At 39.6% G+C, this 57,671-nt stretch carries 49 protein-coding genes (1 of these 49 running past the window's edge); 34 read left to right on the top strand and 15 right to left on the bottom strand.

Going from position 1 to position 57,671, the window contains the following annotated elements:
* The 11 genes from csy2 to rapA form a co-directional block, all read left to right on the top strand.
* Positions 1–940, top strand: the 3' portion of a protein-coding gene (csy2, locus tag J2Y37_RS13925) for a type I-F CRISPR-associated protein Csy2 (protein ID WP_349033195.1). Its footprint begins 44 nt before the window's first position; only the last 940 of its 984 coding nucleotides appear in the window; its start codon lies beyond the left edge, outside the window; the stop codon is at positions 938–940.
* A gap of 19 nt (positions 941–959) precedes the next feature.
* The gene (gene csy3, locus J2Y37_RS13920; RefSeq protein ID WP_349033194.1) at positions 960–1,979 is read left to right on the top strand and encodes a type I-F CRISPR-associated protein Csy3; all 1,020 of its coding nucleotides are present in this window, start codon (positions 960–962) and stop codon (positions 1,977–1,979) included.
* Complete coding sequence (gene cas6f / locus J2Y37_RS13915; RefSeq protein ID WP_349033193.1) at positions 1,979–2,593, top strand: type I-F CRISPR-associated endoribonuclease Cas6/Csy4; 615 nt, start codon at positions 1,979–1,981, stop codon at positions 2,591–2,593. Before csy3 ends, cas6f begins: the two co-directional genes overlap by 1 nt.
* Positions 2,594–2,668: 75 nt before the next feature.
* Complete coding sequence (locus tag J2Y37_RS13910) at positions 2,669–2,938, top strand: hypothetical protein (protein WP_349033192.1); 270 nt, start codon at positions 2,669–2,671, stop codon at positions 2,936–2,938.
* A 485-nt stretch (positions 2,939–3,423) separates the two neighbouring features.
* Positions 3,424–3,597 carry a hypothetical protein gene (locus tag J2Y37_RS13905; protein WP_349033191.1) on the top strand — a complete coding sequence of 58 codons (174 nt, stop codon included), beginning with the start codon at positions 3,424–3,426 and terminating at the stop codon, positions 3,595–3,597.
* A 3-nt stretch (positions 3,598–3,600) separates the two neighbouring features.
* On the top strand, positions 3,601–3,831 hold the full coding sequence (locus tag J2Y37_RS13900; RefSeq protein WP_349033190.1) for a hypothetical protein: 231 nt from the start codon (positions 3,601–3,603) through the stop codon (positions 3,829–3,831).
* Positions 3,832–4,089: 258 nt separating this feature from the next.
* Entirely contained in the window at positions 4,090–4,701 is a 612-nt protein-coding gene (gene thiE, locus J2Y37_RS13895) for a thiamine phosphate synthase (protein WP_349033189.1), read from the top strand.
* 62 nt (positions 4,702–4,763) lie between these two features.
* Positions 4,764–6,062: a glutamate-1-semialdehyde 2,1-aminomutase gene (gene hemL, locus J2Y37_RS13890; RefSeq protein ID WP_349033188.1), complete on the top strand. Its 1,299-nt coding sequence runs from the start codon at positions 4,764–4,766 to the stop codon at positions 6,060–6,062.
* Between the two features lie 350 nt (positions 6,063–6,412).
* Positions 6,413–6,829 (top strand): heme-binding protein, encoded by a 417-nt coding sequence (locus J2Y37_RS13885; RefSeq protein ID WP_349033187.1) that lies wholly within the window; start codon positions 6,413–6,415, stop codon positions 6,827–6,829.
* 142 nt (positions 6,830–6,971) lie between these two features.
* The gene (locus J2Y37_RS13880; protein ID WP_349033186.1) at positions 6,972–7,616 is read left to right on the top strand and encodes an RluA family pseudouridine synthase; all 645 of its coding nucleotides are present in this window, start codon (positions 6,972–6,974) and stop codon (positions 7,614–7,616) included.
* A 188-nt stretch (positions 7,617–7,804) separates the two neighbouring features.
* On the top strand, positions 7,805–10,633 hold the full coding sequence (gene rapA / locus J2Y37_RS13875; RefSeq protein WP_349033185.1) for an RNA polymerase-associated protein RapA: 2,829 nt from the start codon (positions 7,805–7,807) through the stop codon (positions 10,631–10,633).
* Between the two features lie 63 nt (positions 10,634–10,696).
* Here rapA and dps read toward each other — a convergent pair whose 3' ends face one another.
* Both dps and fabR read right to left on the bottom strand, forming a co-directional pair.
* A complete protein-coding gene (gene dps / locus J2Y37_RS13870) occupies positions 10,697–11,194 on the bottom strand; it encodes a DNA starvation/stationary phase protection protein Dps (RefSeq protein ID WP_005197794.1) in 498 nt (165 codons plus the stop codon).
* Positions 11,195–11,394: 200 nt separating this feature from the next.
* Positions 11,395–12,075, bottom strand: coding sequence for an HTH-type transcriptional repressor FabR (gene fabR / locus J2Y37_RS13865; RefSeq protein WP_349033184.1), 681 nt, complete (start codon positions 12,073–12,075; stop codon positions 11,395–11,397).
* A gap of 209 nt (positions 12,076–12,284) precedes the next feature.
* Between fabR and J2Y37_RS13860 the strand changes: the two genes are divergently transcribed.
* Together J2Y37_RS13860 and J2Y37_RS13855 are read left to right on the top strand one after the other, a co-directional pair.
* Entirely contained in the window at positions 12,285–13,301 is a 1,017-nt protein-coding gene (locus tag J2Y37_RS13860) for a ferredoxin reductase (RefSeq protein WP_349033183.1), read from the top strand.
* Positions 13,302–13,315: 14 nt separating this feature from the next.
* Entirely contained in the window at positions 13,316–14,410 is a 1,095-nt protein-coding gene (locus tag J2Y37_RS13855; RefSeq protein WP_005197792.1) for an acyl-CoA desaturase, read from the top strand.
* Positions 14,411–14,463: 53 nt separating this feature from the next.
* Here the strand turns inward: J2Y37_RS13855 and J2Y37_RS13850 are convergent, their stop codons facing one another.
* Positions 14,464–16,644, bottom strand: coding sequence for a TonB-dependent siderophore receptor (locus tag J2Y37_RS13850; RefSeq protein WP_349033182.1), 2,181 nt, complete (start codon positions 16,642–16,644; stop codon positions 14,464–14,466).
* A 181-nt stretch (positions 16,645–16,825) separates the two neighbouring features.
* Positions 16,826–17,530 carry an SIMPL domain-containing protein gene (locus tag J2Y37_RS13845; protein ID WP_005197789.1) on the bottom strand — a complete coding sequence of 235 codons (705 nt, stop codon included), beginning with the start codon at positions 17,528–17,530 and terminating at the stop codon, positions 16,826–16,828.
* Between the two features lie 467 nt (positions 17,531–17,997).
* Between J2Y37_RS13845 and J2Y37_RS13840 the strand changes: the two genes are divergently transcribed.
* The 8 genes from J2Y37_RS13840 (at position 17,998) to blp2 (ending at position 29,669) form a co-directional block, all read left to right on the top strand.
* Positions 17,998–19,368, top strand: coding sequence for a diaminobutyrate--2-oxoglutarate transaminase (locus tag J2Y37_RS13840; RefSeq protein WP_004670445.1), 1,371 nt, complete (start codon positions 17,998–18,000; stop codon positions 19,366–19,368).
* A gap of 3 nt (positions 19,369–19,371) precedes the next feature.
* Complete coding sequence (locus tag J2Y37_RS13835) at positions 19,372–20,904, top strand: aspartate aminotransferase family protein (protein WP_349033181.1); 1,533 nt, start codon at positions 19,372–19,374, stop codon at positions 20,902–20,904.
* Positions 20,905–21,187: 283 nt separating this feature from the next.
* Positions 21,188–22,219: a substrate-binding domain-containing protein gene (locus J2Y37_RS13830; protein ID WP_349033180.1), complete on the top strand. Its 1,032-nt coding sequence runs from the start codon at positions 21,188–21,190 to the stop codon at positions 22,217–22,219.
* A 104-nt stretch (positions 22,220–22,323) separates the two neighbouring features.
* Positions 22,324–23,703, top strand: coding sequence for a phosphate ABC transporter permease subunit PstC (pstC, locus tag J2Y37_RS13825; protein ID WP_241322722.1), 1,380 nt, complete (start codon positions 22,324–22,326; stop codon positions 23,701–23,703).
* Positions 23,700–25,097 carry a phosphate ABC transporter permease PstA gene (gene pstA / locus J2Y37_RS13820; RefSeq protein WP_349033179.1) on the top strand — a complete coding sequence of 466 codons (1,398 nt, stop codon included), beginning with the start codon at positions 23,700–23,702 and terminating at the stop codon, positions 25,095–25,097. The genes pstC and pstA overlap by 4 nt, the downstream gene beginning before the upstream one ends.
* A gap of 14 nt (positions 25,098–25,111) precedes the next feature.
* On the top strand, positions 25,112–26,023 hold the full coding sequence (gene pstB / locus J2Y37_RS13815; RefSeq protein WP_034595073.1) for a phosphate ABC transporter ATP-binding protein PstB: 912 nt from the start codon (positions 25,112–25,114) through the stop codon (positions 26,021–26,023).
* A 179-nt stretch (positions 26,024–26,202) separates the two neighbouring features.
* Positions 26,203–27,165 carry a protease SohB gene (gene sohB, locus J2Y37_RS13810; protein WP_004670451.1) on the top strand — a complete coding sequence of 321 codons (963 nt, stop codon included), beginning with the start codon at positions 26,203–26,205 and terminating at the stop codon, positions 27,163–27,165.
* Positions 27,166–27,491: 326 nt separating this feature from the next.
* Complete coding sequence (blp2, locus tag J2Y37_RS13805; protein WP_349033178.1) at positions 27,492–29,669, top strand: Ig-like repeat protein Blp2; 2,178 nt, start codon at positions 27,492–27,494, stop codon at positions 29,667–29,669.
* A 27-nt stretch (positions 29,670–29,696) separates the two neighbouring features.
* On the opposite strand, the gene J2Y37_RS13800 is transcribed toward blp2, so the two are convergent.
* Positions 29,697–30,335, bottom strand: coding sequence for a DUF2238 domain-containing protein (locus J2Y37_RS13800; protein WP_005197773.1), 639 nt, complete (start codon positions 30,333–30,335; stop codon positions 29,697–29,699).
* A 38-nt stretch (positions 30,336–30,373) separates the two neighbouring features.
* On the bottom strand, positions 30,374–30,709 hold the full coding sequence (locus J2Y37_RS13795; protein WP_349033177.1) for a hypothetical protein: 336 nt from the start codon (positions 30,707–30,709) through the stop codon (positions 30,374–30,376).
* A 383-nt stretch (positions 30,710–31,092) separates the two neighbouring features.
* Between J2Y37_RS13795 and J2Y37_RS13790 the strand changes: the two genes are divergently transcribed.
* A complete protein-coding gene (locus J2Y37_RS13790; RefSeq protein ID WP_349033176.1) occupies positions 31,093–31,389 on the top strand; it encodes a hypothetical protein in 297 nt (98 codons plus the stop codon).
* On the opposite strand, the gene rsmD is transcribed toward J2Y37_RS13790, so the two are convergent.
* Both rsmD and mrdA read right to left on the bottom strand, forming a co-directional pair.
* Complete coding sequence (rsmD, locus tag J2Y37_RS13785) at positions 31,386–31,937, bottom strand: 16S rRNA (guanine(966)-N(2))-methyltransferase RsmD (RefSeq protein ID WP_349033175.1); 552 nt, start codon at positions 31,935–31,937, stop codon at positions 31,386–31,388. The genes J2Y37_RS13790 and rsmD overlap by 4 nt on opposite strands.
* Positions 31,937–33,922: a penicillin-binding protein 2 gene (gene mrdA, locus J2Y37_RS13780; protein ID WP_349033174.1), complete on the bottom strand. Its 1,986-nt coding sequence runs from the start codon at positions 33,920–33,922 to the stop codon at positions 31,937–31,939. Before mrdA ends, rsmD begins: the two co-directional genes overlap by 1 nt.
* Positions 33,923–34,224: 302 nt before the next feature.
* Here mrdA and J2Y37_RS13775 point away from each other — a divergent pair, with 302 nt between their 5' ends.
* The 4 genes from J2Y37_RS13775 to J2Y37_RS13760 all read left to right on the top strand — a co-directional run bounded on the left by J2Y37_RS13775 (position 34,225) and on the right by J2Y37_RS13760 (position 37,104).
* Positions 34,225–34,743 (top strand): hypothetical protein, encoded by a 519-nt coding sequence (locus tag J2Y37_RS13775; protein WP_241322719.1) that lies wholly within the window; start codon positions 34,225–34,227, stop codon positions 34,741–34,743.
* 62 nt (positions 34,744–34,805) lie between these two features.
* Positions 34,806–36,119 (top strand): hypothetical protein, encoded by a 1,314-nt coding sequence (locus J2Y37_RS13770; protein WP_004670459.1) that lies wholly within the window; start codon positions 34,806–34,808, stop codon positions 36,117–36,119.
* 82 nt (positions 36,120–36,201) lie between these two features.
* Complete coding sequence (adk, locus tag J2Y37_RS13765; RefSeq protein WP_004670460.1) at positions 36,202–36,855, top strand: adenylate kinase; 654 nt, start codon at positions 36,202–36,204, stop codon at positions 36,853–36,855.
* 60 nt (positions 36,856–36,915) lie between these two features.
* A complete protein-coding gene (locus J2Y37_RS13760) occupies positions 36,916–37,104 on the top strand; it encodes a hypothetical protein (RefSeq protein WP_349033173.1) in 189 nt (62 codons plus the stop codon).
* Here J2Y37_RS13760 and nth read toward each other — a convergent pair.
* Both nth and J2Y37_RS13750 read right to left on the bottom strand, forming a co-directional pair.
* Positions 37,101–37,772 (bottom strand): endonuclease III, encoded by a 672-nt coding sequence (gene nth / locus J2Y37_RS13755; RefSeq protein ID WP_171063464.1) that lies wholly within the window; start codon positions 37,770–37,772, stop codon positions 37,101–37,103. The genes J2Y37_RS13760 and nth overlap by 4 nt on opposite strands.
* Positions 37,773–37,787: 15 nt before the next feature.
* The gene (locus J2Y37_RS13750) at positions 37,788–38,585 is read right to left on the bottom strand and encodes an RnfABCDGE type electron transport complex subunit B (RefSeq protein ID WP_349033172.1); all 798 of its coding nucleotides are present in this window, start codon (positions 38,583–38,585) and stop codon (positions 37,788–37,790) included.
* A 186-nt stretch (positions 38,586–38,771) separates the two neighbouring features.
* On the opposite strand from J2Y37_RS13750, the gene J2Y37_RS13745 reads away from it, so the two are divergent.
* From J2Y37_RS13745 to gdhA, 7 genes are all read left to right on the top strand, one after another.
* A complete protein-coding gene (locus tag J2Y37_RS13745; RefSeq protein ID WP_349033171.1) occupies positions 38,772–41,384 on the top strand; it encodes a type VI secretion system Vgr family protein in 2,613 nt (870 codons plus the stop codon).
* Entirely contained in the window at positions 41,381–42,334 is a 954-nt protein-coding gene (locus J2Y37_RS13740) for a hypothetical protein (RefSeq protein ID WP_349033170.1), read from the top strand. The genes J2Y37_RS13745 and J2Y37_RS13740 overlap by 4 nt, the downstream gene beginning before the upstream one ends.
* Positions 42,331–45,087 carry a T6SS effector BTH_I2691 family protein gene (locus J2Y37_RS13735; RefSeq protein ID WP_349033169.1) on the top strand — a complete coding sequence of 919 codons (2,757 nt, stop codon included), beginning with the start codon at positions 42,331–42,333 and terminating at the stop codon, positions 45,085–45,087. Before J2Y37_RS13740 ends, J2Y37_RS13735 begins: the two co-directional genes overlap by 4 nt.
* A 1-nt stretch (position 45,088) precedes the next feature.
* Positions 45,089–45,853 carry a putative type VI secretion system effector gene (locus tag J2Y37_RS13730; RefSeq protein WP_241322714.1) on the top strand — a complete coding sequence of 255 codons (765 nt, stop codon included), beginning with the start codon at positions 45,089–45,091 and terminating at the stop codon, positions 45,851–45,853.
* Entirely contained in the window at positions 45,850–46,644 is a 795-nt protein-coding gene (locus J2Y37_RS13725) for a putative type VI secretion system effector (RefSeq protein WP_349033168.1), read from the top strand. Before J2Y37_RS13730 ends, J2Y37_RS13725 begins: the two co-directional genes overlap by 4 nt.
* Before the next feature lie 210 nt (positions 46,645–46,854).
* Entirely contained in the window at positions 46,855–47,016 is a 162-nt protein-coding gene (locus J2Y37_RS13720; RefSeq protein ID WP_005197745.1) for a hypothetical protein, read from the top strand.
* A 604-nt stretch (positions 47,017–47,620) separates the two neighbouring features.
* Positions 47,621–48,967 carry an NADP-specific glutamate dehydrogenase gene (gene gdhA / locus J2Y37_RS13715; protein ID WP_349033167.1) on the top strand — a complete coding sequence of 449 codons (1,347 nt, stop codon included), beginning with the start codon at positions 47,621–47,623 and terminating at the stop codon, positions 48,965–48,967.
* A gap of 64 nt (positions 48,968–49,031) precedes the next feature.
* Here the strand turns inward: gdhA and J2Y37_RS13710 are convergent, their stop codons facing one another.
* The 5 genes from J2Y37_RS13710 to J2Y37_RS13690 form a co-directional block, all read right to left on the bottom strand.
* On the bottom strand, positions 49,032–50,138 hold the full coding sequence (locus tag J2Y37_RS13710) for an META and DUF4377 domain-containing protein (RefSeq protein WP_349033166.1): 1,107 nt from the start codon (positions 50,136–50,138) through the stop codon (positions 49,032–49,034).
* A gap of 184 nt (positions 50,139–50,322) precedes the next feature.
* Positions 50,323–51,096 carry a class III extradiol ring-cleavage dioxygenase gene (locus J2Y37_RS13705; protein WP_349033165.1) on the bottom strand — a complete coding sequence of 258 codons (774 nt, stop codon included), beginning with the start codon at positions 51,094–51,096 and terminating at the stop codon, positions 50,323–50,325.
* Positions 51,097–51,203: 107 nt separating this feature from the next.
* Positions 51,204–51,683, bottom strand: coding sequence for a 23S rRNA (pseudouridine(1915)-N(3))-methyltransferase RlmH (gene rlmH / locus J2Y37_RS13700; RefSeq protein WP_004670478.1), 480 nt, complete (start codon positions 51,681–51,683; stop codon positions 51,204–51,206).
* A gap of 338 nt (positions 51,684–52,021) precedes the next feature.
* Positions 52,022–54,451 (bottom strand): endopeptidase La, encoded by a 2,430-nt coding sequence (lon, locus tag J2Y37_RS13695; protein WP_005197736.1) that lies wholly within the window; start codon positions 54,449–54,451, stop codon positions 52,022–52,024.
* Positions 54,452–54,596: 145 nt separating this feature from the next.
* The gene (locus J2Y37_RS13690) at positions 54,597–55,184 is read right to left on the bottom strand and encodes a 5-formyltetrahydrofolate cyclo-ligase (RefSeq protein WP_349033164.1); all 588 of its coding nucleotides are present in this window, start codon (positions 55,182–55,184) and stop codon (positions 54,597–54,599) included.
* A 697-nt stretch (positions 55,185–55,881) separates the two neighbouring features.
* Between J2Y37_RS13690 and J2Y37_RS13685 the strand changes: the two genes are divergently transcribed.
* A partial coding sequence (locus J2Y37_RS13685) for an ESPR-type extended signal peptide-containing protein (protein ID WP_349033163.1) occupies positions 55,882–57,671 on the top strand: 1,790 nt, incomplete at its 3' end.

Raw genomic sequence — 57,671 nt, 5'->3', positions numbered from 1 at the left:
AAATTGTATCGCGGGTATTACTTACGGTTTTCCAGCAATTACTAACTTTTTAGGTTTTACCCATGCTTTGTCACGTAAATTTTATGCTGAGTTTGGTATTGAATTAAATGGCTGTGCTATTTTTAGTCATGAGTATGTATTGAGAACAAATGAACAATATGATGTTCGTTTTATTCAAAGTAAGCGTCCACCTGTGACATTGCAGGGGCAAAAATATCGTGCAGAAGCAAGTAAAACACCGCCAATTATTGAAGAAGGGAAAATGGATCTAACAGTATCTTTACTTTTAGAGTGCCAAGAGTCTTTATCAAGTGTAGACGTTGTAAAACAGGAATATAAGAAATTACTCACGAAATGGATTTATCAGGCAAGATTAGCAGGTGGGTCTATTCAGCAGATAAAAAATATTAGTTTTTGGAGTGATGATTCTAAGCTTATCAATATAAAAAGGAAATTATTACCTAGCTTTGTATTGATTGATGCACAGCAAGAACTGAAAGACCATGTAGAGCTCCAACAAAATCTAAAACCTGATGTTGAGTTTTTTGATTTGTGGACGGATTTCTTTGCCTATAAAGCATCAGCACAGATTCAAAAAAATGAAACCGTTGAGTGGATTCGCCTAGAAAAGCCAAATCCAAGAGGATGGTTCATCCCTTTAATGATTGGATATAAAGGAATTAGTCCTTTATATGCAGGGCCTGAGATTGAAAATAATAGAGATCCAAAATATCCATTTCGCTTTGTGGAGTCAGTTCATGGCATTGGTGAGTGGAGAAGTTCACATCGTATAGATCGTTTAGATATTTTAATTTGGAAATATCATATTGAAGATGAATGGTATTTATGCCGACAAAAACATAGTGATATTGAACATCAAAAAATTGAACTACCCCAACCTTCATCACAGTCGAATGATGAATTTGATTTTAATTTTTAAGTAAATAAGGAAATAAATAATGGCTAAGAAACCAAAATCAGCAACTGAAAGTGCAAAAGTACCTAGCGTTTTAGCATTTAATCGTAAAATTGAGCCATCTGATGCTTTGATGCAAGCAGGTTTATGGGCGAGCCGTGATGATGCATCACAGTGGAAAAATATTGACCTACATGAGAAACGTAATCGTGGTACGAAAAGTCAATATGGTGTTGCTGATGATGAAAAGACTGATCCAAACTTAGTCTGGGGGGATGATGCTCGCTTACCATTTGGTACAGATTCACTAAAAGTATTCTTTACGGTTAAATTTTTGGGCAATATTGCAGAACCTACAACACATAATAAGCCTGATTTTGAGAAAACTTTGAAAGCAAAGTTTGAAGAATATATTGAAAAAGTTGGCTTCTTCAGTTTGGCTCAGCGTTATGTATACAATCTAGTGAATGCCCGTTTTTTATGGCGCAACCGTTTGGGTGCAGAAAAGATCAGTGTGCAGATAAGAAATAGTGAAAATGGTCAAGTATGGAACTTTGAGGATGCATATCAATACGGTTTAAATGCCTTTGATTTAATTCAAGACAAACAGATTGAGGAGATTGCAAACTTAGTCGCTAAAAGTTTTAAAGAAGATGACTATTTATTATTAGAGGTGACTGCATTTGCCAAAGTTGGTGAAGGGCAACATATTTTCCCATCTCAAGAAATGGTGATGGAAATTCCTAAAGGACAAAAATCTAAATATTTATATGAAATAAAAACTCAGCAAGGAGCATGTGCTGGAATTCATTCTGAAAAAATTGGTAATGCTATTCGTACGATTGATACATGGTATGTGGATGAAACGAAAGAGTCCAAACCTGCAATTGCGGTTGAACCTTATGGTTCAGTTCCAAATCGTGGGATTGCATACAGAACAAGCCAAACTGATTTTTACACACTATTGATTAAGTGGTTAGAGGATAAAGAGAGTTCAGATAATGACAAACACTTCATTATTGCTAATTTAATTCGAGGTGGTGTATTTGGTGGGAATGACTAATGTTGAGATACTATCAAGAAATCACCTTGATTGATCAAGATGAAATTTCCCCCTATTTTATTTGGTCAAAAGTTTATACCCAGCTCCATATTGCTTTTGCCGAACATAGTGATGAGCAGGAAAGGAGCTATCTCGGAGTTTCTTTTCCTCAATATCGTATCAATGAGCAAAAGAAACTTGGATTTTTGGGTACAAAAATTCGTATCTTTGCAAAAACGGAAAATGAGTTACAGCAGCTTAATTTAGGTCAGTGGCTAGAACGATTGACGGATTATGTGCACATCATTCAGCCGCGTGAAGTGCCGCAAGCTAAGATCACAGGCTATGCACATTATTACCGTGTTAATCCAAAGATGAGTTTAGAAGAGCGCATTGCTCATCAAGCACAGCGTCATAATATTCCTTTGGCTGAAGCTAAGCAGCATTTTAAACAATATGTTGAGCAACCTGTGGTTGAGCCTTATGTGAGTTTAAAAAGCCTAAGTGCGAAACGTGAGGAGAATATAGATCGACCGTATCGCTTATATATTGGTAAGTCTGCTACTGATGAGGCAAAAGATGGAGAATTTGGAACGTATGGACTGAGTAGAATTGCAACAGTTCCAGAGTTTTGACCCAATATTTTTTCTACTCTTTAACAGCTTAATAAAATCAATAAGTTACAACAAGCCATTTTTTGATTGGGTAACATGCCAAAATCCATGATAAATACTTGTTGTAACTTATATTTTTACTATAATTTTATAGTTCATGGCGGCATACGCCATTTAGAAAACGATGCAACGCCATTAATGAACGATAAAGATGTTCATGGCGGCATACGCCATTTAGAAAGCAAAGCTTTAGATTTCCAACTTTCCCGACTCGTTCATGGCGGCATACGCCATTTAGAAACTAAAGATGCAATGAAAAAAAGGCGCATTCACGTTCATGGCGGCATACGCCATTTAGAAATTTAGGGAGAGTCGTATCTTGTATTTCGGCGGGTTCATGGCGGCATACGCCATTTAGAAATTGGTGAGAATTAGCGTTTTATTTAAATCCTCGTTCATGGCGGCATACGCCATTTAGAAAGCATAGATAACGGTAAGGATTGCGGTAAGCGAGTTCATGGCGGCATACGCCATTTAGAAATTTCGGGAGTAAAGTCCACCATTAGAGATGGTGTTCATGGCGGCATACGCCATTTAGAAATGAGTGATACGAACCACCAGTGTCGCAATTCAGTTCATGGCGGCATACGCCATTTAGAAAACATTCAAAGATGCTCAACGTGTTAGATCAAAGTTCATGGCGGCATACGCCACTTAGAAAATCCAATTACTTGTAAACTCGTTGCCAAGGGCGTTCATGGCGGCATACGCCACTTAGAAAACACATTGCGCCATAAGTTGACGTATCTTTCCGTTCATGGCGGCATACGCCACTTAGAAAGATTTATGACTTGCAGCTACGTGTACGCCCCGGTTCATGGCGGCATACGCCACTTAGAAAACAACATGAGGTAGATTATGGAACAAAAAACAGTTCATGGCGGCATACGCCACTTAGAAATTCAAATAAGCAAGCTGAGGATAAAATTAAAGGTTCATGGCAGCATACGCCACTTAGAAAATAAGAGTTGATAATCTTATCTGCTTCCTGTTGTTCATGGCGGCATACGCCACTTAGAAAATTTCAGCAACTGCATTGGCAATGTACGAAGCGTTCATGGCGGCATACGCCACTTAGAAAATGTGACAACATCACAAGCAACAATTTGACAGGTTCATGGCGGCATACGCCACTTAGAAATATCGGTATGGCTGCAGAACTAGGGAAAGCAGGGTTCATGGCGGCACACGCCATTTAGAAAATCAACGTGACCGAATCTGGATTGTTGCCCACGTTCATGGCGGCACACGTCATTTAGAAATAGTGATTTGACCAAATTCGTTTTTATGTTCAGTTCATGGCGGTACACGCCATTTAGAAAAGGGTAGGTCAAGGGGGGAGCGAGAAGTTCACTGCCATGTAGACAGCTTAATTTTGATCACTAGCACACAACCTCTCTTTAAATTTCCGAATAGAAAATATAATCTGATGTGAACTTACTTATAGTGAAATTCTAATGCGCGGTGTTTACCTCATTACCAATGATGATCCTCTCCAATTATTACTAGAAAAATTAAATGCAGCATTGGAGACTGGGCATATTGCCATTTTGCAATATCGCCGTAAAAAAGTAGCGAAATTAGATCAACCAACCGAAGTCGAACAAATCAAAAGCCTTTGTGAAAAATACCAAGTTCCTTTTGTGATTAATGATGATTTGGCTATGGCGGAAAATTTTGGTTTAGGTGTTCATCTTGGTCAGTCAGATGGAGAGATTACCGAAGCGACTCAACGCTTAGCGCAAGATGTCATTATTGGACGTACTTGTCTCAACTCATTAGAGCTGGCGGATAAAGCAATTGCTGAAGGTGCTACTTATGTGGCTTTTGGTGCAGTATATGCAACCACAACCAAGCCAGAAGCAGGCAATGTTGGCATTGATGTCATTCTGCAAGCTAAGCAAAAATATCATGTGCCGATTTGTGCAATTGGTGGTCTAACCGTGGAAAATTCTCAAGCGGTGATTGATGCTGGGGCAAGCCTTTGTGCCGTAATTAGTGATATATTAGGGCGATCAACAGCCGAAATTCCTGCTCGTGTAGACGCATGGGCCAAGTTATTTGCATAATTTTTTCATTCGCCTTGTGGAACTGTAGTCGTTCCTCATTTTCGATTTAGGTTGAGTCTTTTATGAGTTTATCTCCAAAGCAAGAACAGTTATTTAAACAAGCAAATAAACATATTCCGGGCGGTGTAAATTCGCCTGTACGTGCATTTAACGGTGTTGGTGGTACGCCTGTCTTTATTGAAAAGGCAAAAGGTGCGTACTTATGGGATGTAGATGGCAAGCGTTATGTCGATTATGTTGGTTCATGGGGACCGATGATTTTAGGCCACGCACATCCTGATATTATTCAAGCAGTCCAAACTGCGGCTGAAGATGGTCTGAGTTTTGGTGCGCCAACAGTTCATGAAACCACTTTAGCGGACACGATTTGCGACATCATGCCTTCAATTGAAATGGTCCGTATGACCAGTTCGGGTACTGAAGCGACTATGACTGCGATTCGTTTGGCTCGTGGTTATACAGGTCGTGACAAAATCGTGAAATTTGAAGGCTGCTATCACGGTCATTCAGATTCGTTATTAGTGAAAGCAGGTTCAGGCTTGCTGACTTTAGGTGAAGGCGAACCAACATCGAAAGGTGTGCCAGCCGATTTTGCTAAACATACACTTACTTTACCGTATAACAATATTGAAGCTTTGAAGGAATGCTTTGCTAAGTTTGGTCATGAGATTGCTGGCGTAATCATTGAGCCTGTGGCAGGTAATATGAACTTAGTCACGCCGATTGATGGTTTCTTACAAGCCATTCGTGATGTCTGTGATGAATACAAATCTGTGTTTATTATCGATGAAGTGATGACAGGTTTCCGTGTTGCTTTGGGCGGCGCTCAGTCGGTCTATAACGTAAAACCAGATTTAACCACTTTAGGGAAAATTATTGGTGCAGGTTTACCTGTTGGTGCATTTGGTGGTAAACGTGAAATCATGGAATGCATCGCACCTTTAGGTGGTGTCTATCAAGCAGGAACATTGTCAGGAAATCCATTGGCAATGCGTGCGGGTATCGCCATGTTCAAGCATTTACGTGAAGCTGATTTCTATGCAAAGCTCGCTGCGCAGTTAGAAAAATTATTGAATGGTTTACAAGCTGCGGCAGACGAAGTGGGGATTCCATTTAAGACCCAACAAGTCGGTGGTATGTTCGGTTTGTATTTCACAGATCAAGATGACATTACCAGCTTTGATTCAATGTTGGCTTGTGATGTTGAAGCATTTAAGAAATTCTTTCATGGCATGTTAAAACGTGGTGTCTATCTTGCGCCATCCGCATTTGAAGCAGGATTTATTTCTTCTATGCATTCAGATCAGGATATTGCGGAAACGATTCAAGCGGCAAAAGAAACTTTTATTGAAATGAAATAATGCTGTGATGCCTACATAAGCCCGATTTTTTCGGGCTTTTTTAATGGAATAGATTTAGGTTGATCTGAATAAAAACAGACCTTAATCGATTTAAAATAATCAATAATCGGAATGCAATCTTACTGAGTTTCTAGTTATTTGTATGATAAACCTCAACTACGAACAGTAAAGATAAATAATCTTTACTGTACCGTGAGGTAAAATAATGATTGAATAGTAAACTATATTTGCGCTTATCTTAGGCTGTCCAAAAGCCTTAACATTTTGGCTTGCGCAAGCTGTAGATGGCGCTTCTATGGATCATATTTTAAATAAGCTTTTGATAAAAAACTCATAGGAATGGAGTAACAATGAAAACTAAACATTATTTAACTGCGGCGGATGTGGAAATTCTGGTTGATGCAGCATTGCAATATGCAACAGAACATAGCTTTAATGTCAGCATTGCAGTTGTTGATGACGGTGGAACACTGTTGATGATGAAGCGTATGGATGATGCATCGGTATTATCGACACAGATTTGCCAAGAAAAAGCCCATTCTGCTGCGGTCAGTCGTAGGGCAACCAAAGTATCAGAAGATCTGATTCGTGATGGTAAAATCGGTTTTTTAACAATAAATGCAGCGAATGGCATGTTAGAAGGCGGTGAGCCGATTGTATATCAAGGGCAGGTTGTAGGGGCTGTTGGGGTTTCAGGTGTTCAATCTTTTCAAGATGCAGAAATTGCCCAGTATGCGATTCAACAATTTTTAGGGAAACAGGCCTAAATTATCGTTTAAATTCGATTCTGGATGAAATATCGAGAGAAACACGAAAATAATCAGTAAAAATACGTGTCATGCATTGTAATTCAGCGCCAAGCTTTTTATGATTGCCCGCTTGTTTTCATCCAGTCGTTGGAAAGCTACCTTGAATGATTTTCTAAGTGAACATTTGATTCATCGTGATGAAGATTTTATGGTCATCCACAAACCAGCAGGCTTACTCACCGTGCCGGGGAAAACCGCTGATTTACAAGATTGTTTGATCAATCGTTTATTAGAATTAGAAGCAAAAACGTTACTTATCCATCGTTTAGATCGAGATACTTCAGGTATCTTAGTGTTTGGCTTATCTAAGTTTGGTCAAAGCAGCATTTCACGTCAATTTCAAGATCGTCAAACCTCAAAAATTTATCAAGCATTGGTGGCAGGGCATTTACAGGGTCAGGGCACGGTCGATATTCCTGTGATTTATGATCCAACTCGTCCACCACTTCATATCGTCGATGCCTCATATCACAAACCTGCATTAACCGAATGGCAAGCGATTGAGCATTTTGAAATCCAAGGGCAACCTGTTACACGTGTCAAACTAACGCCAATTACAGGGCGTTCCCATCAGCTTCGTGTGCATATGCAATATTTGGGTCATCCGATTCTTGGCGATACTTTATATGCCACAGCAGAACAGCAACAGCTTTATGCGCGTTTATGTTTACATGCAACGCAATTGAGTTTTGCTCACCCTAAAACTGGTGCAACACTCACTTTTGATTGTGCTGTGCCGTTTTAGCAGTAGATTTTTTGATTAAACAGGATATAGAGCACGCCATTTGAGCTTGCTTTATGTCAAAATATTGGGGTTATTAGGTGGTTCAATCACACCATAATACCAAACTTAAAACTACATAAAATAGCTTAAACTTTCGTCGGTTTAACGCATACAATATGTAGGCTAACATGAAATAAAGGTGGAATAAATTGCAGCAGTTTGCTATTGGTCAACGTTGGTTATCAGATACAGAAACTGAACTTGGTTTAGGTGTTCTTATTGATGTAGATGAACGTTCTATCAGCATTTTATTTCCAAAAAGCGATGAGACCCGTGTTTATGCACGCAATAACGCACCTTTGTCTCGGATCATCTTTAATGTAAAAGATGAAGTTCAAGACCAAGAAGGCGTTAAATGGATTGTAGAGTCCATCGAAGATCGTCACGGTGTATTGCGTTATGATGTGATTCGCAGCTTAGAAAATGGCGAGCAAGAGCGTAAATCTCTGAATGAAACGCGTATCGGCGCGCAAATCCAGCTTTCAAAACCATTAGAACGTCTGTTAGCTAGTCAGGTCGATTACAAAGAATGGTATGACCTCCGCATTGAATCTATGCTGTTACAAGCGCAAATGCATACCAGCCCATTGCGTGGTTTTCTCGGTGCGCGTGTTGGACTGATTCCACATCAGCTTTATATCGCGCATGAAGTCGGTAAGCGTTTTGCACCACGTGTTTTATTGGCCGATGAAGTGGGGCTAGGTAAAACCATTGAAGCGGGTTTGATTATGCATCAACAACTAAAAACAGGGCGTTCAGAACGTATCCTGATTTTAGTGCCTGATTCATTGCAATATCAGTGGATGATTGAAATGCGTCGCCGTTTCAATCTGCAATTCTCTTTGTTTGATTTAACCCGTACTGCTTCGATCAAAGAACATGATCCTGATCTCAATCCATTTTTAACTGAGCAATGCATTATTGCCAGCGTAGATCTGATGGTTGACCATGAAGATTTACGTGAACAAGCCATCGAAGCTGGTTTCGATTTACTTGTGGTTGATGAAGCACATCATTTAATGTGGAGTGAAGAAGAGGGCGGCAATGATCGTTATGATCTGGTCGAAGAACTTGCAGAACAAACTGCGGGTGTATTATTGCTTACAGCGACACCTGAGCAGCTTGGCGTAGAAAGTCATTTTGCCCGTTTACGTTTGCTCGATCCGCAACGTTTTAGTAGCTTAGAGCGTTTCCTCGATGAAGAAGAAAAATATCAACACACTGCAAAAGTTGCAGAAGTGTTGATGTCAGATGATGCATTGACTGAAGAGCACCTTGCGGCACTGGAAAGCTTATTGGGTCATCGTATTGATGATCAGCCAGAACAGCGTATGCGCGCTATTCATGAATTATTAGACCGTCATGGCACAGGTCGTATTTTATTCCGTAACACCCGTGAAGCGATTCAAGGCTTCCCAGGGCGTGATTGTCAGCCTGCACCATTGCCAGCACCAGAAGGTTGGTCAATCGATGGCAAAATGCGTGAGCAAATGTGGCCAGAAGAAGGTCAACTTGATGGCGCATGGATGGAAAGTGATCCGCGTGTATCATGGTTGATGGAAGTGCTACGCAAAGATTTAAAACACAAAAAAGTGTTATTAATCGCACGTAGTGGGCCTGTGGTTGAAGCACTCGAAAATGTCTTACGTTTACATGCTGGGATTCGTACGGCGATGTTCCATGAAGGCATGAGCTTATTGGAACGTGACCAAGCGGCGGCATATTTTGCTGAAGACAGTTATGGCGCTCAAATTCTGTTGTGTTCTGAAATTGGTTCGGAAGGACGTAACTTCCAGTTTGCCAGCGATTTAATTTTATTTGATTTACCTGCAAATCCTGATGTGCTTGAACAACGTATTGGTCGTTTAGATCGTATTGGTCAAGAAAATCGTATTCAGATTCATGTGCCATATTTAATCGGTACAGCGCAAGAGAGAATGTTCCGTTGGTATAACGAAGCACTGAATATTTTCAGTACGATTTCACCGACAGCGCAAACCCTGCAAGAAAACTTTATTATTGAACTTAAAGATTGTTTGTTGGCGGATCAAGGTCAGACCTTTGAGGATTTACTTGAAGAAGTTAATGTTCAACGTCAAGCATTGGAAACTGAGCTACAAGCAGGTCGTGACCGTTTGTTGGAATACAATTCATGTCGTCCTGTGGTGGCGCAAGGGATTGTACAAGCGCTTGAAGAATATGATGACAATACGACATTACCAATGTTTGTAAAACGTTTTATGTCATCGACCAATATTGATTTTGATGAGCAAAGCAATGGTACCGTGATCATCAAACCAACTGATCAGATGCAAGTCCAAGGTTTGACTTTAGACGAAGAAGGTATGACTGCAACCTTCTATCGTGATCAAGCACAGATCCGCGAAGACGCGCAATACTTGACGTTGGAACATCCATTTATCGAAAGTATGATGGAAATGATCCGTACTCAATCGTTTGGTAGTACCAATGTTGCATTACTCAAATCGAATGCTTTGAAACAAGGTTCAGTTTTGCTTGAGGTTTGGTTCAAGGTCGAAGTGATCGCACCGAAAGCATTAAACTTGCCTTCAAGTCTGCCTAAGCAATTGCTTCGCGTATTACTCAGTGAAAATGGTCAGGATCTATCTGCCAAAATTGATCCAAGTATATTGCGTCCTTACTTACATCATTTAGATGGCAATAGTTGTCGCCAAGTGGTGAAAGCGCGTCGTGATGTGATTGAAGAGCGCTATGCGCAAGCTTTGGAAATTGCCAAGACATCTTTACCAGAGTTGATGCAACAAGCCAAAGAACACTATAGTAATAAGTGGCAATATGAAATTGAGCGTTTAACCTATCTCAAACAATTCAATCCAAGTATTCGTCAAGATGAAATTGAACGTTTACAAAAGTTCCAGCAAGAAGGCTTGGGTTTATTGGATGGTCTTTCTGTGACACCAGAAGCGATTCAGGTTTTGGTTGTGGTAAAGCCTTAAATTTAATCGTTTCAATAAAAAAAAACGAGGGTATTTCCCTCGTTTTTTTATGCTGAGATAAAATTATTTTTGGTCAATATTGGCTTCCAGGAACCATAAATATTGATCTAAATCTTCCAAAGCAGCATGAATAATATCTTCAGAAATTGGATCTTCAATTTCATCAATGGTGTCACGCAAATGATTTGCCACCACGCCATAACGATCGGCAAGTTCTTTTAAGTGATCTTGTACAGCATGTATAGCGACTGGATAGGGTTTTAAATGCGAGCTTTCAGCAACGGTTTGAGTCGTTCCCAATGCAGTTCCACCAATCTGTACCGCACGTTCAGCAACATTATCCAAATGCGTAATAAGTGAAGTGCGGAACATGTCTAACATTTCATGAACAGCGATAAAATTACTACCACGCATATTCCAGTGTGCTTGTTTGGTCAGCAATGATAAATCAATAAGATTGGCAAGAATTTGATTGAGTATTTTTACGGTGGCTTCTTTGATCGAGTCGTCTAAATTATTACGTGTATAAACTTTTAAAGTTTTAGCTGCTGAAGAACTCATAGTTACCTCATTCAATTATAGTAGGGTGAAACGAAGTGAATAAAACGTTTATTTCAACTTTAGCCTACGCCTAATGATGGGGGACTGTGTGTTTTAATTTTCTATGCTTTTGTAATACTTAAAGTATAAAAAGAGGGCAAGTATTTAATATTCAAATACTTACCCTTTTAGAATTGTAATTTAGAGTTTTTAGATGCCATTTATCTTAGACTGGCTTCATCCAAGTGGCGAGCACCTTCCAAAATCATACGAATCATTACCATGGTTTGTTCTGCAACTTCTAGACGTTGTTCGGCAGGCAGATCCAGAACTTTTGCCCCCATATTGAAAACCAATTGGGTGATAGCTTTCGCTGCAATATCCGCATGGCTAATTTTGCTGTTATTCATTTGCTCCAAACGAATCAAGTCTTCTTGTAATTCTTGTTGAAAGAAAATCAACTGACGATCAACTGCGGCTTTATAAGAGGTCGAACCCGTATAGCTTTCACGAAGTAATAAGCTGAGATTGCCTTCATCGGCATCGAGTTGTTGAATAAACACTTCGACTGAGCTACGGATAATACTTTGTTGCAATATGGCTTTTAATCGCGCTTCACGAATAATTTTACGCAAAACTAAGCCTGCTCGATCAATTAAGGCAATTGCAAGTTCATCAATATCTTTAAAATGACGATAAAAACTATTCGGCGCAATCGCTGCTTCACGTGCAATCTCTCGAAGACTGAGTGATGAAATGCTTTTTTGTGGACCGATTAAATTTAAGGTTGCTTGAAATAATTCTTCTTTGGTAATCGTCGCTTTTCGCCCAACAGTACGGATGGGTTGTTTAACTGGATTGACATCTTGTTGCGCTAATGTGTCATGAGTTGGTGCTGTCAAAGAAGAATGAACCATTGTTGTCAAAATATAAGTGAGCTAGTTCAGAGTATAGCGGTTGTCTGTGAACTTGTGAAACACAAATTATTATACACATGTATATATACAAATATATATACATGTGTATAATAATTAAAAAACAACCAGAGTACCTGCTCATGTATGCAACCGAAAAGAGAAATTCTCTATTCAATTCATTGGCTCAAAGCGTAATGAACAGCCATGACACCAATTTTTGGTTACAGAAGATCAATCCGCTATGGTCGATTAATCAACCTTTAGCCAAAGTCGTAAAAAAACAAATTGTGGCAAAAGATACCGTGAGTCTTATTTTGCAGTGCAATCGTCATGTAAAGCGTGGTGTAGCAGGTCAGCATCATCCGATTACGGTTGAAATCGCTGGACGCCATTACGAACGTACTTATAGTTTGATGCAATTGGATGAAGATAATCTTTGTTTAACGGTTAAAAAGGTTGATCAAGGAATCGTGAGCTCTTGGTTGGTTGAACAAAGTAAAATCGGAGATATTCTGTATTTCGGTCAACCGTATGGCGAAATGCAACGCCGTCATATTCAAACCTCTCATTTATTACTATTGGCGGCAGGTAGTGGCATTACCCCGATGTTGAGTCTGGTTGAAGACCTTTGTCAGTCAAAACAACTTGTGCGTATGCCTGTTCAATTGATGTATTGGGTGAAAACGCATGAAGATGCAGCTTATGCTGAATATTTAAAAGAAGTTGCTGAAAATTTTCCGAATTTTAGTTATCAAATTTTTTATACCCAACAACAAGATCAACGCTTAAACCAAAGCCATGTTGAGCAATTCACGACTTTAAGTGAAACGACAGTATATGCATGTGGGCCATCAGGATTTGCAGCGACAGCGGAAACATTGTTTGCAGATGCGGCTTCGATTCAGACAGAAGCATTCAGTTTGAGTCAATTTGATGTTGATGCAAATGATACAGGCTTTATTAATGTTCGGTTGACCCAGTCCAATAAGACGGTAGCAATTCCAAAAGGCCAATCGATTTTAGCCAGTTTAGAACAGCAAGGCATCAAGCCAAATCACGGCTGCCGTATGGGTATTTGTAATAAATGCGCGTGTAGCAAAGCGCAAGGTGCAACCAAAAATCTTCTGAATGGTTCAGCAAATCATGAACCTGCTCAACTATTAAAAATTTGTGTAAATTCGGCTCAATCAGATCTTGTGATTGATCTATAAGCGAGAAAATGATTATGAATATGCCTGTTAAAATTGAATATTTTAAAAATCCTAAAAACCGTGATTTGACTGCCGCAGAGTTAGATGATTTTGCGCGAGAGCTGGATCAAATCAAACAAGAGGTCTTGAATGATTTAGGTGAAAAAGATGCCAAATATATCCGTCGTGTCTATTCTTCTATTCGTTATAGCAGCATATTAGGGCGTGCTTTGTTATTCGCTGGTTGGTTTCCGCCGGCATGGTTATTGGGTACAGGTTTATTGGGCTTTGCCAAAATCATGGAAAATATGGAACTTGGCCATAATGTCATGCATGGACAATACGACTGGATGAATGATCCAAAATTCAATGGTCAGACCTATGAGTGGGACACTGTAGGAACATCAGACAATTGGAGACAAACGCATAACTTTAAGCATCATACCTATACCAATGTGAAAGGAATGGATGATGATGTTGGCTATGGTGTGTTTCGTCTGTTTCCTGAGCAACGTTGGTCGAAACTTACTTTAATTCAACCTTTGTATATCGTGCCATTTAGCTTGTTATTTCAATGGGGGGTTGCGATTCAAAATCTTGAATTAGGTAAAGTGATTTACAAGCGTAAATCAGTCGCGCAATTAAAGCGTGAATGGCAGCCAGCGCAAAAGAAAATCATGAAGCAAATGTTCAAAGATTATGTGTTTTTCCCATTGATTGCAGGGCCTTCGGCCATTCCTGTTTTTGCAGGTAACTTGGTTGCCAATGGGATCCGTAATGTTTGGACATTCAGTATTATTTTTTGTGGTCACTTTACCAAAGATGTGGAAGTTTTCCCCAAAGCTATTTTACAAAACGAAAGCCGTGGGCACTGGTATATGCGTCAGATTCGTGGCTCATCCAATTTAACAGGTTCAGAAGCTTTTCATATTTTGACAGGTCATTTAAGTCATCAGATTGAACACCATTTATTTCCAGATATTCCTGCGCGTCGCTACCGCCAGATCGCGCCGAAAGTACAGGCTGTCTGCGAAAAATATGGCTTAAATTATAATAACGCGAGCTTTGTGAAACAGTTCGGTGAAGTGGTTGGGCGTATTTTTAAATATGCATTGCCGTTTAAGAAGTAAATTTTTGAACATAAAAAAGCCCCGAGTTTAATTGCTTCGGGGCTTTTTTCTATTTAGAAATCAAAAGATGTTTGTAAGAAGAAAGTACGTGGCTGTCCCACGTATTTACCGCCCGTTGAGTCAGATGAGCGAGTAAAGTATTGTTTATCGAATACGTTCTTCACTCCTCCAGCAACTTTTAAACCTTTTAGCTGATGACTAAAATCATAACCCGCCCTTACTGCAAAAGTTGAATAACCCGGAATGTCGCCAATACGACCATCTGCGGTTTCTTGTGTCTGATAAACATCATGATCACCAGGAGCATGTTGTTTTGATTGCGCAAACATGTCTGCATTAATTGACCACTGATCAACTTGAAACGCTAAACCTAGGTTACCCATGTGTCGTGAATAATAGGGTAAATCTTTGCTTTCAAACTTGCCTGCTCTAGAAGTTGCTTTGGTAAAGGTATAGTTTCCGTATACTTTCAGTCCCTCTAAAGCATCAGCGAGTTGACCAAAATCATAACTGATCCCAGTTTCTATCCCTTGATGGCTGGTTGCACCTAAATCTGTCCAAACCCCTGTACCAATATTATCAGGGCGCTCTAAGAAAAGTTCTTTATCGAAGTCTAAATAAAATACAGTTAATTCGGCACTGAGGCCATTACCTAAATATTTAGTACCAATTTCATAGTTTTTTGACTTCTCAGGATGTAAGCCATCAACAGTTTTCGTCGTGACAAGTTGATTATATTGTTGTGGTCCAAATGAAACACCCGCATTGGCAAAAATATTCCAGTTCTCATTGGCTTTATAAAGCACAGAAAGGCTTGGTAAGAACTCTTCTGATTTGATTTTTGGATTGATCGTGTTGGTTGGTATGCCATTGCTATATGCGGTGAAGTTATTATGTGTATCAATCGATTCAAATCGAAGGCCTGGAGTGATCACCCAATCTCCGATGCCAAATCGGTTATCGATATAAATCGCATGTGCTTTGGTGCCACCTTCACTGGTTGTGTTTGCAATAGACTTACCAGGACTTCCTGTAGCGGTGTCATATTGTGAGCGTCCTGAAAATTCAGAGCTTTCTTCTTGTAAATAACGATAACCCACGGTCACTTCGTTATCCATACTTGCCCATTGATAGGCACGTGAGTAACGCGGCTCAATACCAAAGTATTTGTAATCACGCGGTGAGCTGCTGAGCGTACTTGTGCCTTTATTGCCAATTGATTCTAAGTCACTGGTACGAAAAGAATCAACGTAATAACCCAAAAGTTCAAAATTATTCAGGTCATCTTTGTGGCTATATTTCACTGAAATATCAGATCGACGCCCTGCGAAATAATTGCGACTTTGATTAGATTGATAAGGATTTTCTACAAACTTTTCGGCAGTTAACCCTTCGGGCATTTCTCCACGCCCTTCATAGTGATGTAGGTTAATGGCAATTTGATCTTGGTCAGTCCATTGGTAAGCTGTTTTTAACATGACATCATCAATGTCAATATTATTATTTGCTTCCCTATATCCATCTCCTTTTGTCCCAGAATAAAGTAAAGCTAAACCTAAACCATTGTCCAATGTTCCACCGAGGAAAAGATTTGGGGTGTATTTAAGTTGATCTGTACCCGTTGCAAATTCTGTGGTTAAGCCAACTGAGCCTGAAAACTCTTGTGGAATGGCACGTGTTGTAAAGTTAATGATTCCACCCACGTTTTGTGGTCCAAAACGAACAGAACCTGCACCTCGTACTACATCAACAGATTCAATATTTCCCATTGAAATAGGTGCTAATGACAGCTGTGGTTGACCGTAAGGAGCGACTGCAAGTGGGATACCATCCATTAATACAGTTGAACGAGGGGATAGGCGCGAGGTTAAACCACGTACGCCAATATTCAAGGAAACATCACTTCCACCAGTACCATTACTGTCTTGGACTTGGACTCCAGGAATCTGTTTTAAAGCATCGCGGATAGAGGTTGTTGCGATTTCATCGAGTCGGTTTCGATCGATAATGGTACGTGCACCTGCATGTTGCAGTACTTTTTCTGCATTTGCTTCCTCTAGCCAGTTACCTTGTGCTTGAATGGAAATTGTTGCAAGCGTTTGCGTTTCAGCTTGTGGTGCTTCATTGGCAACCGCGCTATGGCAGATGCCACTGAGTAATGTTGCGATAGCGAGACTTAGAGAAGAGGGCGGAAATTTTACTAAACAGGCGGTAGAATAAGATGTAAATTTCATAAGGCTAGAAAATGGTGTAAATTTACCGAATATTAATCTTTTATTACACAAAATGAAATAATAACTATTATCATTTATAACAATTGTATGGCTTGGGTTTATTGTTTTTATGGGAGATATTTTAGTCCAATATATCTAAAAAAAGCCGTGCTTGAGCACGGCTTTAGTGAAATTGACTTTATTATTTAAACTGAATCGTTCCATTGGCATTGACAATAATTTTAGATTCGCCTGCTGCCATATCTTGTGCAGGAGCTGCTTCTGCCATCGCTGCAAATTTTGGCATCGCACCACGCATAATTGGCTGCGGGAAATAATTACTGGTATTTAGGTTTAGATTAACAAGATTATATTGCGCTTTATTCCAAGCTTGGCTAATGGCTTGCGCTCGTTGTTGGAAACTTTTAGACGCTTCAATCATCAATTCATTTTCAACTTTTTTACGCTGTTCATCAGACACTGTAAAGTTGATGGATTGAGTTTGGAAGTTTTGTTGTAACTCACTAATCAACTGGCTGGCTGCTTTAAAGTCTTTACTCTCGATTTGGATTTCAGCGCGACCACGCCATTCTTTGAGTTTTCTGCTGTCATTGTCATAAACTGGATAGGTACTTTGTGCACCCGTTTCTACTTTGACTTGTGTATATTTGCGAGAAATTGCTTGTGCTTGATTCATCAGTTGATTGATTTGATTTGATAGCTCAGCAGGTTGTTTATGGCTTTTCTCAATATAGAGAACAGCTCGCATTTCATCATTCGCCACTTGACGTGAAGCATCGGCTTGAATATTGACAATGTTATAGTTTATTTTTTCTGGCTCATGGGCAAAAAGAGTTGGACTCAGTGTTGCTCCAAGCATCATGGTCATGAGAGCTAAAGTACGCATAAAAAATCCTTGGAATTTAGTATCAAAAATTTATTTTTACATGTTCGATATTAAAAAGAAGTCATGGAAAATATCTGCACATTTTGTGGGGTATTTGTAATATCTTGATGCTCTCTTGCAACGAAGAAAAAATACACAAATATTTTATAAATCAATGTATTGGTTTGTAATATTTGACCATTTATCTAAAAATAATTAGCTGGTTAAAAAAAGCTTACTTTCTTTCGCTTGTCACATAGTATGATGATAATTCATCATACTTAATTGAAAGAACTTTTTTTTCAATAATATTAGATCAGTGTCAGGCATAAAAAGTATTTCTTTTCTCTAAAAATTAGGTATCATCTCGCTCCTAGTTGAAAGATATAAAATATTGTGTCTGCGCTAGATTCTTACAAGCACCGAGTCCTACGACCGCAAGTCACCAGACTTATTTCTTTTACCCATATCAGAGATGGTAATTCGATATGAGCGTTACTTCCGTAAATCCTGCCGCTAATGCAACCAACGAATATTATTTGACTCGCCAAAGTCAGATGGAATCAAATGTTCGTAGTTATCCTCGTAAACTACCGTTGGCAATAGCAAAAGCGCAAGGCTGCTGGGTTACTGATGTTGAAGGTACAGAGTACCTTGATTGTCTAGCTGGGGCAGGAACATTGGCTTTAGGTCATAATCATCCTGCGGTGATTCAAAGTATTCAAGATACATTGGCAAGTGGTTTGCCATTGCATACTTTAGATTTAACAACTCCTTTAAAAGATGCGTTTACAGAAGCACTTTTGGCATATTTGCCAGGTGGTAAAGAAGAATATTGTTTACAGTTTTGTGGGCCTACAGGCGCAGATGCGACTGAAGCAGCGATTAAACTCGCAAAAACTTATACTGGTCGTAGTTCTGTGATCAGCTTCTCTGGCGGTTACCATGGTATGACTCATGGTGCGCTGGCGATGACGGGTAATTTGAGTGCAAAAAATGCGGTCAATGGTTTAATGCCGGGCGTACAATTTATGCCTTATCCGCATGAGTACCGTTGCCCACTTGGTTTGGGTGGTGAAGCTGGTGTTGATGCTTTAACTTACTATTTTGAAAACTTCATCGAAGATGTTGAAAGTGGCGTAACTAAACCTGCTGCAGTGATCCTTGAAGCGATTCAAGGCGAAGGTGGCGTGGTCGCTGCACCTGTAAAATGGTTGCAAAAAATTCGTGAAGTGACTGAAAAGCACAATATCGTTTTAATTTTGGATGAAGTTCAAGCTGGTTTTGCACGTTCGGGTCAAATGTTTGCCTTTGAACAAGCAGGGATTGAGCCTGATGTTGTAGTGATGTCAAAAGCTGTGGGCGGTAGTTTGCCACTTGCAGTCCTCGGGATTAAACGTAAGTTTGATGCTTGGCAGCCGGGTACGCATTCAGGGACTTTCCGTGGTAATCAACTCGCAATGGGTACGGGATTAGCATCACTTCAAGTGATCAAGGAACAAAACCTTGCCCAAAATGCACAACAGCGTGGTGATTTCTTACAATCAGAGTTGAAGAAACTTGCTCAAGAATTCCCATGTATTGGTAATGTGCGTGGTCGTGGTTTGATGATTGGTATTGAGATCGTTGACGAGCGTAAACCTGCAGATCATATGGGTTCTCTTCCTGCGGATGCGCAGTTAGCAGCAGCTATTCAAACCGCATGTTTCAACAATAAATTATTGCTTGAGAAAGGTGGTCGCAATGGTACGGTTATCCGCTTACTTTGCCCATTGATCATCAATCAAGATGAATGTGTTGAAGTTATTGCGCGCTTCAAAAAAGCGATTGCTGAAGCATTAAAAGCAGTGCGAGGCTGATTCATGGTTGATTTTGCAGAACATCGTAAAGCGTTACTCTGCAATGATGCTCAATCCATTGCTGACTATCAGTCAGCAATGGGCGAGGCGGTTGAAGCCGTTTCAGCATGGTTGCAAAGCGATAAAATGTACACTGGTGGAAGCATTAAAGATTTGCGTGCAGCAATTTCTTTTAATCCATCGAAACAAGGTTTGGGTGTACAACAATCATTACAACGTATGATTGAGCTTTTTCTGAATAAAAGCTTAAAAGTACATCATCCGCATTCATTAGCACACTTACACTGTCCAACTATGGTGACAAGCCAAATCGCGGAAGTGTTAATCAATGCGACCAACCAATCGATGGATTCATGGGATCAAAGCCCTGCTGGTTCATTGATGGAAGTGCAGTTGATTGATTGGCTTCGTCAAAAAGTTGGTTATGGTGCAGGTCAAGCAGGCGTGTTCACTTCTGGTGGTACACAGTCGAACTTGATGGGTGTCTTGCTTGCGCGTGACTGGTGTATCTCAAAAAACTGGAAAGACGAAAATGGCAAGCCATGGTCTGTTCAGCGTGATGGTATTCCAGCCGATGCAATGAAAAACGTCAAAGTCATTTGTTCTGAAAATGCACACTTTTCTGTGCAAAAGAACATGGCGATGATGGGCATGGGTTTCCAATCTGTTGTCACTGTTCCTGTGAATGAAAATGCACAGATGGATGTTGATGCGCTTGAAAAAACTATGGCGCATCTTCAATCTGAAGGCAAAATCGTGGCGTGTGTGGTCGCGACTGCGGGTACAACCGATGCTGGCGCGATTGATCCACTCAAGAAAATCCGTGAAATTACCACCAAATATGGTACATGGATGCATATTGATGCAGCTTGGGGTGGTGCACTGTTACTTTCGAACGACCATCGTGCAATGCTTGACGATATCGAATTATCAGACTCAATTACGCTTGATTTCCATAAGCATTATTTCCAAAGCATTAGCTGTGGTGCTTTCTTATTGAAAGACGAAGCAAACTATCGCTTTATGCATTATGAAGCAGAATATCTAAACTCTGCTTATGATGAAGAACATGGCGTACCGAACCTTGTGTCTAAATCATTACAAACGACGCGCCGTTTCGATGCGTTGAAATTGTGGATGACGGTTGAAGCATTGGGCGAAGAACTTTATGGTTCGATGATCGATCATGGTGTGAAATTGACGCGTGAGGTTGCTGACTATATTAAAGCGACCAATGGTCTTGAATTGTTGATTGAACCTCAATTTGCTTCAGTGCTGTTCCGTGTTGTGCCTGAAGGCTATCCTGCTGAATTCATCGATAGCTTAAACCAAAACGTCGCAGATGAATTATTTGCACGTGGTGAGGCGAATATTGGTGTGACGAAGGTTGGTCAAGTTCAATCATTGAAAATGACGACTTTAAGCCCAGTGGCAACGCTTGAGAACGTACAGAACTTGCTTTCATTGGTATTGATCGAGGCTGATCGTATTAAAGATGCGATTGTTGCAGGAACGTATGTTTCAGCGCTCGATTAATCATTGAATCGGTTGAAAAAGGCACAGATATCTGTGCCTTTTTCGTTTTTGGAGGTGAGGGGCGATTGAAGTTGCCAAATTCGGGGTGCATTGCATTGTGATAAAAAATAGCTAAACTAGAAAAAACTGCAAATAATTTACAACTAAAATTGATCATCATCAAAGCGTCATAAAGCTGTAACTTTATTGTCATATTATCTATTCAAAATGCAGTTAACCAAAGTGCAACACTTAAATCCAAAAAGAGTTGTAATTCAAATTGCATAAATGAGAGAGAAATAGAATGCGCTTAAATCCACGTCAAATCGCACTTGCTATAACATTAACTGGGGTAGCTGCGGCATCCACTGCACATGCAGCTCGTGATACTATTCAGATCGCTGGTTCTTCAACTGTGCTGCCATTTTCAAGTATTGCAGCGGAAGAGTTTGGTAATACGTTCCCACAGTTCAAAACTCCTGTTGTCGGTTCTGGCGGTTCTTCAGGTGGTTTGAAACAATTCTGTCAAGGTGTTGGCGACAACACGATTGATATCGCAAACTCTTCACGTCCGATGCGCAGCAACGAACTTCCAGCTTGTGCAAAAGCTGGTGTGAATAAGATTCATGAAATCAAAATTGGTTATGATGGTATTGTTTTTGCCTCAAACATCAACAAAGCTGAGTTCAAATTAAAGCCATATCATGTCTTCACTGCGATTGCAGCTGAGTTACCATCGAATGGCAAAATGGTTCCAAACCCTTATACACATTGGAATCAAATCGATAAAACACTTCCAAATGAGCCGATTACTTTGGTCATCCCTGGTTCAAACCATGGTACGCGTGAAGTGTTCCAAGAAAAAATGGTTGATGCAGGCTGTAACGCTTACGAACAGATTAAAAACTTAGATAAAGATGCGCACAAGAAAGCATGTACGACTTTCCGTCAAGGCGGACGTGTGATCGAAATCGCGGGTGATTATACTGAAACATTGGCTCGTTTAAGAACAACGCCAAGTGCAGTAGGTGTTTTTGGTTTGAGTTTCTATGATCAAAACCGTGATAAATTACGTGTAGCAAAAGTAAACAATATCGTACCAACAGAAGCCGCGATTTTAAGTGGTAAATATCCTGTATCACGTCCTTTATTCTTCTATGTAAAAGGCGAGCATTTACAATCAGTGAAAGGTTTACCGCAGTTTGTTGAGTTCTTCTTGAACAAGAAGACTTCTGGTAAAGGCTCTAAATTAGAAAGAGCTGGTTTAATTCCTTTGTCTGATGCTGAACGCGCAAAAATCCTTGCCGACTTTAAAGCTGGTAAAGTATTTAAGTAATATTGGTGTTAATAGAGGCTGATGGTGAGGGGAATTTACCATCGGCCTTTTTGTCAAACTAGGTTTTTTCAAATGATTGGAATTGGAAAAACGGTGGAGATCACATGAATCTGCTACTCATAGGTGTGTTATTAGCCCTCATGGCAATTGCATATCAAATCGGGCTGAGCAAAAGCCGTAACCTAGCAGGTAAAGGAAATAACTCAGTCACACTACATTCACGTCCTGGTTATTACGGTGCGTTGGTTGCTTTGTGGTGTGGTATTCCTGCTTTTTTAATTTTGATCACGTGGAACTTGATTGAACCGAGTATTTTACAACATATTATTCTCAATCATATTCCTGCATCTGTCAGTGCTTCTTTAGATCCTGCTGGACAGGATGTATTGATCCGTCGTGTTCAGGCAATAGCTTCTGGCTTTGGTGTTGCTGGTGAGCCTGTTGCCTATGAAGTTGCAGCAGCAGAGCAACTGGCTAGATTCATAGCGATCGGTACATTTGCCAAAATAGCGGTGGTCATTAGTGTAGCACTGGGTGGTTTGATTTGGGCCAAAAAACATATAAGTGAACAGTATCGCGCGCGTAATCAAGTAGAGCGTGCGATTAATGTCGCACTGATCTTATGTTCGGGTGTTGCCATCCTCACCACTATCGGTATCGTGATGTCGATGTTTGGTGAAGCACTCAACTTCTTTAAATTTGTCAGCCCTTTCGATTTCTTCTTCGGTACTGTATGGCAGCCTGGATTTAGTCAAGTCGGTCAAGTATCAGGCAGTTACGGACTATTACCATTATTGTGGGGTACATTAATGGTGAGTGCAATTGCACTCTCAGTCGCAGTACCTGTTGGTTTAATGATCGCCATTTATCTCGCCGAATATGCTTCTCCGCGCTTACGTTCTTGGGCGAAACCAACGATTGAAGTTCTCGCAGGTATTCCGACCATTGTGTACGGTGTATTTGCGATGATGATTATTGGTCCATTTATTAAGATGGCAGGCGCAAGCGTCGGTCTTAATATTAATGCCACCAGCGCACTGACAGCTGGTCTGGTCATGGGGATCATGATTATTCCGTTTGTGTCTTCTTTATCGGATGACATTATTACCCAAGTACCTCGTACGCTACGTGATGGTTCATTAGGTTTGGGAGCGACCAAATCAGAAACGATTCGTCGCGTGATTATTCCTGCTGCTTTGCCGGGTATTATCGGCGCATTCCTATTAGCAGCTTCTCGTGCGATTGGGGAAACCATGATCGTGGTACTTGCTGCAGGGAATAGCCCAGTTTTACATGCGAATCCATTTGAAGCGGTTTCTACGGTCACGATGACCATTGTTACTCAGTTAACAGGTGACTCAGATTTTTCTAGTCCGCAAGCTTTAGTGGCTTTTGCATTAGGCTTAACGTTGTTTGTTATTACTTTAGGTTTAAACATTGTCGCATTGTACATTGTGCGTAAATATCGTGAGCAATACGAATGAGTTCATCAAATACATCTTCTCCTGTGGATCAAAATGTATTTGATCCGCAAACGGCGCAAGAGTTACGTGCACAACGTAAAGAAAGAATCGAAAAGTCGCTTGGCAAACGCCATCGTAAAGAAAAGGCATTTCGCTTCTTTGGATTTTCTGCTGTTGTGCTTGGTTTGGCCTTTGTCGCGCTGTTATTTACGAGTATTTTAGCAAAGGGTTTACCTGCATTTTGGCAAGCCAGCATGACAGTGCCTGTTTATTTTGATCCAGCCATCATTGATGTAGGACCAAAACCAAAACAGCTTGCGGGCGAAGCTCCTGTTAACTATCAAGAGCGCTATGTTGCTTGGCAAACTGAAATGGGGATGGTTGATTGGGATGCATTGATTATCAATGGTTTGGTCGCAAAAGATCCGTCTTTAGCAGATAAACAAGATGATTTGAGCAGATTATATACCAGCTCTGAGTCGTATCGTTTACGTGATATGGTTTTTGCAAATCCATCTTTGATCGGTAAAAAACAGGAAATCGAATTTCTTGCTGATGCCAATATTGATGTTTGGTTAGCAGGTAATATCGATCGATCTTTGCCAGATGAACAACAACAATTGAGCCCAGAAGTTCGTCAGATTGCAGATGAACTTAAAGAAAAAGGGATCATTGCTAGTACGTTTAACTTCAACTTATTTACTAATCCTGATTCACGTAGCTCTTTGGCATCAAGTGGTTTAGCTGGTGCTTTCATGGGCTCGCTGTTTATGATGTTGATTGTGATCTTTATCTCGATTCCAATCGGTGTTGCGAGTGCGATTTATCTGGAAGAATTTGCTAAACAAAACTGGTTGACGGATATTATCGAAGTCAATATTAATAACTTGGCTGCTGTACCTTCAATTGTTTTTGGTTTATTGGGTGCTTCGATTTTTATCGGTTGGTTCCATTTACCGATTTCAGCACCTTTGGTCGGTGGTTTAGTTCTGAGTTTGATGACATTGCCTACTGTGATTATTACCACACGTGCATCATTAAAAGCAGTGCCACCTTCGATTCGCCAAGCAGCTTTAGGGCTGGGCGCATCTAAAGTTCAAACTGTATTTCACCATGTTTTACCATTAGCTTTACCGGGTATTTTAACAGGTGCAATTATTGGAGTTGCTCAAGCATTAGGTGAAACAGCACCGCTCTTGCTTATTGGTATGAGTGCCTTCGTGGCAAGTGTACCTGCTTCGCCATTAGATCAATCTACGGCATTACCAGTACAAATTTTCTTATGGCAAGGTAATGAGTTGCGTAATTTCTTTGAAGGGCGAACTGCGGCAGCAATTATTGTATTGCTTGCATTAATGATCGGTTTAAACAGCCTTGCAATTTGGTTACGTAAGAAATTTGAAGTACGTTGGTAATCGGAGATAACATGATGAATACTATAGATACCACGAACTCCTTAGAAAAGGATAAATCAGTGAACCCACAGCAAACTCAATTTACATCGTCTGAACGACCTGCACAGCAAGGTACCGCTTTCGTCGCACAATTTGAAACATCGGCCCATACGAAAAAATTGCAGCATGGTGATGTGAAGATCAGTACGCAAGATGTTCATGTTTATTATGGTGAAACTGAAGCGATCAAAGGCATTAATCTTGATATTTACCAAAATGAAGTGATTGCATTTATTGGACCGTCAGGTTGTGGTAAATCAACGTTTCTACGTACCTTGAACCGTATGAACGATACGATTGATATCTGTCGTGTAACGGGTAAAGTCACTTTAGATGAACAAGATATTTACGATCCTAATCTTGATGTTGTGTTGTTACGTGCACAGGTAGGTATGGTGTTCCAAAAGCCGAATCCATTTCCAAAGTCGATTTTTGAAAATGTCGCTTATGGACCAAAATTACATGGGCTTGCACGCAATAAATATGATTTAGAAGAAATTGTAGAAAATAGCTTGCGTAAAGCAGGGCTATGGGACGAAGTGAAAGATCGTTTAGCCCAACCGGGGACTGGTTTATCGGGTGGTCAGCAACAACGTTTGTGTATCGCACGTACGATTGCAGTTAGTCCAGAAGTGATCCTGATGGATGAACCATGTTCTGCGCTTGATCCGATTGCAACAGCAAAAATCGAAGAACTTATTTCTGAGCTTTCAGAGCAATATACCATTGCAATCGTAACGCACTCAATGCAACAAGCGGCGCGTGTTTCTGATCGTACAGCTTATTTCCATTTAGGTGATTTAATTGAAGTGAATTCGACTGAAAAAGTCTTTACTCAACCTGATCATCAGCTTACTGAAGCCTATATTACGGGTCGTTTCGGTTAATTATTTTCCGCACGAACGCTCTAAAAAACACCCTTCATGTCGGACCAAGCGTCTGGCTGGTTGGGTGTTTTTTTTGTTATATCGATGAAAATGAATCTATTTTGCAAAATCGCTATTGAATTTTTATTGAACAGGCCACATCTTAGAGCAATAAAGCCGAACTAAAGAGCACTTATTTTATGTTATTCCATTTACCTAAATTTCCTGCTGAAATTCGTATCAGTCATTTAAATGCGCGTGTAAATGAACAAAGAAAAAAGATTACGCAAACCACCGCATCTCGTTTGGAATTATTACAGCTTGTTCAACAACTCGCTAAAGAAGCAAAAGTTCGTAAAAAGAATGATCGAAAAATTTATGTCCTCGATTTTAAAGGGGACATCCAAGCTTCGGCAGTAGATTCGATTCGTGAAGAAATTACCTTGATATTGGCTACAGCCAAAGCGGGTCAGGATCGTGTCGTAGTACGTTTGGAGAGTCCTGGTGGGATGGTGCATGGCTATGGCTTGGCAGCTGCACAGTTGGTACGGTTACGTGATGCTGGTTTTCATGTCACCATCTGTGTCGATAAAGTCGCTGCAAGCGGTGGTTATATGATGGCATGTATTGCCAATGAAATTATCTCAGCACCATTTGCAGTGGTTGGCTCAATCGGCGTAGTCGCGCAGGTACCAAATTTCAATCGTTTACTAAAACATAATAATGTTGATTTTGAACTGTATACGGCTGGGCAGTACAAACGTACTGTAACCATGTTTGGAGAAAATACAGCGGAAGGCAAAGCCAAGTTTGAAGAAGAGTTACAGCAAACGCATGTCTTATTTAAACACTTTATTGAAAAATATCGTCCACAACTCGATGTTGAAAAAGTTGCAACAGGCGAACATTGGTATGGTGAAGATGCGCGTGAATTAAACTTGGTCGATAAATTACAGACTTCTGATGAATATTTGCTTGGCTTACTTTCACAGCACGATGTCTATGTGATCAATACGCGTAAACGTCCAACTTTGGGTGAAAAACTCGGTCTGCAAGCTGCGCAAATGGCTGAGAGTTTGATTCCGACGGTAATGAATAAAATTACTGATAGTTTAGTTAAAGCGAACAGTACATTGGTTCAAATGCGTGATCCTAAATTCTAATTAAATTTACAATAGACTTTTTCGTACATCCTTTTGCTACTCCAGTTAGGAGAAATACAAAGAGGGGTAAATAATGATGAAAAGGTCTATCGATTCTTTAAAAGAAAGCCAGTCCATATGACTGGCTTCTTTATTTTTTGGTGGTTATTTTCATCATTTCTGACAGGAGTTTTGAACAAATGGTTAGTTAAATAAAATTGACAAAACTTCTGTCGGCAAAGATTGTCCTTATCGTGATCATTTGATATTTTAATTGCTAGATTAATAACTTAATTATTCATTAATCGACAAGTGTTTAAAAATATAATTGATCAGTGAGTATAATAATGACAAAGGTTGTCGTTTCTTCAAAAAAAAATTTAATGACTTTACAAGATGCGCAAATGCAAGATGTGATTCTTAATCAACCTTCTATTGTTCAGATTGGTGTAACTCAAGCAGATATTAAATCCATGATGAAACAAGGTGATGACCTTGTCATTACACTCAACAGTGGAGAAAAAATTGTTATCAGTGGTTTTTATAATGATGTAAATGTCACTGAACATACCTTAGCACTCGTCAAAGAGGACGGTACTTATGAGGTTGCTCAATTTGATGATTCTGGAAAATTTATTCGTTATGTCCCAACAACGCAGTTAACTCAATTTGCATATACGGAAGTCCCTGCACAAACGCCCATGGGACAGGATGGAATAGATGATAGTGGGATCAGCAAATCACAATTGATGAAAGCGGGTCTGGTGGCACTGGCCGCGGAAGGAGTTTATTTATGGGCAGTGAAAGATGACGATGACAAAGATAAAAATAAAGATAATAAATCACCAGACATCACCCCCCCAGCCACACCAACCGCAGCTTTATCTAGCGACACCCAAACCATCACAGGAAAAACCGAAGCAAAAGCGAAAATTCTGATTCGTGATCTGACTGGTAAGGTGATCGCCACGGGGCAAGCTGACGATCAAGGAAACTATACCATTAAGCTCGATCAACCATTGGTCAACGGTAATAAGGTCAGTGTCGTTGCTGTAGATCGTGCAGGAAATGTTTCACAAGGTGTGATAGTCACAGGAAGCAAAGATACAATTGCCCCTGATGCTCCAACTGCACAATTAAATGCAGATGGAACGATTGTGACTGGGAAAACAGAAGCCAATGCCAAAGTGTCTATTTTTGATGCGGATGGACATCTTTTAGGTACGGTCAAAGCCAATAAAGAGGGGCTATATTCGATTCAAGTTTCACCGCCATTAACCAGTGACAAAGGCGGAACAGTCGTAGCAGAAGATGCGGCTGGTAATAAGTCGGAACCTTCCAAGGTGGTTGCGGGCAAAGATACGGTTGCACCTGAACAACCTTTAATCGAAGTCAATAAAGAAGGTACTTCTATCCACGGAAAAGCAGAGGCTAATGCCAAGGTAATAATTAAAGATGCGGATGGGAAAGTGATTGGCAGTGGTACGGTTGATGCACAAGGTAAATTTGAGGTAAATATTTCTCCTGCATTGGCTTCAGGTGACAAAGGCACAATTATTATTGAAGATGCGGCAGGCAATCAATCTAAGCCTGTGGAAATTAGTGCAGGAAAAGACACCATTGCACCCGATAAAGCCTCAGTACAAATCACCGCTGATGGAGACTCGATTTCTGGAACAGCTGAAGCCAATGCCAAAATAGAAATCAGAAGTGCAGATGGAAAAATTATTGGTACGGGTACAGTGGGAGCTGATGGGAAATTCACTATTGCTGTATCGCCAGCTTTAACTGATAAAAATATCGGTAAGGTTTACGTGATTGATGCTGCTGGAAATCGTTCGGTTGAGGCAAATGTGGTGGGTAGTAAAGATACCATTGCGCCAAATAAGCCAATCTTAGAAAAGGTCATGGATGATGTTGGTGCAGTAAAAGGTGCAGTCGCAGCAGGTGGCAGTACCGATGATGCCAAACCTGTTTTATCTGGAAGAGGCGAAGCAAAAGCTGTTTTAACCATTTATGATAATGGTCAACCAATTGGAACTGTTACTGTCGGAAATGATGGAAAATGGAGTTTCGAAATCAGCCAAGATCTTGCTTTAGGGGCACATAAGATCACCCTCACGCAAACGGATGCCGCAGGTAATACCAGTGAAGTGAGTGATTCATTTAATTTTACTGTGGTTGCACCGACGACAACCAATACCGTTGCATACAGTGAAAATTTGGAATTAGATTCAATTGAAGTTTCTTTAGTAGAACCCATTGATTTAGCGGCTTTAGAAAGTGATTCGATCGTAACTTTTGATGAACCGCCAGAGCTTGAAAACATGCTAATAGATGATTTACTGCTCTCATCAGATTCTTCTGATCACCAAGTTGATGATGTACTCAATCAGTTTGTAGGGACAGAATCAACTGCTGCCGTCACAACTCAAGCGGTATACTCAACACATGTTGAATATGCACAAGTCATGAAATCTGATCCTTTTGAACAGTTAGAAGTAGTGCAGCATTCAATCGTTTAATAGGCGAAATCGTGTCAATTTAAACTCTTATTTTCGAATAGGAGTTTTTTCTTTATAGAGTTGAATTATTCCGATGAGAATCGCACCTATCGTTGCCAAGAACATGTCTTTGTGTGCATCCCACATATCACCTTGTTGACCATTATAGTTTTCAGCATCTTCAGGAGATAAACCCAACGAAAGTCCCCATTCCAGTAGCTCATAAAGCATACTTGAAGCCATGACAAATTGAATGACCAATAGGAACAGTGTAAAAGGCTTTGCAGTTGGGAACCACACTTGAAAGCAACGATAGAAAAAAGGGTAGAGTAATACCCCATAGGCAAAATGCACTAGTCGATCATACATATTGCGTGACCAACCCATGGTTTGATTTAAGTCGAAATTAAATAATTTTAAGATCCATTCATTATAAGGAACATAGGAATAGAGGTAATGTGCCGCAACGATATGAATGAAAAGAAAAAGTAGATATAAACAAAAACTGACAAAGCTGATGCCGATCCTTTTTATGCTTAGGATCAGTACGATTAGCATCAAAACCGTACCTGCCTGATGGAGCAGGTATGATTCAAATTCGAGTGGATCAATACTGGCAACGACTACAGCCAGTATAAGCATAGCAAGTGCAATGTAGTGCTTCAAACTTAGATGTTTTTCGATCATGCGATTTCCAAAAATAAGCCAAGCACATCTGTTTTTCTTTACTCAGCAGAACCTAAAGTAATCTGTTGCTTTGGGGATGATACTCCGCCAAGTGCCTGACAAGCTTGTTTATAAAGTTGATATTTTTGTTCTACAACCTCATCCAAAGGAATGTTAAAAAGATCTTCACCATTTTTATATTGGTCTATGTAAGTTGACACTTTTTCTTTATTTACTGCAAGGGTTTGTTGATGAAAGTTGGTGATGGATGAGGTGGCGAGTTGGCTCGTTTCAATATTATTACATTGAAAATTTTGCAAAATTTTTTCGGCACGTTTTATTTCATTCGATTGTCCAAAGACACAACCAGTTAAGCTTAAAGTGACAATAGACAAGAAAAAAAGCTTCATGAGAGATAAGGTGAAATTTAAGAGTTGGCATTATTGTATAAAATATTGATTTTATATATTAATTATTTATGTCTAACATAATAAAATTTAATCTTTTTTTGCTCTGCATATCTAATTGAACAAAAATTAAATAGGTTTGATTTAAAAATGGAACTATTCTTCTAAAATGACTGTGTATCAAGCATAAAAAATATTCAATTGATTGATAAAAAATGATTTTTAGCGGTATGCTAAAGAGGGTCATCATTACACATCTTGTTATGCATATTAAGCACATTCTCTTATTCTATTTTTTGATGATTCTCTCTGTTGGAACTTATGCGAATGACTATGATTTTTTTGCAGAGATAAACGATGATGCTGAACACATGTTTGATTCAGCCTATCCACAGAGGCAGGCTGATTACTCCGTTTTGCATAATCAATTTTTTCAAGATGAACGTTGGCGTGTATATAACTACACCGCATACCAAACCAATCAGTTTAATCAAAAAATGTTAACAGGCGATACCACAAACTTGTCTTTGGACGATTTCTCAATTTCACTGGGCTATGGCATCGTTTATCAACTCAATCAAAGCAATCGCATCGGTTATGAATATCTATCCAGTTTCCCTTATGATCGTGGACAATTGATTCGGTTCTTTTGGCTAAGTATTTTTTAGCTTATTTTTTGATATAAAGCTGCTCGAACCAGACCTGCTTTGGTTTCTTTAACTTTTTTCCATGTAGCTGGAAGTTTGAGTTGAGATAAATCTCGATCAGCTTCGACGTAAATATAAGCTTTTTCTACGATCAATGGATCAGTCAATTCAGCCAGTTCTTGCCATAGATCAAGACTATAAGGTGGATCGAGAAAGACCACATCAAATGATGAAGTGCTTAATTTCTTTAAAGCCTGTTGTGCTGTTGATATGAGCAATTTGCAGTTTTGGGCTTTTAACAGTTGAATGTTTTCTTTTAAAAAACCTGCTTGAGTTGCATTCGGTTCGATCATCACGACCTGAGCAGCGCCACGTGATAGGGCTTCAAAAGCAAGTGCACCTGATCCAGTACATAGATCTAAGACCTGTGTATTTTGAATGTCCCACATCAGCCAGTTAAATAAAGTCTCACGAACCCGATCAGGTGTAGGTCGTAAACCTTCAATATTGGCAAATGGGAGTGTTCGACGTTTCCACTCTCCACCAATAATACGCAATTGATTTTTCATTATTCAGTTGCTCCTTCACTTGCTTGAGCAGGAGTTGTTGTCGCTGTGCTATTAGTTACGATTGGAGGATTATTGGTCGGTGCTGCGTCTGTCGTTGCCGTTGTATTTTGTTGGGTGATTTCGATCGTTCCGTTACCACTTGGTAACTCACCCGGTTTAATACCAGCAGTCATGAGACCACCGCTAACTTGATGGTTGGCTGGACGCAATGGATCAGTTTTACGCTTTACCAGCCAATAATCAAAAATTGGACGGGCAATTTGTGTGGCTGCACCGCCACTTCGACCATTTTCCCAAACCACTGCAATGGCAATTTCAGGATTTTCGGCAGGGGCAAAACCAACGAATAGACCATGATCGCGCTGACGTTCAGAAAGTGCCGCTTCATTATAACGCTTGCCTTGCGCAATACTTTTAACTTGGGCTGTCCCTGTTTTACCAGCAATGGAATATTGTAGACCACTTTTGATGCCTCGACCTGTACCTGATTGAATGACATCGACCATTGCCTCACGCATTTTGATCCAATCATCGAGTGTGCCATTAAATTTAATTTGTCCGTCTGGGGCATTGTGGACATCAAATTTTTTGGTACCTTTGGTTTCACGTAATACATGAGGGGTTACGTGAGCACCTTGATTTGCTGTAATGGCAGTTGCCATTGCTAATTGTAAAGGTGTTGAGGTAAAAGCACCTTGTCCAATACTCACGGAAATCGTTTCACCTTTTAACCATTTTGCATTTCGAGTGCGCATTTTCCATGCAGGGCTCGGGTATAAGCCTGTACTTTCACTCGGCAAATCAATTCCTGTTTTTTCGCCAAAACCGAATTGGCGCATCCAGTCATTCATTTTTTCAATGCCCATGCGATAAGACAGTACATAAAAATAGGTATCGCATGAAACAATCTGTGCTTTGTGCATATTGACGAGACCATGACCACTCTTTTTGTGATCACGGAAGCGGTGACTATCTCCCGGTAGTGAGAAATAGCCCGGATCAGAAATCGCTGTATTCCAATCCACCAAGCCATAGTGAATACCACCTAAACCAAACATCGGTTTAATGGTTGACCCTGGAGGGTACACACCTTGGACAGCACGGTTAAATAGGGGTTGATCCAGATTGTCGCGCAGCTCGCCATAATCTTTGAAACTAATTCCAGTTACGAATAAGTTTGGATTGAAACTTGGACTAGACACCAACGCTAAAATTTCACCTGTACGCGGGTCCATCGCCACAATTGCACCACGACGTCCTGCGAGTTGCTCTGATGCAATGGTTTGTAAGCCATAGTCCAGTGACAAATATAAATCATTACCGCGAGTGGGATCTTTGCGGCCTAGATTGCGCAGTACATTGCCGTGAGCATCAGCTTCAACTGACTCGTAACCAGGGAAACCATGTAACAGTTCTTCATAGCTTTTTTCCACCCCAATTTTGCCAATGAGGTTGGTACCCGCATATAAGTCTTTATCAATCGCTTTGAGTTCTTTATCGTTAATACGACCTACATAGCCGATTACATGCGCAAATAACTCACCAAATGGATAATAGCGGGTCATTTGTGTTTCTATTTTTACGCCGGGAAATGCATATCTAACTTCACTAAACTTGGCAATATCTGCTTCGGTTAGATTAAGTTTGATGGTGATTCGCTCGGTCTTTCGTGCTGTTTTTACACGACTTTTAAATCGGTCAACGTCTTCTTGTGTGAGATTTAGGATTGGAACTAAGCGCTCAATGCTATCGTCAATATCACTGACATCAGCACGACTGAGTGTGGCTGTAAATACAGGATAATTGTCTGCTAACAGGATACCATTGCGGTCATAAATATAACCACGAGCAGGCGGAAGCGGTTGCAAGCGAATTCTGTTCTTATCTGAGGCCGTTGTAAAATCATCGTAATGAACAATCTGTAAATATGCATAACGACAAATCAGTAAAAGTAAAAAAGTCGCAACCAGAAACATTGCAAACAAAATTCGACCCTTATAAATGCGCTTTTCTTGTTGCATGTTTTTTAAAAGAAAGTGCTGTTTCATAGGGTGTCGACTTAATTATACGATTGAGGGGTGGATTGGCTAAACATTTTAACGTAAGTTGCATGATCTTACTGTAGAATTTTCAACACTTCATGCAAATGATGACGCGACAGTTTTTGACTTTGCAGACATTAAAATTGTACGGTCTTGTATATTAGAAGCAAAATAATTCTGTTAAAGTCACAAACTGTTTGAAATGGAAAGACCAATATACACTCTTAGGGAAAATGGAGAAAATAATGAGAAAAATTTATCTTTTACTCGCGGTTTTAGCATCAAATGGTTTAGCGCATGCTGGAGAGAATGCATATCTTCCCGAAGCAAAATTGACAGGGGCAAACGTTTCAACGTGGAATGTTGGGGCTGGTTTTACCAAAAAATTATTACATGCCAATCTTGAGTGGGTAAATCCTTATGGGATCGCCTATGCCAAAGCGGGTGTTTTTTTAAATGATGAAAATCCAGCAGGGGGACAAGTCGGATTTCGCTATCCGTATCATCTTACTGGCACAGATAAAAATGGTTATTACATCGGTGCGTATGCCGGCCATATAGAAAGTAAACAAATTGATGGTGAAGAAAAAGCGCGTTTAGGCGCAGGTGTCGATCTTGCGTACGTGTGGCTAAATTCAGAACGCATCAGTACCTTTAGTGTGGGAATTGGAGCGGGTGAAAAACTCAAAAATGATCGTGGAAACGTGATTGAGAAAACTGAACCAACGCTGCAATTTTCATATTCGTTAAGTTTTGGTTTATAGGAGTGAACACACTGTTCATTTTTTTATAAACCATCATGTATCAATAATTCTGAGAGTCATGCATGTTTGATTACGTCAATGAATTGTGGCAGATTTTTTTAGCACGTCCAGATTTTTGGGCAGTCCTCAGTATTATACCTGTAACTGCTTTTGTGACTTGGGCACATGTGTGGATGGCTTTAAAAATGGTGTTTTACCCGATTAATTTTTGGGGATTTCACTTAGGGCCATTGCCTGTGGGGTGGCAAGGAATCGTGCCACGCAAAGCGGGGCGTATTTCAGGCATTATTACCGATAATACACTGTCTAAATTAGGATCATTGCGCGAGTTTTTAGAAGCAATGGATCCTGAAGACATGGCGATGATCATTGGTGAGCAAGTTGGTTTTGAGCTTGAACATCTCATTGATGAAGTCATGATTGATCGCAATGCGGTGTTATGGGAAAACTTACCTTATTCCATTAAACGCCGTATTTATGCACAAGCACATAAGCAATTACCAACCACCTTGAGAGAGCTTGTCACTGAGCTGACTCTGAATGTTGAGTCATTGGTAGATATGCGCGAAATGGTGGTCAGCCAGATGGAAGGTGATCGCCGTTTAATGGTGCGCATGTTCCTCAAGGTCGGACAAAAAGAAATTAACTTTATTTGGCATATTAGTGCACTCATCGGGATGTTCTTCGGTATCTTCCAGATGATTGTATGGTTCGTGGTGCCTTGGCATTGGACAGTGCCGTTTTGGGCCGCGATATGGGGTTTCTTGACCAACTGGATCGCAATTTGGATGGTATTCAATCCAATTCAACCCCATCCTGTTCGCTATCCGCAGTTTTTCCGTTTGACCAAAGACCGCAAATTCCCTTGGGTTGTGCCAGTCCTCAAGATTGGAACTTATAATGTTCAAGGTGCATTTATGAAGCGTCAGGAAGAAGTTTCTGATGTATTTGCGAGTGTAGTGACTGAAGATTTGATTACCTTGAAGTCAATTATGACTGAAATGATGTATGGCAGTAAGAAAGATAAAACACGCCGTATTGTTAAACGTCATATCAATGAAATCATGGAAACACCATTGGTACGCACCTCGTTGCAGTTATCTTTAGGTCCTAGGGAGTATGCTAGACTAAAGACCGACTTGATTGATCGTTCAATTGAAATTACCATGGGTCCAGTATGTGATCCAGCCTTGAATGCAAGCCGTGCGCAGAAAATCTTTCATATGTTTAGAGAGCGTATTCGTGAACTAACACCGAAAGAGTTCCAGAACTTATTACGTCCTGCATTCCAAGAAGATGAATGGATTTTAATTGTACTGGGTGGGGTAACTGGTTTCTTGGCTGGTTTAATTCACTTATTTGTTGCTTTCTTATAATTAATTTGATGTTGGTTGAGTGATAACTCTGTATGATATTGCTCAATTTAAAATTTATTGTTTTTAGATGAGGATGTTCTTTATGCGCATTATTTTACTCGGACCACCTGGGGCAGGCAAAGGTACTCAAGCTCAGTTGATCTGTAAGCGCTACAATATCCCACAAATTTCAACCGGTGATATGCTCCGTGCTGCAATTCGTGAAGGTACTGAACTTGGCTTAAAAGCGAAAAGCGTGATGGAGTCAGGTGGCTTAGTATCTGACGAGCTGATTATTGGCTTGGTTAAAGAACGTATTGCTCAGCCTGACTGTGAAAATGGTTGTATTTTTGACGGTTTCCCACGTACGATTCCACAAGCTGAAGCATTAGAATCAGCGGGTATCAGTATTGATCATGTGATTGAAATTGATGTACCAGATGAAGAGATTGTTCAGCGTCTTTCAGGTCGTCGTCAGCACCCAGCTTCTGGTCGTGTCTATCACATTGTTTACAATCCACCAAAAGTGGAAGGTAAGGATGATGAAACAGGTGAAGAGTTGGTACAGCGTCCTGATGATCAAGAAGCTACGATTCGTAAGCGTCTAACGTCTTATCATACCGAAACTGAACAATTGGTTGGTTTCTATCAAGGTCGTGCTGCTTCTGGCGAAAATGCACCAACTTACAATAAGTTAGATGGTTTACGTGCAATCGAAAACGTGCAAACAGATTTATTTGCAATCCTAGATAAATAATTTGGATTGTTGATTGAAAAAGAGCTCTGAATATAGGGCTCTTTTTATTTTGGAGAAAAAATGCTAAAGATTGTCTTGATCGCCGCTGTTATTTTAAGTTTTGCATTATTGTTATTCTTACTGTACCAAAGTCAAAAAATGCTGCGTCATGTGCAAGCGCAACAAGCTTTGGAAAATAAGCAAAATGGCAAAGAACGTCAGTTACATCCTGAATTGCAAAAGAACAAGAATAAAGAGACTCAGGATTAAGTGAGATTTTTGATTGGAATTGCTTTGGCAGCGCCAAACTCAAAGCGTTCAGGCCAATTGCATACATCAGACACGATGCACTCATTACACTTGGGTTTACGTGCAATACAGCAATAACGTCCGTGTAGAATTAACCAATGATGCGCATCTAAAATAAATTCTTTAGGAATGACTTTAACTAAGCGATGCTCTACCTCTAAAACATTCTTGCCAACCGCTAAACCTGTACGATTACCGACACGGAAAATATGGGTATCTACCGCCATTGCAGGTTGTCCAAAAGCCGTATTTAACACCACATTCGCTGTTTTCCGACCAACACCGGGTAAAGCTTCAAGTGCTTGGCGCGTTTCAGGCACTTGCCCTTGATGTTGTTCCAACAAAATACCACAGGTTTTGATGACATTTTCAGCTTTCGAATTATACAAGCCAATGGTTTTTATATAGGTTTTTAAACCGTCTACACCGAGGTTGAAAATGGCTTGGGCGGTATTCGCAATTGGATAAAGTTTGTCGGTGGCTTTATTTACACTGACATCGGTGGCTTGTGCTGAAAGCATGACCGCAATCAATAACTCAAATGGTGATGAATAATTGAGTTCCGTTTCAGGGTTTGGTCGCTGTTCGCGTAAACGCTCAAAAAAGGTTTGAATCTGCTTTTTGGTCATATTTTTAACGGGCATTTAGACTTCCTGCAACTCGTTTAAACGTTGTTGAAGTGCGATGAGCTGGACTTGTTTTTGTTCATCTATACGAACACTGAGTTGCTTTTCTAACTTCTTAATTTGAGTCCGAATTTTAGCAAGTTCAATGGTTGTTTTGGCATCCAGAACAGAGCTTTCTTTAGGTTTATCTGCCAAGGTAATCGTCGGAATATTATTTGAGGCCTGTGAAAACTGAGCAAAGAACTCAATATCAATTTCTGCACGTACGATAGGCCCTTTACGATTGATACGACGTTTTTCTTCACGTTGGATATGCGCATAGTAACGATGTCTAAGATCATCTTGTTCGATATGACGTTGTTGTATCGTGGGTAAAGGTTGGGGGTCTGCAACTAGATCAATACAATCGACAGGACAAGGTGGAATACATAATTCGCAGCCTGTACACAGGTCAGTCAAAATACTATGCATCAGTTTGCCGCTGCCAATGATGGCATCAACGGGACACGCACTGATACATTTGGTACAACCGATACATTCATCTTCACGAATGATGGCTTTCATGCGTTGCGGGCGACCATCTGCTTGGATATCCCAAACACTTGGTTCAGCCGTAAGATAAGGGCGTTGTAGTAACACAGCAAGTGCATCGGCAACAGGCTGTCCTCCCGGAACACATTTATTGGCTGCTTCACCTTCCGCAATCGATTTCGCATAAGGCAAACAGCCATCACGATGCCCACATAAACCGCACTGTGTTTGTGGTAAAAGTTGGTCAATTTGGACAATAAGAGAACGTTGTGCAGATGGTGACATGAAAAAGGATGGAGCGAAAAACAGGATAGGTAGTATAGCAAATAATAGTTTAGTGCGACGAGTCATCTAGGCATTGGATTTCACTTTATGTAAAGTGCCCGTTTCAATTGCTTGACATTAAAAACATAGACTAACTTGTATGTTTATTATAGAATCGGGCAGATTTTAGTAAATATTTTATAACAAATGTTGAACAACATATTCCAAGCATTGTCGCTATTAGGCTTAACCGCCCAAAAACGCGCGATACATATTCAATTTGCCAATCAAGCGCTCAACACAGAAGTGTTCCTACAAAAAATACAAGGTCAGCATGCCATTAATCAGGGCGTAACTGCGGAACTGATTTGCCTATCAACCAATGCCACCATCCCATTAAAACAATTCATTGGTTGCCAAGTCGCCGTTGATCAAGTCACCGATACAGGCACACTCTTCAGAACCACAGGCATCATTACCGAAGCTGTGCAAGGACAAAGTGATGGTTCACTGACCCTATATAAACTCAAACTGCAAGATGCCACCGCACTCTGGCATAAACGCCGTAACAGCCGCGTGTTTATGAATAAAACCATACTGGATATTGTTCAAACCCTGTTTAAAGAATGGCAACAACGCAGTCCCTTATTCGCTTCGAGTCTTACGCTTGATATCAGCGGCGTGACACAAGACTACGATGTCCGACCCTTTGTGATGCAAGCCAATGAAAGCGACTACGATTTCATTACACGACTGCTCAGAAGCGAAGGCATCAACTGGCTGATCGACGAAGCCCAACTCACTGTTGCAAACAGCAATAGCCCGATCCAAGCCCAAAAACTGCGTTTAATTGACGATAACAACCAATACCAAGCCTTAAATCGAAGAACGATTCGCTACCACCGCAGCAGTGCCACCGAACAATACGACAGCATGACCAGCTTAATTGCGGAACGTAGCCTACAACCCACCGCAGTGCATATCCAACGCTGGCAAGCCGATGCCCTAGAACAAGAAGACGGTGCAGGCAGCGTCCAAAGCAAACATCGGCATAGCGAACAACACGACAATGCCAGCTTGGGACTCGAAGACGCATGGCACTTTACCCCAGCATGGATGCAAGACCTCAAAGGCGAAGATGGCGCAACACCATCAGGCAACAAGCAAATTGAAAAACTCAACCAAAACCTCAGCCACTACCACGATGCCCAAGCCAAACAATTTATTGCCAATACGACTGTACGCGACACCCAAGTCGGCTACTGGTTTAAACTGAACGAACACCCAGAGATCGACCAACACAGCGGATCAGACCAAGAATTTCTGATCATTGCTAAAAATTACTACAACCAAAACAACCTACCCAAAGACTTAAACCAACAAATCCAAAGCCTGATCACTCAAAGCCAATGGCAGCAAGACGACAAGCACACAAACCCAGCAGAACGCCAAGCCAACCAACTGACCCTACAACGTCGTAACATAAAAACCGTACCCGAATACCATCCACTACAACACCGCCCAGCAGCCAACCCACAACGAGCCAAAGTGGTTGGACCATCAGGTGAAGAAATCCATGTCGATGAATGGGGTAGAATTAAAGTCCGCTTCCTGTTTACCCGAAATGACGACCACAGTCATGATGGCGGTGCAGGTAGCAACGACAACGATACCGACTCGGCATGGGTGGATGTACTGACGCCTTGGGCTGGCGAAGGCTACGGTGCACGCTTCCTGCCACGCATTGGTGAAATCGTGGTCATCGACTTCTTTGATGGCAACATCGACCGACCTTATGTCACAGGACGACTGCACGAAGCACAACGCAGTCCGACCAAATTCGATGACCAAGGACAACTGCCAGATACCAAGAAACTGGCAGGAATTAAATCCAAAGAATACCAAGGCTCAGGTTACAACCAACTGCGCTTTGACGACACCACCGGGCAGATCAGCGCTCAACTACAAAGCAGCCATGCATCAAGTCAACTCAATCTCGGAAAACTCAGCCATCCTAAAGCGCAAGCAGAAAGCGAAGACCGAGGTGAAGGCTTTGAACTACGCACTGACCAATGGGGAGCGATTCGAGCAGGCGAAGGCTTACTGATCACCACCCATACACAAGACCAAGCTGAAGGCGATCATCTCGAAGCCCAAACAGCCAAACAACAACTAGAAGGCAACCAAAGCAACGCCAAAGCCCTAAGTGAAGTGGCAAAGAACCAACAAACCGATGAGTTGGAATCGGTTGAGCAGTTACAGGCATTTGCAGAGCAGATTCAAGACAAAATTGCTCGTTTCGAGCAAGCGATGCTATTGCTGAGTTCACCAAATGGCATTGGACTCAGTACTTCAGAAGATATCCATCTTTCCGCCAATGGACAACTGAACCAATTTGCAGGGGATAGTATTAACCTGAGCACACAAAAGAACCTAATCGCCCAAGCCAGTCAAAAGATCAGTCTATTTGCAGCACAAGGCGGGATTAAGCAAGTTGCGGCAAAAGGTAAGTTTGAAATCTTAGCGCAAGGTGATGCTTTGGATGTGATCGCTCGTGGTGGTATTCAAATTATCTCGACGGAGAATACGATTTACATTACCAGTCCGAAAGAGATCAATTTGATTGGGGGCAGCTCAGGTATCAAGATTAATAGCTCAGGAATCTTCCCAACAACAGGTGGCAAGTTTGAGGTCAAGGCTGGACAGCATTTGTTTAAAAGCGGAGCATCTGTTAGTACGCCTGCGATTGATTTACCTGATTGTTCGGCGAAGCAGACTCAAGCTGCTCAAAATGGTTCAGCAAAGGTGGATTTATCGTGATTGTTTCTCCTTTTCAAAAGCAGATGGAAGCAGAACACTTAAATTTTGATTGCTTAGCTTTAGAAAATCGCTGCTTACAAATATTAGATACGTATGGACATATTTTATTTTTACTTGATCGGACATTAAATGAATCAATCTTTGATGATCTTTTACCTAAGATTGAGAAAAAAAATATTGCCTACATTCCATTAGCTTTAAAAAAGGATATGCAGGTTTCAAATCTTTTATTTATAAAAATTGAAGCGAAAGAAAAATTCAACTTAATAAAAGATAACCTTATTCAGTTGCTTCTAAAAAATCATGAAATAGAAAACGACAGCTATTTTGTTCATGGTTTCGGAGTTGGTAAGTCTGATATAGAACTAGATGAATTAGTTGAGTCTATAAAAAAGAAATTGGTGATTGTTGATCAAGATAAAAAAATTCTTTTTCGCTGGTATGATCCACGGGTATTAATCTATTTACCCGAAATTATTAAAAAAGAATATGTTCTAGGTCTGTTGAGAGATTTTAAAGAATGGCATTTTTTGCATCCTAAAGGTTTTTTTAGTTTTGATGCAACCTTAGACGTAGTCTCGATATTGACTTTAAGGCAAGTGAATGATGAGCAGTCTATAGATTTAGACTTAATTGAAATTGCGAATAGTGTATTTCAGCAACTAAATGAGTTTGAACAGATTGAAATGGATGAGATCAATCCTATCGATATACATCAAAGCTTAAAATATGCATATCAGGAATATGGTATTCAAAATTATTTAGATTTGATGACATATGGTCTTTATAGCCAGATTGTACATAAAGATTTTATTCAGCACTCGATTGTCACGGATGTTCTTTATGAGCACTACGTCGTCGATGAAATGACATTTACTGATGCCATGGATTATGTAGGTAAAGATTTATATGAGCAAATTAGTAAAGAATTGAATGGATACGAAATATGACTACGAATCAAAAGACGGTATTGGCTAAGCCGCAAACAAATAACATACTGGCTGAGAAAATTGCAAAGCAAAAACAACAACAAGCTAGAATTCCTGTTGTTGGAAAAACGGAAACAGTTGGGGACATGCGCAAGCCAACAGTTGCCAAGAATGTAAATAAAAAAATAGAGCAAGGTCCGATTGCTAAATCAGCAAAACAGTCTACGCCTGCAAATTTGCAAAACAGTAGTGCTGGACAGTCTCAAAAAGAGTGTTCTAATTTTTGTCGTAAAACTGGTTTTAATATTTTACCTTTACGTTATACGGTGGTAGGTGGCAATGCACCTGCTTTGCCTGCAACATTAGGCAAAAATGTCAAAGATATTCAATTAAAACATTTTAAATATGCTGTAGAAATGATAGATACAGGATATATCTATCGTTTAATAAAACGAGCATCTGGTACTTTAGAATGGGCTGGCTATTTGGTCACACCAAAGGGGCATTTATCATATTTTCCTGTTGGCAAAGTCGCACCTAAAAGTGTTCCTGAGTTTGCCTGCAAAGGTGCGGGGCATAGTGTTAATTCATCATTGATTACCATAGAAAGTAATCCGAAAGATGACGCTAAAGTTGCTTATATTATCCATACCCATGATCCGATGAGTAAGCTAAAACTCAACGAGTATGAAAAAAATGCCGAGAAATTTGTCGCTGAAGGTAAATGGCAAAAGTTTATTGTGGGTGGCGGAGCAACCCAAGATCATTGTTTGGCTGCAGCAAATCTAAAAAATTCAATTTATAATATTAAAAGCTTTGGCACAGGGCGTATCGAGCAGATTTTGAAAAAGTTTGCTCAAGAGCCAAATACTGTTGCATGCATGGCATTATATGATCCAATTGGAATTACGCTTAAATTAAATGATAGTAGAAATACGAGATTTGAAAAACTTACCAAGTTTATTGCAGAAAAAGATAAAGAAATTACAAATGAGCATCGTCTTCAATCATCTCAGCTGATTGATAGTATTAAAATCATTGTAGAAAATAAACTCATTAATCAGAAGTTAAGTACCAATAATTTGCAAGTTGATTTGAGCACTAAATTAATATTCGCTCAAGGTAAGATTCCGCTTTTTAGTTCAATGGATCAAAGAGACTACCAACGTAAAGTCAACGAAATTTGGGATAAGGCATCTCCACAAGAAAAAGAAAAGTTTTTACAACAGTACAATAAAAAATATGCAGCGGGACAAAAGCAGGTAAGAGATAAGATTATTAGTCAATCCAAAGCACAAGCGAAATTGGATTGGGAAACGAAGTATTCGACAAAAATTAATTGGACTGAAAAAAATGCTTTCGATACCAAAGTTAAAGCATTAACTGATGATGCACGTAAACTGGCCCAAGCTTATGCAAGTGATCATTTGAAATGGCTGCAATCAAAGCAGTTGTTAAATGCCTTTTATGTATACGATCAGACAGTTTTAAAAGGTGATGGTGCATTATTTCATATAAAAGCACTATCAGTCATGAATGGTATGACAGGCTGCGATGAAGGCCAAGCATTGATGGAAAAATGGTTAGGGGTCGATAAAATCTCTGACGATAATTTATATATGCGGGCTGTGACCTATAATCAAAAAAGTTTGATTGATGAATATAATGCGAAAAGTCCTGATATCACCTCCTTAACATGGGATCAAACACAGACAAGTTTAAAAGGGTTAATTGCTGCGTTTGTCAGTGCAGATCAGTTATGGGAACAATGGCTTGCTGATCCAACGAATAAAATCAATGAGTTGAAGTGGTATAATCCAGCACGGACTTTGCCTTGGATCTCTGAGATAACACGTAGCGTCGCCAAGTGGAGTCTACAATATAATGCCAATCCTTTGATTGCAAAGAAACTTTCGAGGGTTTCTTTTATCGCTTATGCGCATAGTTCTCTGTTAACTGATAAAGTGCCGAAATGGTCATTGCTGTATAACATAGACTTAAAAATGACAAATGCGGGTAGTCAACTGAATGCGACTGAGATCCAAAAACGTTGGAAAAATGCTGGACAAAACACGGCTACACAAAAGATTCAAGATATTCTAAGCAAATCTCCACAAAGTGTTTCTATCAGGATTTCTGGTATTGTTGCTTTGTTTGAGTTAATGAATTTGGGAACACAAGCCAGTCTTTTCGCTGGGGATAAAAATTGGGAAAATGGTTTTAAAGTAACAGCAGGCTTATTAGCAACTACAGCAGTAGTTTTAGATATTGCTGGTGGCGGTATGGATGCTTTAAGTTTCCAAGAAAAAGCCAATAAAATTAGGTTATATGGTGCAAGACTTGCAATTGGAGGGGCCACTTTTAGTATGATTGCTGACATTACAGCATTCGTAAAAGAGTTTGGCGGTAAAGATAATATATTCTTGCTGATTGTATTAGGTGCAAAAGCTACCATTTCTTTATTAATGGTTGGTGTAGGTATTGGAATGTTATTAAGGCTCCCTGCATTAGCCGGCAGAGATATTGTAATAAAATTGCAAAAGTCTATAGCTCTTAAAAGCTTTTTAACTATAGGTATTATACGTACTGCTGTATGGTTAAACTGGATTGGTATTGGCCTTAGCGTTATTGAAATTGTTTTAAGAAATTATTATTACACAGAAGACGAACTGCAAAAATGGTGTAAAAAATCGGTATTTGGGACTGAAGCTGGGAAATATAAATCTCTTGAAGATGAAGATGACGCTTTTAGTAAAGCTGTAGTGAGTGTATAAAATGAATGAAATGTTATTGATTAAGGGATTTGTAAAGAATTTAGAAGTTGAGGACTCTAAAATTTATCCTTTGAAGAATATTAAATCACAAGCTGCTGGTAGTGTAATACTTGGAACCTTAACTGCAAGTAGTAGCGCAGCAACTAATGCACCAATTTTGCTAATGGCAGCAAGTGGAGAAGATGCTAAATCCTTTACTTGTGAAGTGGGCGATTATCGATTAATTGGTCAGTTTACAACAGTACAATTTAAGAATGGCGATGAACTGGTTTGGGTGATTAGTAGGGAAAAAGAGCAAGGAAGACATTTAGCTTACGCTGTACTTGATCCTAAAACTGGATTACTTTATATGATGTATGAATTGGGACGGTCGTTGAAAAAAGCTTATAACTATAACAATAAGGTAGCATTCTTTTTAGGAGTAGTATGTTTTTCATTTATATCTATTTTAATATTAGGTTCGAAACTTTATTATGGAGATAGTGTAGATATTTCTTTTAATGAAATCATTAAATATTTATTTTTTAGCTTTATTATAAGTTTTTTATTTTCCTTCTCTTTTTCTTATCTTGTTTTTGGCCGAGTATCAAAGAAAACGGGTGTATTGTCTGAGAAAATTTTTAAAGTCTTAGGTTTTAAAATAATTGAACAGGACTTCTACAATGATTGTATCGTCAAAGATGGCATTCACATTAGTGTCATGGAATATAGAAAAAACTTAAAAGGCCCAGACCCATATCCAGAGGATTATTTTGATAAGAAATGATAAAAATCGAAGGTCATGTAAGGAATCTGAAAGTTGAAGATTCTAAGGTTTTCCCATTTAGAAACATCGAAAGGCAAGCTGTCGGTACAGCTATGGTTGGCGCTTTAACCGCAAGTAGTAGTATGGCTGCTAATGCTCCAATTATGATGATGGCAGCTAGAGGGGAAGATGCTAAATCCTTTACTTGTGAAGTGGGCGATTATCGATTAATTGGTCAGTTTACAACAGTGCAGTTTAAGAATGGTGATGAACTGGTTTGGGTAATCAAGGAGCAAAAAGAACGAGGTAGACATTTGGTTTATTCAACCTTGGACCCTAAAACAGGATTGTTACATATGATCAATGAAATGGGACGATCCTTAAAAAAAGGATATATTAGCTTTATTAAAGCAGGAATCTTAATTGCTTTATTTTTTTTATTATTCGTTAATATAATAATATTAATTACTTCTCTTTTAAGTGGTCAAAGTTTAGATTTTAGTTTTTATGAATATATACTGCCACTTGTTGTGGCACCATTTATGTTCACTTTTCTATTTATATTTAGTATGTTTTTCTTTTCTAGTGACCTCAAACAAGCTTGCCGACTATCTGAAAAAGTTTTTTTGGTACTTGGTTTTGAGGATGTTAAAAATCAAGATTTCTTTGGAACTACAGATCATTTTAAGGAAAATGGGCATGCTTTCAAACGTAGTGTAATGTATTACCGTAGAAGTTTAAAAGGTACAGACCCATATCCAGAAGATTATTTTGATAAAAATGAAAAAGATGAAAGTACATGCAATAAATAATAAGGTGAGAACTAAAATAAATTCATTGTAACTTTATATATGTATTTTTAATAAATTCTATATTTACTAGATTATTAAGCATTCCAAAAAACTATATTTTATGCTGCTTACAACTGGACACATCTTATTGATATCAATATTTGAATTAAGCGCCTATGGTGAATGAGTGCTAGATAATTATCTACACATCATTATAAAGGAGAGACACTCATGTCTCAGAACCAAGATAACTCTAAACAACAACCTAATCAGCAAAATCAATCACCTGGTCAACAACAACAGTCTGAGCCAAATGCTAAGCCTCCAGCACAACAAGACCAAAAACAGCCAACTCCAAAGCAACCTAGCGAAAATAATGGGCAACAGAAATAATCATTATTTCTATGCTTGTAAGAATTTAATCAGCTAAATCCAAATTTATAGGAAACTAATTTATTTAGTTTCCTATATTATTTATAAGGTTGATTTTATATATAACATTAATCATGGATAAGTAATTAATTTAAATAGATCGCTGATCAATTTTAGGATGTCATATTTACTCAGTATAAGTATAAGCATTCATTTTTTTATAATTTTGCTTCTTTTGTTGATATCGTAAAGTTAAGCATCGATAGTATTTATAATTTTAGAATAAAAATGATTGGGAAAGCAGCAAGCGAGATAGAAAGAGCATAGATCGTCAGGTACTTTCGCTCCAAAACAATGCTTATTATATTTTTTTGGTGCAATAGAAGAAAATGCTTGTAAAGACTAAGCTGTAGCAATGGCGAAAATAATTGAAAAAGTGTTTGTTTTCTCTATATTTACTATAAAAATAACGAATATACAAAAATTTATCTATATGATTTTTAAGGTTTAATTAAGATTTTATTGAAAGTCGTATAAAAGTTGAATAGTAATCTATGTTCGTTGTGTGAGATATTCTATTTTGGTGCATTTCTAGCACCAAAATAAATCACTGACTCGGGGGTGAATGTTGAAATACGATAGCTTAAATGACTTTCTGGCTTATGTGAAAGCTAGAGATCCTGATCAACCTGAATTTTTACAAGCTGTTGAAGAAGTAATGTTGAGCTTGTGGCCATTCATTGAGAAGAATCCCAAATATGCTCAATATGGTTTATTAGAGCGTCTAGTTGAGCCTGAGCGTGCAATTCAATTCCGAGTGTCTTGGATGGATGATCAAGGGCAAACACATGTTAACCGTGCTTTCCGTATTCAATATAATTCAGCCATTGGACCATATAAAGGTGGGATGCGTTTTCATCCATCGGTGAATTTATCAATTCTAAAATTCTTGGGTTTTGAACAAACCTTTAAAAATGCATTAACCACCTTACCAATGGGTGGAGGAAAGGGCGGCTCGGACTTTGATCCAAAAGGAAAGTCTGAAGCGGAAATTATGCGCTTTTGCCAAGCATTAATGTTAGAGCTATATCGTCATTTGGGTCCGAATACCGATATTCCCGCTGGTGATATTGGTGTTGGCGGTCGAGAAGTTGGCTTTATGGCTGGCATGATGAAAAAGCTAAGTAACGATACTGCTTGTGTATTTACAGGTAAAGGCATTTCATTTGGTGGAAGTTTAATGCGTCCTGAAGCAACAGGATATGGTGCAGTGTATTTTGCTGAGGAAATGCTCAAAACGCGCGGTGAAAATTTTACTGATAAAACAGTTTCAATTTCAGGTTCAGGAAACGTTGCTCAATTTGCAGCAGAAAAAGCCATGTTCTTGGGTGCAAAAGTGGTTAGTCTTTCAGACTCAAATGGCACAGTTTACTTAAAAAATGGTTTTACTGATGAGTTGCTTGCCGAAGTGATGGAGCTTAAGAATAATAAGCGTGGGCGTATTTCTGAGTTTGCTTCAAAACATGGCTTTGAGTATTTTGAAGGGAAGACACCTTGGCATATTCCCGCTGATATTGCTTTGCCTTGTGCGACTCAAAATGAGTTAGGCGAACAGGATGCGGAGTTGCTGCTTGCAAATGGTGTGATCTGTGTCGCTGAAGGTGCCAATATGCCGTGTACATTAGATGCTGTAGAAAAATTTATTGCTGCAAAAATTCTTTATGCACCAGGTAAGGCTTCAAATGCGGGTGGTGTCGCAACTTCTGGGCTTGAAATGTCACAGAATGCTTTGCGCCTCAGTTGGATGCATGGGGAAGTCGATGAACGTTTACATGCAATCATGAAAGATATTCATGCCAATTGTTTGAAATATGGTACTAAAGAAGATGGTACAGTGAATTATGTGGATGGAGCAAATATTGCTGGATTTGTGAAAGTTGCTGATGCAATTTTGGCTCAAGGTATTTATTAATATTTCGCCGAGCAAATAATAACTCCGATGTAAAAACATCGGAGTTATTATTTATAGCAATGTATTAGGGTTTCTTAACAATTTCTTGTTCAACAACCATATCTAATACGTCAGCTAGGCTAGATTGGTCAGCCGCTGGGTTTTTAATTTCAAAACGTTTCACACGAACGATGACACGTTGGTTTGGGTTGTGTTCAAAACCTTCGATTTGACCGTAGTAAAGTGACCAGTCTTTATCCGCGTATGTTTTTACACCTTTGTCATCATATTTAATTTCACGAACTTGCATACAAGTCTGTGGTGCTACACCTACACAAGACTTAGTTTCTGGTGAAATTTCCATGAAAACAGTTTTAGGTTCTGTTTGGTATTTTGCTTCAGGTGTCATTTTACCAACGAAGCTATATTTTTGACCTTTTGCATCAGTAATCACGAGTGTTGGTTGGTCAAGGTTGCTTGCATTCACTTCAAACGGAATCTGACGTTTTTGTAAAAGGTCACCAGCGAATTGCTCTTGTTTCATAAGTGCTGGATTACACGCCATCATCGTTGATGCACCATCACCTGTCGCGATCAAACCATTTTCAATTTTCCATGATGTATTTAAGCGATTACAACCCGTATCAACAGATAAGCGATCATTGGCCAAGAAACTTAATACGATTGGACGTTTGGTATCAGCAGGTTGATATGACCAAGTGTAATTAGTTAACACGTTGCTATTCGTCACTTTTGCACCTGTAAATATGTGTTTTTGCCCTTTGCTATCAGTTACAGTCAAGATTGCTTGACCATTCATAGTACTGATTTGAAATGGAACTTTTTTATCACTAAAAATATCAGCAGATAAACGTTCTTGTTTCATTAAATCATCTGCACAAGCCATTTTTGTTGATATAAGCGCTGAAGTGACAATGGTATTGCCTTCAACTTTCCAAGTACCACCTTGACCATTACAACCCGTTTGAATCGAAAGTTGTTGATTGTCATTAAAGTTTAAAACCAATGGCTTTGACGCTGTAGACGCTTGATAAGTCCAGCGATAATCCGTGAGGTTTTTAGCCGCTGTCGCGTTAATTTCAGTTGTTACATGATCAGCAACGTTTTGTACTGTTTGACATGCCATTAAAGAAAAAGGGAGTAAGGCAAGAATTAAATATTTGATTTTCATATTCAAAGAACATATATAATATAGCAGCCATAAGCTTAAAGGATTCTTAAAAAAAGAGCATGCAGCCAGTTTAGGTATTAAGTTCGTTAAATGTATTGATTTGTAATTTTAAATAAAAGTATAGGATTTTTAAAAGCTTGGTGCTCAGTTATTAAACTTTTCTGCCGAGCACCAAGAATATGATTCAGTCGAAACGATAAATATCCATCCCTAATGAACCCATTGAAAAACTACTATGTACGATATTAAAACGATGACCTGTGCCCATTGCAAAGAATAGCGGTGCAAAATGTTCAAGTGTCGGATGATTACGTTGAACATAAGGCAATGATGGCCAATCCAATACAGCATCATAGTTTTGATGCGTAAGCTTATTGACGACCGCATTACGAAAGGTACTTGCCCATATCGGTACATTGGTATCAGTATGCCAAGAAAGCTCCGCAAGGTTGTGGGTAATGCTCCCTGAGCCAATTAATAACATCTGTTGTTCTCGCAAAGGCGCAAGGGTTTGTCCGATTTTATAAATTTCATCGGCATTTAAGTGAATAGGAAGTGAAATTTCGATCACGGGAATATCGGCTTCAGGATACATGTGTAATAAAGGCATCCAGACCCCATGATCTCGCGGACGTGTGCTGTTAGCATGGGCAGAAAATCCTGCTTCAGCAAATAACGTGAGTATTTTTTCTGCGAGTTCTGGTGCACCTGATGCAGGATAGCGAATGTCATATAGCGCCTGTGGAAAACCACGGAAGTCGTGCCATGTTTGTGGTCGGATTGAGGTACTGACTTCAAGCGCTTGGCTTTCCCAATGAGCAGACATGACGATAATTGCCTGTGGTTTGGGTAGATTGGTACTTAGCCGATGCAGAGCAGGACCAACTTGTTCTGGATCAAGTGCGAGCATTGGTGAACCATGAGAGATAAATAACCCTGGTAAAGTTTGCATGTTCATCGTTAAGCACCTGACTAGAAATACATGGTTATGGTGACAAAAATAAGCACTGTTTAAAAGCGGCTAGGTTTCAACAGATTGTTCTAAAACTAGAACACGATATTAAATTACGCTCGGTGGTAAGGGTGATTGTGATTAATGCTCATGGCACGATAGAGTTGTTCGATGAGTAACACACGAACAAGTGGATGGGGCATGGTGAGTTTGGATAATGACCAGTGCCAAGCAGCAGCTTTGCGTACTGCATCGGATAGTCCATCAGGGCCACCTATGGCAAGTACGATATCGTTGCCTTCGAGCATCCATTGCTTCATGGTATCCGCAAGTTTTTCGGTACTCAGCTCACGTCCACCCACTTCTAAGGCGATCAGTGTCTCATTTGCTTTGACCGCATTGAGAATACTTTCACCCTCGATTTGGCAGTATTTTAGGATGTCAGCTTCTGAATCATTTTTTCCACGCTTTGCCATCGGCAGCTCAATTACTTGGGTTTGTACAAAAGGTTGAATACGTTTGAAATAGTCTTCAAACCCAGTCAGCACCCATGCAGGCATTTTTTGGCCAATCGTCACGATACGAATTTTCATAAGACAATACGTGTAAATAATATGAGCGCATTATAAACGCTGAGACGGATTCATGTAGACTCGAATAGATTTATTGTTCTTAAGATCTTATGCAGGGTGGTGCTTTATTCCACAACATAAAAAACGCAGCTCAAAATGCGTATGAGCTGCGATCAAAGCATCATCCGTCTGGAGTTCAGATGACGCTAAAAAAATGAGTTCACAAGTCAAATTTAGCTTTTGTTTTTATCGACTCTATTTCATTATGCAAGATATTGGTTGTTTTTCAACCTAATTTTGTAATAAAAAATTATGTAACAAAAAAGAGAGCCGAGGCTCTCTTTTTTGTTACACACAGATTAGTGTCGCGCAGCCTTGGTATCTTCTACTGGTTTAACAATAGGTGTTTTAGCCAAAGGTTTCGGCATATCTGTTAATGCTAAAGGAAGAATTTCATCAATGCTTTTCACTGCTTTGATTTCTAAACCTTCTTTGACATTGTCAGGGATTTCAGCCAAATCACGTACGTTATCTTGTGGGATAAATACCAATTTGACCCCACCACGGTGTGCAGCAAGCAGTTTTTCTTTCAAGCCACCGATACGCATCGCACGACCGCTAAGACTGGTTTCACCTGTCATCGCAATATCTGGGCGAATCGTAATATCTGTAAATGCAGATACCAGTGCAGTCGTCAGTGCCAAACCAGCAGATGGACCATCTTTCGGAGTTGCACCTTCCGGTAAGTGAACATGCACGTCGGTTTCTTCAAAACGAGATGCTTCAATACCAAGCTCATCCGCACGCGTACGAACCACAGTCATGGCCGCAGTAATAGACTCTTTCATGACATCGCCGAGTGAACCTGTAGTAATGAATTTGCCTTTACCTTTCACGGCAGCAACTTCAATGGTCAATAACTCTCCGCCAACAGAAGTCCAAGCTAAACCATTTACACGGCCGACTTGCGCTTCATCTTCCGCAATACCAAAGTCAAATTTATGCGGACCTAAGTAATCTGGAAGATTTGCAGAGGTGACATCAAGCTGTAAGTTTTTCGATTTCTTACTCACAGCTTCTTTCACCACTTTACGTGCAATTTTAGAAACTTCACGTTCCAGACTACGTACACCTGCTTCACGCGTATAACGTTGTACGATGTCACGAATCGCTTCTTCATGAACGGTTAGTTCTTTTGCGCGCAGACCATTGTTTTTGATCGCTTTAGGAACAAGGTAACGCTGAGCAATATTCACTTTTTCATCTTCGGTATAACCCGGTAGACGAATCACTTCCATCCGATCCAATAATGCTTCTGGAATATTCATACTATTTGCAGTACAGATAAACATCACTTCAGACAGATCAAGATCAAGATCTAAGTAGTGATCATTGAACTTATTGTTCTGAGATGGATCAAGCACCTCTAGTAACGCAGAAGCAGGATCACCACGGTAGTCTTGTGCCATCTTGTCGATTTCGTCGAGTAAGAACAATGGGTTCTTCACACCAACTTTTGTTAATGATTGCACAATTTTACCTGGCATCGCACCAATATAAGTACGACGATGACCGCGAATTTCTGCTTCGTCACGTACGCCACCAAGTGCCATACGCACAAATTCTCGACCAGTTGCTTTTGCGACTGATTCACCAAGTGACGTTTTACCCACACCAGGAGGACCAACTAAACAAAGAATCGGGCCTTTAAGTTTTTTCACACGAGATTGAACCGCTAGATATTCAACAATACGATCTTTCACGTCATCTAAGCCGTAGTGATCTGCATCTAGTGTTTCTTGTGCTTTACTCAAGTTAATGCTGACTTTGCTGGCTTTATTCCATGGCGTATCTAAAATTACTTCTAGATAGTTACGGACTACAGCGGCTTCGCTAGAAGCAGGTTGCATTGCTTTGAGTTTACGGAACTCTGCTTCAGCTTTTTTGCGCACATGTTCAGGCAAATCTTCTTCAGCAAGTCGTTTTTCAATCTCAGCAACATCATCTTCAGCCCCGCCATTCATATCGGAAAGCTCACGCTGAATAACTTTCATTTTTTCATTCAGAAAGTATTCGCGTTGATTTTTTTCCATCTGACGTTTTACGCTGTCATGCAGGGTCTGCTCAATTTGCTGTTCAGCAGATTGATTGGTCAAATAACTCATCAACTCTTGTAAATGTTCTTCGAACTCATCGTGCTCTAAAAACTTTTGCTTTACTTCAATGTTCAAAGGCACACGTGTTGCAACGAAGAACATCAATTGTAATAAGTCTTCGATTTTATTTGCAGCTGCAACGAGTTCGCGTGCATTACGTAATTTTGCTTCAGCATATTGAGCAAAGAGGGTACGTAATTCATTCAAGCGAGTCTCTTGGGTCTCTTGATCCAATGCAACAGTCATCGGGCTTAAATGATGTTCAGCGGTTAAGTATTCTTCACCGTCAATAATCTGTTCTAGTTTTGAACGGTGTAGGCCTTCAATGAGTACTTTTATGCAGTTTTCATCATTTTCATGATTCACGACTTGTACGATTTTAGCTACAGTTCCATATTGATACAGGTTATCGTGATCAATTTCTTCTGTAAGCGAATCTTTTTGCGCAACTACAAATACTAAATTATCACCGTTACGAGCTACGTCCACTGCATTGATCGATTTTTCACGACCCACGAATAGCGCAATTTGCATGTGTGGATATACCACGACATCACGTAATGCTAAAAGTGGTAATACACTCGGAACTTGCGGCTCTAAGATAGTTTCATCATTCATAATAAATTCGGACATGAGCACTCCTAATGAGTGACAACGGTGTTGCCATGCTTTTTATAGTGATGTGCATTTTAAAAATTACAAGGGTTTTATCTCAGAAAATATTAAAAAATAACTAAATTAGTCGGAATTCAGGCGAAATATACTAAATTTCATAGATTCAACGGCTAAAACGGTACTGTTGCTTTGGCGTGAGCAGTCCATCAAGCGGTTGATCCCATTTTTGCCGTAATAGTTGCTCATCAATATATTGAAAAGAGTGAGCGAGTCCTAAGCGATATGGATGATGTTTGGCTGTCGCAAGTGTACGGTCGTAAAAACCTCCACCCATACCAATTCGAGTGCCATGATGATCACAGGCCAGTAAGGGCATAATAAGCAAATCTAATGCTGAAACATGTTTGCCTCGACTTGCCATCGGCTCTTTCATCCCTAGTGCGTGGTGTGAAAAACGTTTGTTGAAATATTGGTTTGCACTAATTTTTACCCATACAAGCGTTTGATTCATATTACAGATCATCGGCAGGTAAACTTGTTTCTTCTGTTGGAAACAGAGTTCTAACAGTTTTTGGGTTTGTATTTCCCCAAATGCATGTAAATACAAACCAATTTTTGTTGCAGTTTTAAATTGAATTGCATGCCGCAGTTGAATCAAAACTTGATGTTCTGCTCTTTTTTGTTCGTAACGAGAAAGGCGTTTTCTTTTTAAACGAAGCTGTTTTCTTAATGCGTTTAATGTGTTGCTCATAAAGCTTTAGAAAATGGTTTTGATAAAATAATCATACTTGATTTATAGGATTGTCGGTTTAATACCTAACTAAAAAATAGCAAAGCTTTATTTCTTCTACATCTATATCGAATGATGATAATTTTAAGTATCAAAAAGTAGTTGATAGCTTGAGTAATAATAATGTAAGTCTATAATTTTTCATCGAAATAAAATGATTTACTAAACAGTAAATTAATCCAAGCTTAATAAGTATTGTGAAATTTTTTACTTAAAATTGGTTGGTTAATGTTTTAACTCAATATTAACTGACAGTTAGAACAATGGATTCATTAAAAAGTTAGCCTTTATGCTGACTTTTTTTATTTTTTGATACAATTTTTTTTGAATATTAAAAGTCAGACATTGTCAATTATTGTCATGTGTATGCATTTTTTGCGACTTATGGTATGAAGATTAGTTGATAAGTGTTATTTTTATTTATTTTTGTTTAATATTAATTATTGTTTTAATTTAATTTTTTAGAATAAAAGCAAAACATTATATTGAATTGTAGTCTGTGATTTGAAATGCATAATAATAAAAATATTGTGATTTACTTGGCATATAAAAAAAGTTATTTTATTGAACATTAAATTACATTTATTTACCTGATAGACGGGTATGTACACATAAGTAAACATGTTTTAACGATTTAATTTACGTCTAGGAAAAAAATATGAACAAAGTTTATAAAGTTGTTTGGAATGCGTCGTTAGGCGTTTGGGTAGCGGTTTCAGAACTTGCTAAAAGTAAAACTAAAAATAGCGGTGTGAGTGATACCACTAGTCAAATCAATAGTTCAGTGGCTAGCCAACAAGCTAAATTGTTTTTCTTAAAGCCATTGTCTTTTGCTATTTTTAGCATTCTTGTTCCATCATTTGCTTTTGCAGAAGTTAATACAGGAGGGGGGAGTAGTAGCCAAGCTTCAAGTACAGCGATATCACCAACAAATGCTCAATGTGGTACTTTAAATCAAGCTACCATTAGTGGGGCTACCTCAACCAATAGTATTGCAATGGGTTGTGGAACGACTATTAGTAGTGCTCCAGATTCTGTTGCTATAGGTAAACAAAATACAATTAATGCCACTAACGCTACCAGTCAGCAAATTGCTGATCGTAGAGGTGGTGCTACACCTGTCAATTATCCAAATGGACAAACTGGATATACAAGTGCGTCAGTCGCAATTGGCACCCTAAACTCCACAGGTGCTGGTGGAGGTGTGGCGGTTGGTAATGGTAACCAAGTTGAAGGTGATTTTCATGGTGTCGCTGTTGGTCAGGGTAACCGTACGACCAATGGATATGCTGTAAGTTTGGGTGTTGGTAACCTTGCTAGTGGAACATCATCGGTATCTGTCGGAACAGCCAACCAAGCAACGGGTAACACAGCAATTGCTGTGGGTCGCCAAAGTTATTCAAAAGCAGATTTTGGTATCGCTATAGGTAATATAGCGACTGTTGAAGCTGGTGCAACGAAAGGTATCGCTATCGGTGATGGTGCCAATGCTAGTGTAGAGAACTCTGTATCATTAGGTGGGGGTTCAACGACTACGGCACAATCAGGAAATTCATTCTTAACAAATGTTGCTCCATCTGCCACAAACGGTGTGGTTTCTGTAGGTACAATTGGCGCAACTCGACGTATTCAGAACGTCGCCGATGGTGCTGCGCTCACTGATGCAGTGAATGTTGCACAATTAGATAAGGCTTATGATGATACACATAGTCGTTTAGCGACAGCATTGGGTGGTGGAGCAGCATATAATTCAGCCACGAATGCTTATACAGCACCAACCTATAATGTTACAACGGATCCTGCAGCTGGTACTAAAACAGGTAATGTGAATAATGTAGGTGCGGCATTATCGGGCTTAGACACAGCTGTTAATAAAGCAATCACATTTAGTGGCAATACTGGTACTTCATCCAATAAACTTGGATCATCTTTAAATATCACTGGTGGTTTAATAGGTGCAGGCTCAAATGCAAATGTTAAAACAGTCATTACTGGTAATACGCTTGATATTCAAATCGCAGATGCGCCTACATTTACTGGAACTGTAACCGCAGGTAATCTTGCCACTGGTGGCACATTGAGTGTAGCAGGTGCAAGTAATTTAAATGGCGGGGCAAATTTAAATAACCAGAAAATTACGAATTTAGCTGCTGGTACTGTTGCAAGCGATGCAGTTAACTTTGGTCAATTAACGACAACGAATAACAATGTTACGGCAGCACAGAACACAGCAAATACGGCATTAACCAATGCTAATAATGCGCAAACCTCAGCAAATACAGCACAAACTACAGCCAACACAGCATTAACCAATGCGAGCAATGCTCAAAGTACAGCAGATACGGCACTGACCGAAGCACAAAAAGGCATTAACTTTGGTGATGGCACAACAAACAATAACTATGCCCTAGGCGAGACGATCAATGTCAAAGGTGATAGTAACGTAAA

The organism is Acinetobacter sp. 3657, assembly GCF_031456775.1.
GTDB lineage: Bacteria > Pseudomonadota > Gammaproteobacteria > Pseudomonadales > Moraxellaceae > Acinetobacter.
Note: the sequence above shows the minus strand (reverse complement) of the source record. Positions and strands in the feature narration are given on the sequence as shown.

Coding starts and splice junctions, on each gene's coding strand:
- csy3 (WP_349033194.1), top strand. CDS start 960: ATGGCTAAGAAACCAAAATCAGCAACTGAAAGTGCAAAAGTACCTAGC.
- cas6f (WP_349033193.1), top strand. CDS start 1,979: ATGTTGAGATACTATCAAGAAATCACCTTGATTGATCAAGATGAAATT.
- J2Y37_RS13910 (WP_349033192.1), top strand. CDS start 2,669: ATGCCAAAATCCATGATAAATACTTGTTGTAACTTATATTTTTACTAT.
- thiE (WP_349033189.1), top strand. CDS start 4,090: ATGCGCGGTGTTTACCTCATTACCAATGATGATCCTCTCCAATTATTA.
- hemL (WP_349033188.1), top strand. CDS start 4,764: ATGAGTTTATCTCCAAAGCAAGAACAGTTATTTAAACAAGCAAATAAA.
- J2Y37_RS13885 (WP_349033187.1), top strand. CDS start 6,413: ATGAAAACTAAACATTATTTAACTGCGGCGGATGTGGAAATTCTGGTT.
- dps (WP_005197794.1), bottom strand. CDS start 11,194: ATGAGTTCTTCAGCAGCTAAAACTTTAAAAGTTTATACACGTAATAAT.
- J2Y37_RS13860 (WP_349033183.1), top strand. CDS start 12,285: ATGAACAGCCATGACACCAATTTTTGGTTACAGAAGATCAATCCGCTA.
- J2Y37_RS13855 (WP_005197792.1), top strand. CDS start 13,316: ATGAATATGCCTGTTAAAATTGAATATTTTAAAAATCCTAAAAACCGT.
- J2Y37_RS13850 (WP_349033182.1), bottom strand. CDS start 16,644: ATGAAATTTACATCTTATTCTACCGCCTGTTTAGTAAAATTTCCGCCC.
- J2Y37_RS13845 (WP_005197789.1), bottom strand. CDS start 17,530: ATGCGTACTTTAGCTCTCATGACCATGATGCTTGGAGCAACACTGAGT.
- J2Y37_RS13840 (WP_004670445.1), top strand. CDS start 17,998: ATGAGCGTTACTTCCGTAAATCCTGCCGCTAATGCAACCAACGAATAT.
- J2Y37_RS13835 (WP_349033181.1), top strand. CDS start 19,372: ATGGTTGATTTTGCAGAACATCGTAAAGCGTTACTCTGCAATGATGCT.
- J2Y37_RS13830 (WP_349033180.1), top strand. CDS start 21,188: ATGCGCTTAAATCCACGTCAAATCGCACTTGCTATAACATTAACTGGG.
- pstC (WP_241322722.1), top strand. CDS start 22,324: ATGAATCTGCTACTCATAGGTGTGTTATTAGCCCTCATGGCAATTGCA.
- pstA (WP_349033179.1), top strand. CDS start 23,700: ATGAGTTCATCAAATACATCTTCTCCTGTGGATCAAAATGTATTTGAT.
- pstB (WP_034595073.1), top strand. CDS start 25,112: ATGAATACTATAGATACCACGAACTCCTTAGAAAAGGATAAATCAGTG.
- sohB (WP_004670451.1), top strand. CDS start 26,203: ATGTTATTCCATTTACCTAAATTTCCTGCTGAAATTCGTATCAGTCAT.
- blp2 (WP_349033178.1), top strand. CDS start 27,492: ATGACAAAGGTTGTCGTTTCTTCAAAAAAAAATTTAATGACTTTACAA.
- J2Y37_RS13800 (WP_005197773.1), bottom strand. CDS start 30,335: ATGATCGAAAAACATCTAAGTTTGAAGCACTACATTGCACTTGCTATG.
- J2Y37_RS13790 (WP_349033176.1), top strand. CDS start 31,093: ATGTTTGATTCAGCCTATCCACAGAGGCAGGCTGATTACTCCGTTTTG.
- rsmD (WP_349033175.1), bottom strand. CDS start 31,937: ATGAAAAATCAATTGCGTATTATTGGTGGAGAGTGGAAACGTCGAACA.
- J2Y37_RS13775 (WP_241322719.1), top strand. CDS start 34,225: ATGAGAAAAATTTATCTTTTACTCGCGGTTTTAGCATCAAATGGTTTA.
- J2Y37_RS13770 (WP_004670459.1), top strand. CDS start 34,806: ATGTTTGATTACGTCAATGAATTGTGGCAGATTTTTTTAGCACGTCCA.
- adk (WP_004670460.1), top strand. CDS start 36,202: ATGCGCATTATTTTACTCGGACCACCTGGGGCAGGCAAAGGTACTCAA.
- J2Y37_RS13760 (WP_349033173.1), top strand. CDS start 36,916: ATGCTAAAGATTGTCTTGATCGCCGCTGTTATTTTAAGTTTTGCATTA.
- nth (WP_171063464.1), bottom strand. CDS start 37,772: ATGACCAAAAAGCAGATTCAAACCTTTTTTGAGCGTTTACGCGAACAG.
- J2Y37_RS13750 (WP_349033172.1), bottom strand. CDS start 38,585: ATGTCACCATCTGCACAACGTTCTCTTATTGTCCAAATTGACCAACTT.
- J2Y37_RS13745 (WP_349033171.1), top strand. CDS start 38,772: ATGTTGAACAACATATTCCAAGCATTGTCGCTATTAGGCTTAACCGCC.
- J2Y37_RS13735 (WP_349033169.1), top strand. CDS start 42,331: ATGACTACGAATCAAAAGACGGTATTGGCTAAGCCGCAAACAAATAAC.
- J2Y37_RS13730 (WP_241322714.1), top strand. CDS start 45,089: ATGAATGAAATGTTATTGATTAAGGGATTTGTAAAGAATTTAGAAGTT.
- J2Y37_RS13725 (WP_349033168.1), top strand. CDS start 45,850: ATGATAAAAATCGAAGGTCATGTAAGGAATCTGAAAGTTGAAGATTCT.
- J2Y37_RS13720 (WP_005197745.1), top strand. CDS start 46,855: ATGTCTCAGAACCAAGATAACTCTAAACAACAACCTAATCAGCAAAAT.
- gdhA (WP_349033167.1), top strand. CDS start 47,621: ATGTTGAAATACGATAGCTTAAATGACTTTCTGGCTTATGTGAAAGCT.
- J2Y37_RS13710 (WP_349033166.1), bottom strand. CDS start 50,138: ATGAAAATCAAATATTTAATTCTTGCCTTACTCCCTTTTTCTTTAATG.
- J2Y37_RS13705 (WP_349033165.1), bottom strand. CDS start 51,096: ATGAACATGCAAACTTTACCAGGGTTATTTATCTCTCATGGTTCACCA.
- rlmH (WP_004670478.1), bottom strand. CDS start 51,683: ATGAAAATTCGTATCGTGACGATTGGCCAAAAAATGCCTGCATGGGTG.
- lon (WP_005197736.1), bottom strand. CDS start 54,451: ATGTCCGAATTTATTATGAATGATGAAACTATCTTAGAGCCGCAAGTT.
- J2Y37_RS13690 (WP_349033164.1), bottom strand. CDS start 55,184: ATGAGCAACACATTAAACGCATTAAGAAAACAGCTTCGTTTAAAAAGA.